General features: G+C 47.8%; 47 protein-coding genes. 28 read left to right on the top strand and 19 right to left on the bottom strand.

The window, feature by feature from the left end; genetic code table 11:
* Positions 1-59 precede the first annotated feature (59 nt).
* The 6 genes from AC5I6P_RS28540 to AC5I6P_RS28515 form a co-directional block, all read right to left on the bottom strand.
* On the bottom strand, positions 60-1,226 hold the full coding sequence (locus AC5I6P_RS28540; RefSeq protein ID WP_495697171.1) for a glycosyltransferase: 1,167 nt from the start codon (positions 1,224-1,226) through the stop codon (positions 60-62).
* Between the two features lie 63 nt (positions 1,227-1,289).
* Positions 1,290-1,487, bottom strand: coding sequence for a DUF2949 domain-containing protein (locus tag AC5I6P_RS28535; RefSeq protein WP_495697170.1), 198 nt, complete (start codon positions 1,485-1,487; stop codon positions 1,290-1,292).
* A 435-nt stretch (positions 1,488-1,922) separates the two neighbouring features.
* Entirely contained in the window at positions 1,923-2,480 is a 558-nt protein-coding gene (locus tag AC5I6P_RS28530) for a DUF192 domain-containing protein (RefSeq protein WP_495697169.1), read from the bottom strand.
* Positions 2,480-3,178: a response regulator transcription factor NblR gene (gene nblR / locus AC5I6P_RS28525; protein WP_495697168.1), complete on the bottom strand. Its 699-nt coding sequence runs from the start codon at positions 3,176-3,178 to the stop codon at positions 2,480-2,482. Before nblR ends, AC5I6P_RS28530 begins: the two co-directional genes overlap by 1 nt.
* 172 nt (positions 3,179-3,350) lie before the next feature.
* A complete protein-coding gene (locus AC5I6P_RS28520; protein WP_495697167.1) occupies positions 3,351-4,289 on the bottom strand; it encodes an NAD(+) kinase in 939 nt (312 codons plus the stop codon).
* 116 nt (positions 4,290-4,405) lie between these two features.
* Positions 4,406-5,392, bottom strand: a complete 987-nt coding sequence (locus tag AC5I6P_RS28515; protein ID WP_495697166.1) for an SDR family oxidoreductase — start codon at positions 5,390-5,392, stop codon at positions 4,406-4,408.
* Between the two features lie 336 nt (positions 5,393-5,728).
* Between AC5I6P_RS28515 and AC5I6P_RS28510 the strand changes: the two genes are divergently transcribed.
* Positions 5,729-6,145 (top strand): ArsR/SmtB family transcription factor, encoded by a 417-nt coding sequence (locus tag AC5I6P_RS28510; protein ID WP_495697165.1) that lies wholly within the window; start codon positions 5,729-5,731, stop codon positions 6,143-6,145.
* A 61-nt stretch (positions 6,146-6,206) separates the two neighbouring features.
* On the opposite strand, the gene petM is transcribed toward AC5I6P_RS28510, so the two are convergent.
* Entirely contained in the window at positions 6,207-6,311 is a 105-nt protein-coding gene (gene petM, locus AC5I6P_RS28505) for a cytochrome b6-f complex subunit PetM (RefSeq protein ID WP_162422272.1), read from the bottom strand.
* A 148-nt stretch (positions 6,312-6,459) separates the two neighbouring features.
* Between petM and pdxA the strand changes: the two genes are divergently transcribed.
* Together pdxA and AC5I6P_RS28495 are read left to right on the top strand one after the other, a co-directional pair.
* Complete coding sequence (pdxA, locus tag AC5I6P_RS28500; RefSeq protein ID WP_495697164.1) at positions 6,460-7,494, top strand: 4-hydroxythreonine-4-phosphate dehydrogenase PdxA; 1,035 nt, start codon at positions 6,460-6,462, stop codon at positions 7,492-7,494.
* Positions 7,495-7,848: 354 nt separating this feature from the next.
* Complete coding sequence (locus tag AC5I6P_RS28495) at positions 7,849-8,070, top strand: DUF4327 family protein (protein WP_495697163.1); 222 nt, start codon at positions 7,849-7,851, stop codon at positions 8,068-8,070.
* 88 nt (positions 8,071-8,158) lie between these two features.
* Here the strand turns inward: AC5I6P_RS28495 and dapF are convergent, their stop codons facing one another.
* Positions 8,159-9,001, bottom strand: a complete 843-nt coding sequence (gene dapF / locus AC5I6P_RS28490) for a diaminopimelate epimerase (protein WP_495697162.1) — start codon at positions 8,999-9,001, stop codon at positions 8,159-8,161.
* Positions 9,002-9,095: 94 nt separating this feature from the next.
* Between dapF and AC5I6P_RS28485 the strand changes: the two genes are divergently transcribed.
* Positions 9,096-9,311, top strand: coding sequence for an Hfq-related RNA-binding protein (locus AC5I6P_RS28485; RefSeq protein ID WP_495697161.1), 216 nt, complete (start codon positions 9,096-9,098; stop codon positions 9,309-9,311).
* A 140-nt stretch (positions 9,312-9,451) separates the two neighbouring features.
* Here AC5I6P_RS28485 and AC5I6P_RS28480 read toward each other — a convergent pair whose 3' ends face one another.
* Complete coding sequence (locus tag AC5I6P_RS28480; RefSeq protein ID WP_495697160.1) at positions 9,452-11,818, bottom strand: monovalent cation:proton antiporter family protein; 2,367 nt, start codon at positions 11,816-11,818, stop codon at positions 9,452-9,454.
* A gap of 329 nt (positions 11,819-12,147) precedes the next feature.
* Between AC5I6P_RS28480 and AC5I6P_RS28475 the strand changes: the two genes are divergently transcribed.
* Entirely contained in the window at positions 12,148-12,690 is a 543-nt protein-coding gene (locus AC5I6P_RS28475) for a late competence development ComFB family protein (RefSeq protein ID WP_495697159.1), read from the top strand.
* Positions 12,691-12,778: 88 nt separating this feature from the next.
* Here the strand turns inward: AC5I6P_RS28475 and AC5I6P_RS28470 are convergent, their stop codons facing one another.
* Positions 12,779-13,342, bottom strand: a complete 564-nt coding sequence (locus tag AC5I6P_RS28470) for a L,D-transpeptidase (protein ID WP_495697158.1) — start codon at positions 13,340-13,342, stop codon at positions 12,779-12,781.
* Between the two features lie 316 nt (positions 13,343-13,658).
* On the opposite strand from AC5I6P_RS28470, the gene AC5I6P_RS28465 reads away from it, so the two are divergent.
* The 4 genes from AC5I6P_RS28465 to leuS all read left to right on the top strand — a co-directional run bounded on the left by AC5I6P_RS28465 (position 13,659) and on the right by leuS (position 18,208).
* On the top strand, positions 13,659-13,835 hold the full coding sequence (locus AC5I6P_RS28465; RefSeq protein WP_495697157.1) for a QAALIT motif small membrane protein: 177 nt from the start codon (positions 13,659-13,661) through the stop codon (positions 13,833-13,835).
* A 149-nt stretch (positions 13,836-13,984) separates the two neighbouring features.
* Entirely contained in the window at positions 13,985-14,644 is a 660-nt protein-coding gene (locus AC5I6P_RS28460) for a sigma-70 family RNA polymerase sigma factor (RefSeq protein ID WP_495697156.1), read from the top strand.
* 233 nt (positions 14,645-14,877) lie between these two features.
* Positions 14,878-15,438: an anti-sigma factor family protein gene (locus AC5I6P_RS28455; RefSeq protein ID WP_495697155.1), complete on the top strand. Its 561-nt coding sequence runs from the start codon at positions 14,878-14,880 to the stop codon at positions 15,436-15,438.
* 184 nt (positions 15,439-15,622) lie between these two features.
* Complete coding sequence (gene leuS, locus AC5I6P_RS28450) at positions 15,623-18,208, top strand: leucine--tRNA ligase (RefSeq protein ID WP_495697154.1); 2,586 nt, start codon at positions 15,623-15,625, stop codon at positions 18,206-18,208.
* Between the two features lie 70 nt (positions 18,209-18,278).
* On the opposite strand, the gene AC5I6P_RS28445 is transcribed toward leuS, so the two are convergent.
* Positions 18,279-19,100 carry a squalene/phytoene synthase family protein gene (locus tag AC5I6P_RS28445; RefSeq protein ID WP_495697153.1) on the bottom strand — a complete coding sequence of 274 codons (822 nt, stop codon included), beginning with the start codon at positions 19,098-19,100 and terminating at the stop codon, positions 18,279-18,281.
* Between the two features lie 260 nt (positions 19,101-19,360).
* Here AC5I6P_RS28445 and AC5I6P_RS28440 point away from each other — a divergent pair, with 260 nt between their 5' ends.
* Both AC5I6P_RS28440 and typA read left to right on the top strand, forming a co-directional pair.
* On the top strand, positions 19,361-19,843 hold the full coding sequence (locus AC5I6P_RS28440; protein ID WP_495697152.1) for an EVE domain-containing protein: 483 nt from the start codon (positions 19,361-19,363) through the stop codon (positions 19,841-19,843).
* 111 nt (positions 19,844-19,954) lie between these two features.
* On the top strand, positions 19,955-21,751 hold the full coding sequence (typA, locus tag AC5I6P_RS28435) for a translational GTPase TypA (RefSeq protein WP_495697151.1): 1,797 nt from the start codon (positions 19,955-19,957) through the stop codon (positions 21,749-21,751).
* 443 nt (positions 21,752-22,194) lie between these two features.
* Here typA and AC5I6P_RS28430 read toward each other — a convergent pair whose 3' ends face one another.
* Both AC5I6P_RS28430 and AC5I6P_RS28425 read right to left on the bottom strand, forming a co-directional pair.
* On the bottom strand, positions 22,195-22,761 hold the full coding sequence (locus AC5I6P_RS28430; RefSeq protein ID WP_495697150.1) for a hypothetical protein: 567 nt from the start codon (positions 22,759-22,761) through the stop codon (positions 22,195-22,197).
* 179 nt (positions 22,762-22,940) lie between these two features.
* Positions 22,941-24,209: a DUF4912 domain-containing protein gene (locus AC5I6P_RS28425; RefSeq protein ID WP_495697149.1), complete on the bottom strand. Its 1,269-nt coding sequence runs from the start codon at positions 24,207-24,209 to the stop codon at positions 22,941-22,943.
* Positions 24,210-24,625: 416 nt separating this feature from the next.
* Between AC5I6P_RS28425 and AC5I6P_RS28420 the strand changes: the two genes are divergently transcribed.
* Positions 24,626-25,417 carry an LmeA family phospholipid-binding protein gene (locus tag AC5I6P_RS28420; RefSeq protein WP_495697148.1) on the top strand — a complete coding sequence of 264 codons (792 nt, stop codon included), beginning with the start codon at positions 24,626-24,628 and terminating at the stop codon, positions 25,415-25,417.
* A 42-nt stretch (positions 25,418-25,459) separates the two neighbouring features.
* Here AC5I6P_RS28420 and AC5I6P_RS28415 read toward each other — a convergent pair whose 3' ends face one another.
* The 3 genes from AC5I6P_RS28415 to AC5I6P_RS28405 all read right to left on the bottom strand — a co-directional run bounded on the left by AC5I6P_RS28415 (position 25,460) and on the right by AC5I6P_RS28405 (position 29,171).
* Positions 25,460-26,329 (bottom strand): phosphatidate cytidylyltransferase, encoded by an 870-nt coding sequence (locus AC5I6P_RS28415; protein ID WP_495697147.1) that lies wholly within the window; start codon positions 26,327-26,329, stop codon positions 25,460-25,462.
* A gap of 181 nt (positions 26,330-26,510) precedes the next feature.
* Positions 26,511-27,113, bottom strand: a complete 603-nt coding sequence (gene cbiT, locus AC5I6P_RS28410) for a precorrin-6Y C5,15-methyltransferase subunit CbiT (protein ID WP_495697146.1) — start codon at positions 27,111-27,113, stop codon at positions 26,511-26,513.
* 594 nt (positions 27,114-27,707) lie between these two features.
* The gene (locus AC5I6P_RS28405; protein WP_495697145.1) at positions 27,708-29,171 is read right to left on the bottom strand and encodes an aminotransferase class I/II-fold pyridoxal phosphate-dependent enzyme; all 1,464 of its coding nucleotides are present in this window, start codon (positions 29,169-29,171) and stop codon (positions 27,708-27,710) included.
* A 127-nt stretch (positions 29,172-29,298) separates the two neighbouring features.
* Here AC5I6P_RS28405 and AC5I6P_RS28400 point away from each other — a divergent pair, with 127 nt between their 5' ends.
* The 3 genes from AC5I6P_RS28400 to AC5I6P_RS28390 all read left to right on the top strand — a co-directional run bounded on the left by AC5I6P_RS28400 (position 29,299) and on the right by AC5I6P_RS28390 (position 32,075).
* Positions 29,299-29,499, top strand: a complete 201-nt coding sequence (locus tag AC5I6P_RS28400; protein ID WP_495697144.1) for a hypothetical protein — start codon at positions 29,299-29,301, stop codon at positions 29,497-29,499.
* Between the two features lie 25 nt (positions 29,500-29,524).
* A complete protein-coding gene (gene ychF / locus AC5I6P_RS28395; RefSeq protein ID WP_495697143.1) occupies positions 29,525-30,616 on the top strand; it encodes a redox-regulated ATPase YchF in 1,092 nt (363 codons plus the stop codon).
* Positions 30,617-30,884: 268 nt separating this feature from the next.
* Positions 30,885-32,075 carry a TRC40/GET3/ArsA family transport-energizing ATPase gene (locus AC5I6P_RS28390; protein WP_495697142.1) on the top strand — a complete coding sequence of 397 codons (1,191 nt, stop codon included), beginning with the start codon at positions 30,885-30,887 and terminating at the stop codon, positions 32,073-32,075.
* A 189-nt stretch (positions 32,076-32,264) separates the two neighbouring features.
* On the opposite strand, the gene AC5I6P_RS28385 is transcribed toward AC5I6P_RS28390, so the two are convergent.
* Entirely contained in the window at positions 32,265-32,477 is a 213-nt protein-coding gene (locus tag AC5I6P_RS28385; protein WP_495697141.1) for a hypothetical protein, read from the bottom strand.
* A gap of 635 nt (positions 32,478-33,112) precedes the next feature.
* Here AC5I6P_RS28385 and AC5I6P_RS28380 point away from each other — a divergent pair.
* The 13 genes from AC5I6P_RS28380 to AC5I6P_RS28320 all read left to right on the top strand — a co-directional run bounded on the left by AC5I6P_RS28380 (position 33,113) and on the right by AC5I6P_RS28320 (position 47,178).
* Positions 33,113-36,478 (top strand): VPA1262 family protein, encoded by a 3,366-nt coding sequence (locus tag AC5I6P_RS28380; RefSeq protein ID WP_495697140.1) that lies wholly within the window; start codon positions 33,113-33,115, stop codon positions 36,476-36,478.
* Between the two features lie 419 nt (positions 36,479-36,897).
* Positions 36,898-38,295, top strand: coding sequence for a pentapeptide repeat-containing protein (locus AC5I6P_RS28375; RefSeq protein WP_495697139.1), 1,398 nt, complete (start codon positions 36,898-36,900; stop codon positions 38,293-38,295).
* 193 nt (positions 38,296-38,488) lie between these two features.
* Positions 38,489-38,851 carry a hypothetical protein gene (locus tag AC5I6P_RS28370; protein WP_495697138.1) on the top strand — a complete coding sequence of 121 codons (363 nt, stop codon included), beginning with the start codon at positions 38,489-38,491 and terminating at the stop codon, positions 38,849-38,851.
* On the top strand, positions 38,851-39,606 hold the full coding sequence (locus AC5I6P_RS28365; protein WP_495697137.1) for a hypothetical protein: 756 nt from the start codon (positions 38,851-38,853) through the stop codon (positions 39,604-39,606). The genes AC5I6P_RS28370 and AC5I6P_RS28365 overlap by 1 nt, the downstream gene beginning before the upstream one ends.
* A gap of 28 nt (positions 39,607-39,634) precedes the next feature.
* Positions 39,635-42,301, top strand: coding sequence for a hypothetical protein (locus tag AC5I6P_RS28360; RefSeq protein ID WP_495697136.1), 2,667 nt, complete (start codon positions 39,635-39,637; stop codon positions 42,299-42,301).
* A 70-nt stretch (positions 42,302-42,371) separates the two neighbouring features.
* Positions 42,372-43,856: a hypothetical protein gene (locus AC5I6P_RS28355; RefSeq protein ID WP_495697135.1), complete on the top strand. Its 1,485-nt coding sequence runs from the start codon at positions 42,372-42,374 to the stop codon at positions 43,854-43,856.
* A gap of 178 nt (positions 43,857-44,034) precedes the next feature.
* Positions 44,035-44,634 carry a hypothetical protein gene (locus AC5I6P_RS28350; protein ID WP_495697134.1) on the top strand — a complete coding sequence of 200 codons (600 nt, stop codon included), beginning with the start codon at positions 44,035-44,037 and terminating at the stop codon, positions 44,632-44,634.
* Positions 44,635-44,647: 13 nt separating this feature from the next.
* Entirely contained in the window at positions 44,648-44,875 is a 228-nt protein-coding gene (locus AC5I6P_RS28345) for a hypothetical protein (protein WP_495697133.1), read from the top strand.
* A gap of 87 nt (positions 44,876-44,962) precedes the next feature.
* Complete coding sequence (locus tag AC5I6P_RS28340) at positions 44,963-45,517, top strand: hypothetical protein (RefSeq protein ID WP_495697132.1); 555 nt, start codon at positions 44,963-44,965, stop codon at positions 45,515-45,517.
* A 1-nt stretch (position 45,518) separates the two neighbouring features.
* Positions 45,519-46,262, top strand: coding sequence for a hypothetical protein (locus tag AC5I6P_RS28335; RefSeq protein ID WP_495697131.1), 744 nt, complete (start codon positions 45,519-45,521; stop codon positions 46,260-46,262).
* 13 nt (positions 46,263-46,275) lie between these two features.
* Positions 46,276-46,614: a hypothetical protein gene (locus AC5I6P_RS28330; RefSeq protein WP_495697130.1), complete on the top strand. Its 339-nt coding sequence runs from the start codon at positions 46,276-46,278 to the stop codon at positions 46,612-46,614.
* Positions 46,601-46,930: a hypothetical protein gene (locus AC5I6P_RS28325; RefSeq protein WP_495697129.1), complete on the top strand. Its 330-nt coding sequence runs from the start codon at positions 46,601-46,603 to the stop codon at positions 46,928-46,930. The genes AC5I6P_RS28330 and AC5I6P_RS28325 overlap by 14 nt, the downstream gene beginning before the upstream one ends.
* Positions 46,930-47,178, top strand: coding sequence for a hypothetical protein (locus AC5I6P_RS28320; RefSeq protein WP_495697128.1), 249 nt, complete (start codon positions 46,930-46,932; stop codon positions 47,176-47,178). Before AC5I6P_RS28325 ends, AC5I6P_RS28320 begins: the two co-directional genes overlap by 1 nt.
* Positions 47,179-47,303: 125 nt before the next feature.
* Here AC5I6P_RS28320 and AC5I6P_RS28315 read toward each other — a convergent pair whose 3' ends face one another.
* Positions 47,304-47,522, bottom strand: a complete 219-nt coding sequence (locus tag AC5I6P_RS28315; RefSeq protein ID WP_495697127.1) for a hypothetical protein — start codon at positions 47,520-47,522, stop codon at positions 47,304-47,306.
* Positions 47,523-47,686: 164 nt separating this feature from the next.
* A complete protein-coding gene (locus tag AC5I6P_RS28310; protein WP_495697126.1) occupies positions 47,687-48,088 on the bottom strand; it encodes a Crp/Fnr family transcriptional regulator in 402 nt (133 codons plus the stop codon).
* Positions 48,089-48,157 lie beyond the last annotated feature (69 nt).

Genomic DNA, 48,157 nt, shown 5'->3' with positions numbered 1-48,157 from the left:
TGGGAGGAAGGAGTTGCCTTTAAAACTTTTGATGCTAAGAGATGCGTACTTTGCTTGAGCTACTTGGCTTGGGAGGAAGGAGTTGCCTTTAAAACTTTTGATGCTAAGAGATGCGTACTTTGCTGATTGATCGTGTCTAAATTAAATCGGAGCTGAGCTTCACGCTGAGCACGCTGAGCGATCGCGTCTGTCTCAGTTAAATTTTGCTGACAATACGCGATCGCATTTGCTAACTCATGTACATCCCCTGGAGTCACTAACCAGCCCGTTTCTCCCGATTCGACCAATTCCAGCGCGCCTCCTGCTTTTGCCGCAATGACGGGCGTTCCACACAACATTGCTTCTACAATGACTCGCCCAAACGGTTCAGCAACGGTTGACGTGTGAACAACTAGATCACACATTTGCATCAGTGCGATGACGTCCGATCGAAAGCCTAGAAAGGTAACGCGATCGCGCAGTCCTAGGTGATCGACTTGGCTCTGTAACTGTTGTACGTAGTCCTGTTCACCAAATAAAGCATCTCCAACAAAAACTGCCACTACGTTCTCTGAGCAGTGGCTCAGTGCCTCTAATAGCACATGCTGACCTTTCCAGGGAGACAACCGGCTGAAATGCCCAATCACAAATTTTTCCTGCAATTCTAAAGTTAATCGGAGAGTTTTAGCTTGGTTGTGATTCTCTTGGTATTGTTGAAGACGAAATCCGTTGTACACAACATGTACAGTTTCAGGATTCCCACCCGCTTCAATCAAGGCTGTTCGACTCGCTTGGGAATTAGCAATGACTAATGTAGCGCGGTTCGCCAAAGCTACCGCTAAGCGTCGATTCGTTGAGCTGAAGTGTTCTAAAGAAAGGATGTCGTGCAAATGATACACCAGTGGGCGACCACTCAAGAGGCTGGCGATCGCGCCAACCACTAGTGCCTTCTGGGTATTAGCGTAAATGAGATCGTATTGATGGCTCAACCGCGCTATCTTTGCAATCAGCGGCGCTAGCTGTCTTACACTTTTAAGCCCAGCCAGCCAACTGCTCTGCTTGCGGACACCAATCGGGGCTTGACTTAATACTTGAACCGCAATCTGGTTCTCTTCTAGCAATCGCCGAAATGCACCGTCCTCAAATAATCCGACAAGGCACTGACCGCGATGGCACATTGCAATATCCAGCAAACACAGTTCTGCACCTCCAGGTTTACCACTTTGGTCAAGAAAAAGAATTTTCACAGCAACGCAGCACAAAATGGGGTTTCAGCTAGCCATCCAAGCGGAATGCCAAATGTCTAGGGTCTAGCCTTCGACAGACTCCAACCAATTGTAAATTCGGTCTAGCTGCTCTAAGGTAATTAGCCCGTACTGCCACAAAATCATAGGTAAAGGACCTGGATTTTGTTCGCGGTATCTTAAGGCAAGCGAAATTGATGCAGTAGACAGTGAAAGTTCGTCTTGTAAAAAGCCAATAAATCTAGAGTGCTTTGCGACAGCCATGGGGCATCACCTCCGTACAGTGGACTATATTGTTGACAATCTAGTTCAAATTCCAGTGAGTGTATGGTTCAGTCTTCAATCTGGACTACCCTACCTCCTGAAATTGGAACAAAATTAATCTGCGAAACGAGTTATGTGGAAATGAACTTATTACAAACGCTTTGGTGATAGCCAAACCTCTTTAAGGCTTGACTAAATATAGGAACACTTTCTAAAAGCGGACTGGCGATTAAGATAATTGCCATATTGAATCTAAACCTCTATCTATAGAGCGATTGTCCCGCTGTTTTTAAGATATGTAACACAATATTACTGTTTATGTAACTTAAACAAAATTTTTAAAGCAGATGCGATCGTAGATCTAGGTTAATGATTTCAGGTTTTGGCAAGATTTCCAAAAAATTTAATATTTGGATTGCTTAGATATGAGAAATATCAGTTTCTAAGAAGTTGATTACGCTCTAGGAACTGTACGGGAATACGATCGCCGACCTTAATATTCAGTTCGCTTGCCCGCCCATCTGCTAACTCAATAACTTGATCAATATCGCCGATCGCAGGCCCATAGGTAGGGCATGGAGCTGATTGACAAGGCTGTACATTAGCCGCAATGTATTTCACGATTCCTTTTCGTAGGAAAACCATGTCTAACGGAATTAGCGTGTTTTTCATCCAAAACTGCGTTGGGCGAGCAGGTTCAAAAATAAACAGCATGCCGCGATTTGCCGCTAAGCTGGTTCGATTCATCAATCCAATTGCTTGCTCTTGCGGAGTTCTTGCAACTTCGAGTTGAATGGATTGTTCAGCAACTTGAATTTGTGCTGTGATCGGCAACATTTGTCCTAAAGCAGTACTTGCCTGTGCAGCGGTCGATGAATTTGGAGGCTGCGACGTTTGAAATAGCGCACATCCAACCAACAAACTTAGTCCTAGCCCAACGAATCCAACTTGATACTTCCGCACAATCTGGCGCACTCGCGATACCTTCACCATTACGATTCTCTTAACACATATCCAACGCCGCGGACCGTCTGAATTAGACGCTTCTCGCCTTCATCCTCGACTTTTAGCCGCAGATAACGGACATAAACTTCTATCACATTCGACTCTCCCACAAAATCGTAGCCCCACACGTTCTCTAAAATCTGTTCACGGGTGAGTACTTCGCGGGGATGCTCCATCAAATATTTGAGCAACTCGAATTCTTTCATTGTTAGATCGATCGTTCGCCCCTTTCGCAACGCTCGACGCGTCGCCAGATCTAACCCCAAATCACCAAATCTTAACTGCTCAGTGCTAGGCGTATCAGGTTTGAGATAAAGCTGAACGAGCTTCAGAAACTCATCACTACGGTAAGGCTTAAGAAAATAATCGTCGGCACCTGCCTCTAAACACGCTACGCGATCGTCAACGGTGTCTCGCGCCATCAGCAATAGCACCGGGACACGCGCACCAGAACTGCGCAGATCTTGGCAAAACGATAACCCCGACTCTCCCGTTGTTAACAAGCGATCGACAACCACTAACGCTGGGTTGCGTTCCATTGCCTGACGCAATCCAGCGTAGGCATCGTGAACCACGATCGTGTCATACCCAGATTCTTTTAGATCGAGACTGACGTGCTGAGCCAGCGATTCATCAGTTTCGACAATCAGTACACAAGGAGTAGATTCGAGAGAAACAATGCTCATACGATTAACCGGAAAATCACAACAGGACGCATCTCGGTTGATCACGCGGCTCGCTTTACTAATGTCTATCTGTTAGATGGAAAACTAGTGACGAGCAATATTCTCCCTTGTTTTAGCACGCATCTCAAAATATTAGTTAAATTCAGCTCATCACCTCCAGATTCAGCCGTTCTTAACAGCTTCGCTCAGATGGCTTTGCAATATCAGACGGCTTTGCAATATGAGGCAGCCCCCATCCCAGCTTTTCTCTAAGCACGTGAAAGAATTCATGCGGTCGTAGTCGAACAAAGCGAACCGGGTAAGGAGCTTTGCCAATACAAACGCGATCGTCAGGTAATACATAGCAGCCGGCATTCCCATCAGCCGTCAAGATCAACCGATTTGGTGCGGCAGGAAACAGAGTGACTAGCTGGTCGTTCGCAAACACTAACGATCGCGATGCTAACGAATGGGGACAAATTGGAACCAAAATGATCACTGGAACTCCAGGTGTAATAACCGGACCTCCTGCTGATAAGGAGTATGCCGTTGACCCTGTTGGAGTTGAGAGAATAATGCCATCTGCTGCAATGTCTACGCGAGTATGCTTACCAATTTCGACTTCAAAGTGACACATACTGGTCAGTGGTTCTCGGTGGAGAACCATCTCATTCAGACACAAAGCTTCCCATAGCAGTGTGTCCTGCCGAAGAATCTGCACCCGAAGCATCGTGCGTTCTTCAATTTCATAATCGCCATTGATTAAGCACTCGATCGCATCGGGCAGCTTGTCGAGCAGAATTTCGGTTAGAAATCCCATGTGCCCTGTATTAACGGCAAGCAGGGGAATCTGGCAGGGAGCTACCTGCCGACAGGCAGACAGAACAGTGCCATCGCCGCCCAGAACGATGGCAAATTTCATATCAGCATCAAACCCAGGCGGCATTAAGCGATCGATGGGCGTATGGCAAACTGGACTCTCTGGAGTTGCATATCCTAAAATACCTCCTGCTCCTGTTGCCAAAACAACGTCCCAGCCGCGAGACCGAAACTTGTCCTCTAACTCCTGAGCCGTCTGACAAGCGAGTGGTTTGTCATCGTTGAAAATAATGCCGACCTTGTGCGGGCGCATACTGAATTTATAGTGAGAGATCGGGGAAGAAAGATAAACTCTGAATGATTGATGAAGTATTCCTTAAGAACTAGATAAGACTGCAAAGCTATTGATTCCTCTGCCTATCGTATTTTCTAAAATCGGGGATACGTCTTTTTCTTCTTGTTCTCTTGTTTTTTCTTGGCCTCTGCCTGGGCAAACTCAACCTCTTTGAGCTTTTTCATAATTCGGCTGAAATAGTCCTGCATGTAAGACTCAAGCGTTGTCATATCCTTGCGATCGAGACCGAAAGTCGCATATACATCATCCATTGGCGCATTGAGAGGCTTCCCCGTCGCTACCACCTCAGTAAAAGCAAGCCGATCTGCGATGTTCCATGTCCACTGAAAGAACCGAGCCACACCCCTGACTCCGCGTAAAACCCCAATTGGCATCCGCGTTACCTTTGCTTCCCTGCCAGACAGCCGCTCACAGAGTTGAATAATTTCTTCGGCTGCCCAAGCGCGAGATCCAACCACTGGAAAGATTTTCCCTTCAGTCTCAGAAACTTTGAGCGCTCGAACCGCAAACTTGGCGATGTCGATCGTATCCATGTACGCCGTTGGAGCAGTGTCACCCATTACCCAAACCGCCTGATTCTCCAGAATTGGAATAGCATACTGACCAATGAGACCTTGCAAAAATCCGCAGGGACGCAAAATCGTGTAGTTCAGCCCACATTGTGCCAAGAATTTTTCAGTACAGGCCTTGATGTCCATCAAGGGAACGTCCGGAAATTTCTCAGCATCGAGAATCGAGAAAAAGATATAGCGCTCGACCCCCGCCGCTTTCGCTGCCTTGATCAGGTTGACTTTGCCGTCCCAGTCTACTTGTCGAATGGTCAGTGAATCGGTTGCTCGTGCGGTTGCAGCATCAATTACAGCTGTCACACCCTCTAGTGCTTTTGGCAGTGAATCAGGGTTACATAGATTTCCCGTTACTAACTCCGCACCCCATTCCTTTAGAAATGTCGCCTTCTTTGGACTGCGAACTAAACAGCGAACTTCGTATCCCTCGTCTAGGGCGCGACGAGTCACCTGTCTGCCAAGAGTGCCGGTAGCACCCACAATCAATACGCTCATGAGGGGTTTGGTGACAAATTGTAAACTTTTCGTCAAATTTTATCAGAAATCTCGACCTAAAGTAAAAAATTTGATGTTCAAAGATGAGATTTATGATTAATGCTTCTCATCCTAACGTAGATGGATCAAGCTAACATAGCCCGCGATTACTGGTGAAGCACGGGTTTGAATAAGGTCAAGACGATTGGAGCAAAGTTAAATAGTCTAAACTAAAAATTAGGACTTGGGTTCAGTCCGTTTTGGAAAAGGCGTACGCTACGCTGGAGACGGTCTTGCTCTCTAAGCGGTGTGATGCTTTGAAAAGCTGCACAGCTACTACTGCCAATATTTTTTGCTATGTCGAACTCAAATTCGCTTTCCGCCCAGCCGCCCGACAGTGTGCCTTCACCGCTAGCAGAACCATTAAATTGCACTGTTCAACATCCAGTTAATCTAGGCAATGTCCGTCATTTGCAGCAGAAAATACTCGACTTGAATAAGGCGCAACAAATGGCAGAGTTCTTTAGTTTACTGGGCGATACGAATCGGTTAAGAATTCTGTCTATGCTGGCAGTTCAGGAGTTATGCGTTTGTGACCTTGCAGCGGCAGTAGAAATGAGCGAGTCGGCTGTTTCGCACCAGCTTCGCGCGCTGCGGGCAATGCGTTTAGTGGGATATCGCAAGCAAGGGCGCAATGTCTTCTATTCCCTCAAAGATCATCATGTGTTTAATTTGTATCGCGAGGTAGCTGAACACTTAGATGAAGAGGATTAAATAGGAAAAAGGGAAAGGGCAGATCCTGAGAGTGCAGTTTTCCTTTTTCCTTTGCCTTTGCTTATTCTTCTCCCCCTTGGAGCTTGAGTAGCAAGAAGCCCAAGGACAACCCGACGAGGATGAGGCTAAACGCTAAGAAGGCAGTATTAAAAATCTCTCCAGCCATGATGTGATTTCTCCAAATAAGGAATATTAGTCGGTTGTGCGCTAGGCGACCTGACTTAAATAAACAGGCGTCATTCCTGAGATAGGATTTCCTGCATAACGTATTCTAGAGCAGTTCCAAGGCTGGTTTTTACGATTTTGTAAATTTGATGATCAACCGTTCTCGTTTAGTTGTTACACTTGGCGATCCTGCTGGGATTGGAGCAGAAGTCGTTTTGAAAGCACTTGCAGATCCGATCGCGATCGCAGGGGCAGACATTACGCTCTCCGGGAGTTCTGCCTATCTACAAGACGCCTACGATCGCTTGAAGTCAGTCTGCAACGATCCTTTAGCAGATCCACATCAGTTCAATATTCTAGAAACAGAGATACCCGATCCGGTCATGGTTGGCGTTGAGACTGCTATTAGTGGTGATGCAAGTTTCCGGTGGTTGGACAACGCGATCGCGCATACCTTGAACGGAGAGTTTGATAGTTTAGTCACCGCTCCTATTGCAAAATCTGCTTGGAAAGCGGCAGGACATCTTTATCCTGGACAGACTGAACTTTTAGCGGAGCGAGCTGGCGTCGGTCGCTTTGGAATGCTATTTGTCGCTCAATCTCCTCATACGGGATGGACGTTGCGAACGTTGTTAGCCACAACTCATATTCCGCTCTGTCGAGTATCGGAGACCCTAACACCAAAACTCCTCACGCTCAAGTTAGATCTGCTTTTAGAGTGTTTGCAGCGCGACTTTGGTATCACTCAGCCTCGGATTGCGATCGCGGGTCTCAATCCTCATAGTGGTGAACAAGGACAACTGGGGCATGAAGAAGCCGATTGGATGAGTGCTTGGCTCGACGCGATGCGGCTTCAGTTTCCTCAAGCCACACTAGAGGGACTTCTACCACCTGATACCCTCTGGGTAAAGCCGGGTCAAGCTTGGTTTGGCACAGGAGCAGGGAACGCCCATGATGGGTATCTGGCGCTTTATCACGATCAAGGCTTAATTCCGGTCAAGCTAATGGCGTTCGATCGCGCGGTCAACACCTCGATTGGGTTGCCCTTTATTCGGACCTCTCCTGACCACGGAACCGCCTTTGATATTGCAGGTAAAGGGATTGCTGATGCGACCAGCATGAAAGCCGCTATTCAGCTTGCTGTTGAACTGGCGCAGCGAAAGCAAAATGCTTCACAAGCGTAATTCCACCGGGGTTATAAACTGCCGATTTCCATTCTGCGCAATGTTGCTCAGGGCGACACAAGGACTGAGTAAGTAAGGTTTTTGCGCTACTACCAAAGGAGGAGATTGTGTCAGAGCCTCCTGACTTCACACCTAAGACTGAATTGATTTTTTGGGTTGATTAGCTAACAATATAGGGAAGATTCGGTATATCTCACTACCAAAAATATAGCCCACGCTAAAGTTTCGCCTCAAAACTGAAATCAAGCCAATTTTTGCCAAGTTTTTCTGGTTCGACTGTCATTATTCAGATCCAGAGTTTTAACTTCCTATTTCACACCTCAATTTCTGATATCTGATACAAGAAGGTGCCACATGCTTCAAACTGCACAATATTCGCTTAGCTTAATTCAGGACGAAGTGCGTCAATTGGTTGATCAAGGAACTGTCAGCCGGTATCAACCCATCTACACGCTCTGCAAGCACATTCCTGCCCGCGAATGGGTTCATTTTGAGAGCGAACTAGAGCATCACGGGTTTCTCCTGCGCGATCGCATCGGAGACCTGATGGGTCATGAGTCTTGGGAAAACGACTGATTCTCTCTACACATTTTTTCACACGACGAGGTTTAAACACGATAAGGTCTGAGGTTTACGGCGTCGCCAATCTCAGACCTCTTTGATGCTAGGCAATCCCAGTAAAAACTTTTTCTGCTGGACCAGTCATATAGATTCGGTTGTCTGTTGCCCATTCGATTGCTAAAGATCCGCCCGGAAGCTCGACAGTGGCTCTGCGATCGCACTTTTCATTCAGAACTCCTGCCACGAGGGATGCACAGGCTCCTGTTCCACAGGCTAAGGTGATGCCCGCTCCGCGTTCCCAAACGCGCATTTTGAGATAGTCCGATCTAACTACTTGAATGAATTCGGTATTGATGCGTTGTGGAAAGACAGCGTGATTTTCAAACTGAGGACCAAGTTGCTCAAGCGCAATTTCAGCTACGTCTTCAACAAACGTGATGCAGTGAGGATTTCCCATACTGACGCAAGTCACGTTCCACATTTTGCCAGCGACCTCTAGCGGTTGATTCACGACTTTCTGATCGGCAGCCACCAGGGTTGTCGGAATTTCTCCTGCTAACAGTCGAGGCTCTCCCATATTGACTGTGACTTGACCATTCTCCTCTAATTTCGGCGTCATCATGCCTGCCAAGGTATGAATCTGATATTGCGCTCTAGATGCGCCCGCTTCGGCAGTTTCTAGATCTGCCAAGAACCGTCCCAAGCAACGAATTCCATTGCCGCACATTTCAGGTTCGGAGCCATCGGAGTTGAAAATCCGCATGCTGTAGTCGGCTCCGTCTTGTCCTGGCAAGGCGAAAATTACCCCGTCTGCGCCGATCCCAAAGTGGCGATCGCACATTTTTATCGCTTGTTCTGGCGTTAAAAGTGGGTCTACTGCGGCTCGATTGTCGATCAAAATAAAGTCGTTGCCGATCCCGTGGTACTTTGTGAATTCGATAGTCATGGGCTTTTAGAAACGTAGATTGGTTTAAATGTGCAGAGTTCTGACGATTGAGGCACTCTATAAAGGTTGGAGCGGTAGATGAAGGAATTTAATTATGGCGCTAGACCTAGATACTGGATTGCCAAGCACTCGTCAGATTCAAACCATAATTCGTGAAGAAACAGAAGTCGAGATGAAGCTTACGACAGGCGATGTGCTAACAGGTAAAGTGCGTTGGCAAGACACTCACTGTATTTGTTTGCTTGATCCCCACGAGCAGCCGACCATTATTTGGCGACAAGCGATCGCATTCATTAAACCAAAATTGTAAGTAGACCAAAACTGTAGGCAATATGTATCGGTTATTGGGTTAACGGTGAGATTGGCTGAAACTCCTAGGGATGTACGACAGCGCATCTCTACCCTTAAGTTTTTGCTCCGATCTAGCCATTACTTACCCAACGCCTGCTATTAGGATGGCTCTGTCAAATCGTCTGCGATCGCGTATTCTGTCCCATTTAAGCTAACGGTTGAAAGTGGAACTTGACCGTCAGAAAATAATGGCTGGGCAGCAGTTCCGTCTGTGTTGGGCGGTGCGCTAATGGCTTCATTCGCTTGAATGAGAGAATGAAACCCTCCGCAGAGTAACAGTCGATCGCCAACCTGAATATCGACTTGATTGTCAGGAAACCGCAGGAACTTGCCTTCGCGCCGAACGGCTTGTACCCGGATACCGTACTGATTTAATACATCGAAATCCGCTAGGGTTTTGCCAGCAATTGGACTTTCTGATGGAACTTCTAACCATTGACACGACGCATTAAAGGCAGGAACTGCCGCTTCTCCTTTCGCCAATTCAGCAAAGGTCGCCATTTCGTCGGGTTCTCCTACCAGCAGTAAGCGATCGCCCTGTTCCAAGGTGGTTTGAGGATCGGGATAATCAATTTCTCCTCCACCCGCCCGCCGAATTGCCATCAACGCTACCCCAGTTAGCCGCCGCATATCTGCTTCTTCTAACGTCATTCCGGTTAAAGGCGAGAGATCGGGCAGGCTGTACCATTGGCTGTTCATCTCTTTAGTAGCCGCTTTCAAATCTCGTGAGATTTCTGAGGAAGGACGTTCAGGACGAAGTTCACGGTAGTGAGAATTCCGAATTTGCTGAACCTCTCGCTGAACGGCTGCTGGAGTCAGCCCAACGCCATTCAACAGATGGGCTGACAGTTCTAAGCTCGCTTCAAATTCGGGTTGAACAACTTCTTTTGCCCCCAATTGATAGAGCAGTTCAATATCTTTGTCTCTGATTGCCCGGACCACAACATCTAATTCGGGCGAAATTTCGAGCGATCGCTTCAGGCAAAGACGAGTACTCATCGCATCGGGAAGCGAGATCGCCATGCCTTGCGCATGAGCAACCCCTGCTTTTTCGAGAACATGCAGACTCACCGCATTGCCGTAGATATAGGGCAGTCCTGCCTCGCGGACTTTCTGAATGCGGCTTTCGGATTGATCAATCACCAAGACTGGATAATTGCGATCTTGCAAGAGACGAACAATATTACGTCCAATGCGACCATAGCCGCAAACGACAACGTGATTCTGAGTCGGCAGATCATCTGAGATAGCCAGGGGAAGATCGGATTGATCTAAATACCTCGCCAGCCGGGGGATCGATTCTGCCCACGTAAAGAGCGTCGGGATCAGTCGCAACACAAATGGTGTCAGAACCAACGTTACAGCAGTTGTGCCTAAAATCAGCAGATAAACGTGGCGAGAGACTAATCCCAGCGATCGCCCTTCGCTTGCCAACACAAAGGAAAACTCTCCAATTTGAGCGAGACCTAATCCGGTTAGTAAAGCAGTCTTGAGCGGATAACGAAACCCTCGAACAATAGGCGTCACGATCAAAAATTTACCGACAAATACGAGAGCTACCAATTCTAAAATGAGTTCTAGATTGTTCCAGAGAAACACGGGATCGATCAGCATGCCGATCGCGGCAAAAAACAGCGCTGCGAAAATATCGCGCAACGGCTCGACATAAGCCAGCGTTTGATCAGCGTACTCTACCTCTGAAATCATCAAGCCTGCGACAAACGCTCCCATTTCGATCGAAAGACCCAAATGTTCAGTCAGCAACGCAATGCCAAAACAAATGGCAACAACCCCCAATAAAAATAATTCGCGACTTTCGGTTTTAGCTAATAGTTTTAATAGCGGCGGAATGATCCAGATTCCTGCCGCGATCGCACCCAAAGCAAATAATCCAGTTTGTAGCAGTGCCCACCCCACGGCTAATCCAATGTCTTGAACGGGCTTATCGAGTGCAGGCAGCACCGCCAGCATTAAACCCAATGCCAGATCTTGAACCACCAGCATTCCTAACATGACCTGCCCGTGAGGTGTGCCAGTTTCGTTGCGCTCCATCAAGCACTTCAACACGACTGCCGTTGATGAGAGCGATAGAATCGCCCCAAGAAATACCCCTTGCGGCGGCGACGTTACCCAGCCCATGCCTAATGAGACAAGGGTCGTTATGACAATTGTTAAGGTAATTTGTAAGCCTCCTCCACCAAGGCTGATCCCCTTTACCTTCTTCAATTCTGAGAATGAAAACTCAACTCCCAGCGCAAATAGTAGAAAAGCGACGCCAAACTGCGCTAACGTCTCGACCTGAATAATTTCTTTGATTAACCCTAGTCCGGTTGGACCAACCACAACTCCTGCTAGCAGATATCCAAGCAAAACGGGTTGCTTTAATAGTGCTGCTAGCAGTCCGCCCCCTGCTGCTGCCGCCAGAACCAAGACGAGATCAACAATTAGCCTGAAGTCTTCTTGCACAGCTTTATTAGAAAATTATTACAGTCTATAAACTTCAGAATACTAAGTTTTCCTGATAATCGGTCAAGTCCAAACGGCGATTTACAGAGCAATCGTAGATTAATTCTTAAGGAATCTTGCTTTCTCCTAAACGGGTGAAGACAAGACGGGTTGTATATGATACAAGTCTTAGCTCAAGGAGTTTCTGTAAATCGCTTACTCTAAATGGCTTTGTCAACCATTACGTTGACCGAGATTTAACTGAATCGTGTTGTCCGACACCGAAACTAGGGCAAAATGATTCGGGGGTTATCTGTACAAACTGCTGCTTTGGAGTTTAGGGAAGCGCTATGAGCATTGAGAAAATTGTTGAACAAGCCCTACAAGATGGCTATTTGACACCAGCAATGGAAGCGGAGGTCGGACGGATTTGCGATACTGCCTCGGAACTGTCGATCGAGGAATACATGGCGCTAGATCGCCTAATGGGATCGCTACTAACAGGCGAAGTTGTCGCCGTTCCTCGCAAGCAGTTTATTAACGTAATGGAAGAATTAGTATTAACGGAAGCGATCGCGCGGGTGGCAGAGATCGAAGCCACGAGCGATCGCACCTTAGATCTAGGCGATATTGCAGCTTATGCTCTAAACCGTTTGCTACCACTCTATGCCACTACGGAGGAGGGCGCTAGTTATCAGCGACAGAGAGCCAAAGAAGAACTGCAAGGGCTAATCGCTCAGCAAGTGGGAGAAGCAATCGCCCGTAATTTAGATCGCCCTGACTTCTTTCCTGAACGGCAAGCGTTCGGCAAAAACTCTAAAGACGAAATCCTTACTCAGGTTAATGCCTTATTGCAAGCCTATGCCCCTACCTTTGAGCCAGAACCCAAGTAATCCTAAGCGATCAAACTATTACAGTATTCAAGCAAGTTGAAGATTTTAGTTTAAGGACACCCGTGATCTGCAAAGATAGCGGGTGTCTTTATGGGCGAACACTCACAGGAGTTCCCAACTCTATTTGTTTTGCAAGCGCTTCAATATCAGCGTTTTTCATGCGAAGACAGCCATGCGAAACGGCTTCTCCAAGTAGCGATTCATCAGGCGTGCCGTGAAACCCGATTAGCAGCTTACCGTGATTGTAAAAGCCGAGCCACCATTTTCCCAAAGGATTGCGATCGCCTGGTGGAATTACTTCTCCTGTAATGGGATGTTGCCAAACGGGATTTTGATATTTCTGGAAAACCTGGAACGATCCGAGTGGTGTTTCCCAGCCTTCTTTGCCAATTGCGACTGGAAAGCTCTTTTTGAGGGCTTTGCTCTGGTAAACGTAGACCCTGCGATCGCTCAAATCCACGATCAAGTTGTATGTCGATACTGGCGATAGCACAGCCACAGGTTTCGGTCGAGAGTCAGCAAAAACCGAGGGCCAGGTCAACGTTGGTAAACCTACTTTGTGTCGTTGAGCGCTAAGCAGCAAGAGCCCTGATCCAATGCAGAGCAGCATAAGATGATGCACGATAGGAGACGTTTGAAGCTTTGTAGCCATGATGCGATCGCAAAATTTCCTTACGGCAAATGCTTCGGTGTTCCCAATTTAGCCTTTTGAAGAACGTTAAATAAACCTAAAATATTTGGTTTTTCCCGGAACTGATCGCATTGAAAAGGAATCACCCTAGGAAAACAGCAAATCTAAACGCTTTAACTAGAATCAGTAATTTTTAGTTAAGGTGTGCAGCTTAAGGCTAATTTGCTACACCACTTTGTGAAGAATGGGTAGAGTTAGGTTCAAAAACCAAACCCAAACCTACAATGCTGTCGAGTGGTGTGATGTATTCATTTTTGATGTGTGAGGAGCTACCGCTATGCGTGAAAAGTTGCTATTAGCGATCGTCGTCACCTTGTCTTTAAGTTGGTTACAGCAACTTTCGACGCCAACCGCTAGAATTTCGCCTCAAATCGAACAAGCTCGCGATTCGATAGCGAGCTTTATTGCTTCCAATACTTCTGATAATAATACGACTCCGTCTTCTTACCCATGACCTTTTATCTCTACCTGTAGAAGCATCTTTTAGGTCTAGAGCAAGATATGCTGGTAACACAACCGAACAAACTCCCGATCCAGGGGAACTTTCCTTGATACAGAGCGGTCAGAAGATTTGGAAACTAGAACATCTTTGAGCTTCCGCCCATGAGTCAGTCCTTTCCTGTATCCTGGTCTTCGGTTGAGGTAGCGGTTCCTCAAACGCCAGTGCAAGCAGAAAAACTCTCTAATTACGATTTAGTACTTCAGTGTCAAGTCGGGCATCGTCCAGAGAAAGCGGTGTTCGCTGAACTCATGCGGCGATATCAATCGCACGTAGACAAAGTTCTCTATCATCTTGCTCCTGATTGGCAAGACCGTGCTGATCTCGCACAAGAAGTTTGGATTCGGGTCTACCGCAATATTCCCCGGCTGAATGAGCCTGTGAAGTTTAGAGGTTGGTTGAGCCGCATTGCGACCAATTTGTTTTACGACGAGTTACGCAAACGGAAGCGGACAGCGAGTCCTCTCTCATTGGATGCTCCACTCTCCCTCGAAGATGGCGAACTGGATTGGGAAATTGCCTCAGAAACGCCCGGTCCTGATGAAGAGTTAAGCACCCGCGAGTTCTACGACCAGTTGAATGATGCGATCGCAGACTTGCCCGAAGTCTTTCGTACTACTATCGTCCTTCGCGAAATCGAAGGCATGGCCTATGAAGAAATCGCAGAAATTACAGGCGTTTCTCTAGGAACGGTAAAGTCTAGAATTGCTAGAGCACGTTTACGTTTGCAGACTCAGTTGCAGCAATACCTTGATGGCAAGTAACCGTTAAAGTCCCCGTACTGTTACCTTAGTTAGGTGAATTTACGGTTTGGTTTTGATAGTATTCTTCACAATGAAAGCTCTAGTTGTTAGAGTGACTAGTTGAGGAGTAGATGAGCCAGAAGCTCTCATTAGTTGAGTGGGTATTCTCCTAACAGAAGTGATCCCAAATGAATCCCAGATTTGATCCGCGTGATAAATCCATGCAACCTTCGTCCCATTTTCCCCAGGAGCCTATGAGTTCTCAGGGTCAGTCCGAATCCAATCTTCACGGCGATTCGCTCTATGAAACTCCGAAAGATCGCTTTGAGTTGCTAAGTGCCTACCTAGATGGTGAGGTGACTGCAACCGAGCGGCGTCAAGTAGAGGAGTGGCTAGCCAACGACCCAACCGTTCAGCAACTTCATGCACGACTGCTGAAATTGCGTCAGGCGTTTCGCTCTATTCCTGCTCCTGCGCCGAGCCAGCCTGTCGAAGCAGCGATCGATCAAGTATTTGACAAGATTGAGCGGCGTCCCAATTTGAGTTTAGTTCGGGGCGTCAATACTCAAAGGTTTGCTATACCGATGAGTGTTGCTGCCATGTTTGTGGGCGCAGTCACCGTATTTGGTCTTAATCGATTGCAGTCTCCTAGCGCTCCTCAGCCTGTTGCAGTACAGCAATCTGAACCTTTAGAGACAGGCGGATTAATGGTGGCGCTTGATCAACCTGTCGTGGCCATCCCCAAGACCACTTCGCCTAATGTCAAAACGCCAGAAAACAAGCCTTTCGACCATAAGGGTGGCGACGCTCACTAAGCTGTTGTTTTCAGTTTGGCAAAGCTGATAGGGCTCTAGTTAGATTCTCGATAATCCGTAGTTCACCTCAGAACTACGGATTATTTTGTTGGTGACTCCCATACTTTTAGGCATAACTTTTGCTGAGTTTGTCTGGGGTTGATTGGCTATAGTTTGTAACGCCTCAATTAGAATAAGTAGACCATTGGTTTTATCCGTAGGAGTCGCGATCGTGGAGTCCCGTTACACCCCCGCAGAAATTGAGGCAAAGTGGCAGCAAACTTGGGCAGAACACCAGCTTTATCAAACGTCTGAAACGAGTGACAAGCCAAAGTTTTATGCGCTATCGATGTTTCCCTACCCGTCAGGCAATCTGCACATGGGACACGTACGGGTCTATACGATCGTGGACGTGATTGCTCGGCTCAAGCGAATGCAGGGCTACCGTGTTCTCAATCCGATGGGGTGGGATGCCTTTGGACTGCCTGCGGAAAATGCAGCGATCGAGCGAAAAACTCAGCCTGCGAAGTGGACGTACCAAAATATTGACCAGATGCGGGAGCAGCTAAAGCAGTTAGGCATTTCTTTTGATTGGGATCGAGAAATCGCCACCTGCTCACCTGACTATTACCGCTGGACGCAGTGGATTTTTTTAGAGTTTTTCAAAGCGGGATTAGCCTATCAGAAGGAAGCTACGGTCAATTGGGATCCGATTGATCAAACGGTACTTGCAAATGAACAGGTCGATGCCGAAGGAAAGTCGTGGAGATCAGGCGCGATCGTAGAGCGAAAATTGCTGCGCCAGTGGTTTCTCAAAATCACCAATTACGCCGACCAGTTGTTAGCCGACCTCGACAAACTGACCGGATGGCCTGAGCGCGTCAAGCTGATGCAGGCAAACTGGATCGGCAAATCAGTCGGAGCGTATTTAGAGTTTCCAATTGTAGGGATCGATGAGAAGATCGGCGTCTTCACGACTCGCCCGGATACAGTCTATGGCGTCAGCTATGTCGTGCTAGCGCCTGAACATCCGCTCACTCAGAAAGTAGCGACCTCTGATCGCGTTTCTGCGGTTGAAGCGTTTGTTCAAGAAGTCTCTGGTCAAAGCGAGATGGATCGCACGGCAGAAGATCGACCAAAGCGCGGCATTCCGACAGGCGGCACAGCGATTAATCCGTTCACAGGTGAGGAGATCCCGATTTGGATCGCGGACTATGTGCTGTATGAATACGGAACTGGCGCTGTCATGGGCGTGCCCGCTCACGATGTGAGAGATTTCCAGTTTGCAACCCAACAGAATTTACCGATTAAGGTTGTCATTGCACCGCCCGATCAGCCGATCTCCGACCTGAAAGAAGCGTACACGGAAGCTGGAACAGTCGTGAATTCTGCTCAATTTGATGGCATGGTTTCAACCGAGGCAAAGGGTGAGATCGTCGCCTACGCTGAGAAACAAGGTTGGGGAAAAGCCCGAATTCAATATCGCTTGCGGGATTGGTTGATTTCTCGTCAACGCTACTGGGGTGCGCCGATTCCGATTATTCATTGTCCCGAGTGCGGTGCGGTTCCGGTTCCAGAGGCCGATCTGCCTGTGCAATTGCCAGAAGATGTTGAACTGTCGGGCCGGGGTGGTTCTCCGTTGAGTAAATTAGAGTCTTGGCTGAATGTGCCTTGTCCGTCCTGCGGAACGCCTGCCAAACGAGAAACTGACACGATGGACACCTTTATTGATTCATCGTGGTATTTCTTGCGCTATCCCGATGCTAAGAATGATCAAGCAGTCTTTGAGCGCGCGAAAACGAACGATTGGATGCCCGTTGATCAATATGTTGGCGGCATTGAACATGCAATTTTACACTTGCTGTACTCGCGGTTTTTTACAAAGGTGTTGCGCGATCGCGGCTTGCTCAACTTTGATGAACCGTTTGAGCGGTTGTTGACTCAAGGCATGGTGCAAGGCAGAACTTACAAAAATCCGACAACCGGAAAATACGTCTTGCCGATTGACATTAAGGATCCAGCAAATCCGATCGATCCCGATACAGGTGAGACGCTGGAGGTCGTCTTTGAGAAGATGTCAAAGTCGAAATATAACGGGGTGGCTCCGGGAGATGTTGTCGATAAGTACGGCGCAGATACCGCTCGCATGTTCATTCTGTTCAAAGCGCCGCCTGAAAAGGATTTGGAGTGGGAAGATGCAGACGTTGAGGGGCAATTCCGATTTTTGAATCGGGTCTGGCGATTGGTGAGCGAATCCGCAGAATCTCTTAAGACCGCACGATCACAAGATCTCACTAAACCGGAAAAAGAATTGCGTCGAGCGATTCACACGGCAATTAAAGAAGTCACTGACGACTTGCAGGGCGACTATCAGTTCAATACAGCCATCTCAGAATTGATGAAGCTCAGCAATGCGCTGGGAGATTTTCCGGAAAAGACTTCTTCAGCTTTTGCAGAAGGAATCAAAACCTTGCTGCTGCTGTTGGCCCCGTTCTCGCCTCACCTCACCGAGGAGCTGTGGCACGCGATCGGACAGCCAGAATCGATTCATACTCAACCCTTTCCAACCGTCGATCCAACAGCGCTCATTGCGGATGAGAAAACGATTGTGATTCAGATTATGGGGAAAACTAGAGGCACAATCGAAGCGGCAACTGCGATCGCAGATGACAAAGTTGCTTTAGAAAAATTTGCCACCGACTCGGACGTTGCTCGTCGCTATATCGATGGAAAAACCATCAAGAAGGTGATTGTCGTACCTGGCAAACTGGTTAACTTCGTCGTCTCCTAACCTCTTGCGAGCGGCTCATCAAATCTCAGGTGGAAGCAGGAAGCAAATTGTTTCCTGCTTCTCGGTCCGTTTAGCTCGCATTTGTAGCTTGCTGGACTAGCTCAATCACCTGTGAGCGGCTCAGCTTCTCAGAGCCATGCTGCATCGCGTCTAGCGTGGCGTGCGCCAACGTGAGGATGATTTGGCAAAAGTCGAAGGCTGGACTACCTGGGGGTAACGATGTGATGTAGGCATTCGCCAGCTGAAGCTGACGACGAGAATATGCTTGCATGTTGTCATTGGTCCAGCCATCGGGATAGAAGTCCACACGACGGGTCAAATCTTCGCTGTGGTTACGAAGAATATTCACCGACTGCAAGCCTCGACCAAAGCCGATCGCATCCATCCGGTCGGTTTGTGTGCCATCATGCCAAGACCACAAATCTGAAAGCAGTAGCCCCACCGAACCTGCCACGCTAAACGTATAGCGATCGAGATCGGTTTCGGTTTGAATCATCCAGTTTTGGTCTGCCCAGTGCGCCATTCGATCTGCCATTGCCGCCGTTGATTCCCACACTCGCGGCGCAATGTTTGCAGGCGCAAAGGTTGCCCATTCACCAATTCGCAGCGACACCTCTGGTAGCTGATCAGCGTACCCGCTAAAAGCAGGCTCAAAATCCTTATCTCCAAATCCATCTACTCCAGATTGGAGAATTAAGCTAATCTGCCGAAGAATCTTAGCTTTGACGGCATTATCAAGGTGGGGGTCATCTTCAATTTCGTCGATCGCTCGCATACAGAGGTAAGCAGATGCCACAGCTTGTTGCAAACCTTGCGGCAGCCGACTGATGGGAATAAAAAATGTCCGACTCGTATCTTTCAAGACCTCAAGGGCATCTTTTCGCATGTTCATGTGGTGTTCACTCCTCTCTCCAAACTTTATATACCAGGCTGTGATCTAAAACGGTGTTTCCTTGGCAAAAGCACCGAACTTCAACTACTAAAGCTCTTAGTCATCACGATATTAAATGACAGTGTTTCAAGAGAAATGAGAAATCCTGGAAAAGTTCAGTATTCACAACGGTTGACTGAAGTCTAATGGGTCTAATTTGAAGTTGCAGTACTCCTTGTGGAATAGACTACTAAATTGTTCTATCAGTTTTACTAATGGTTATGAACTACTGGTTGCTTAAGTCCGAGCCAGAGGTTTATGGAATTCGAGATTTAAAGCGCGATTTCACCACTATCTGGGATGGAGTCCGCAACTATCAAGCGCGAAATTTCCTACGCGCTATGCAACCGGGCGATCTAGTCTTCTTCTACCATTCCAACACTAGCCCTCCTGGAATTGCTGGATTGATGAAGGTGGTGGAAGCTAACCTTGCCGACCCCACTCAGTTTGATTCAAGCAGTCCCTATTACGATCAAAAATCGACGCCTGACGCGCCCCGATGGCAAACTGTTTGTGTAGAGTTTGTCGAAGAATGGGCTGAAATTGTTTCCCTCGAGCAGCTAAAACAAACCTTTACACCGGATGACCTTATGGTAGTGCGTCCGGGAAATCGCCTTTCTGTAACAGCTGTAAGCCACTCGACGGCTCAAAAAATTCTAAAACTAGCAAACCCCCATCGAGCGATGCCTGCTATAGCAGATTGAGGTAGCAATCCCCAAAATCTTAGGTAGAAATCCCTAATCTTTACCCTCACTTTTGACGATCGCTAAGCTAGAATTGTAAAGGCTTCTTTACCATCCCTAGCTGGACTTTTTATGACCCTCCCAATCCGCAACGTTGCTATTATTGCCCACGTTGACCACGGCAAAACAACTCTTGTCGATGCTTTGCTGAAACAGTCTGGTACGTTTCGAGAGGGAGAAGACGTTCCAGATTGCGTGATGGACTCGAATGACCTAGAGCGTGAGCGGGGCATCACGATCTTGTCGAAAAATACGGCGGTTCACTACGGAGACACGCTGATCAACATCGTCGATACACCTGGACACGCGGATTTCGGCGGCGAGGTGGAGCGAGTGTTGGGCATGGTAGATGGCTGTCTGCTGATCGTCGATGCGAACGAAGGCCCAATGCCTCAGACGCGCTTTGTATTGAAGAAAGCCTTGGAAAAAGGGCTGCGTCCGATCGTCTTTGTGAATAAGATCGATCGGCCTCGGGCTAATCCTCACATTGCGGTTGATAAAGTACTCGATCTGTTCCTTGAACTGGGTGCTGACGATGATCAGTGTGAGTTTCCCTATCTTTTCGGCTCTGGTTTGTCTGGCTTTGCCAAAGACACCCTGGAAGAAGAATCAAGTGACATGAAGCCCCTTTTTGAGGCGATTTTGCGTCACGTTCCCCCGCCTGTGGGTGATGCCGAAAAGCCACTCCAGCTTCAAGTCACAACGTTGGACTACTCGGATTACTTGGGTCGGATTGTGATCGGCAAAATTCACAACGGCACGATTCGCATGGGACAGCAGGCGGCGATCGTTACAGAAACAGGCGACGTGGTGAAAGGCAAGATTACGAAGCTTATGGGCTTTGATGGGCTTAAGCGCGTCGAAATTCCTGAAGCAACAGCGGGCAACCTGGTGGCTGTGGCCGGATTTGCAAATGCCAACATTGGCGAAACCATTACCGACCCCAATGATCCTCAAGCGTTGCCGCTCATTAAAGTAGATGAGCCAACCTTGCAGATGACCTTCTCGGTGAATGATTCGCCGTTTGCTGGACTGGAAGGTGATTTCGTGACATCCCGGCAGATGCGCGATCGCTTGTACCGCGAGCTTGAAACGAACGTTGCGCTTCGCATCGAAGACACGGACTCGCCCGATAAATTGGCAGTTTCAGGTCGAGGTGAACTGCACTTAGGTATTCTGATCGAAACGATGCGTCGGGAAGGCTACGAGTTTCAGGTATCTCAGCCGCAGGTAATTTACCGTGAAATGAATGGACACCCCTGTGAGCCGTTTGAAACCTTAGTGTTGGATGTGCCTGAAGAAGCGGTCGGTGGCTGCATCGAGCGGTTAGGTCAGCGTCGCGGCGAGATGCAGGATATGCAGGTCGGATCAAACGGACGCACAAATCTTGAATTTGTGATTCCAGCACGGGGATTGATTGGCTTCCGAGGGGAGTTTATGCGAATTACTCGTGGTGAGGGCATCATGAACCACAGTTTCTTGGAGTACCGCCCTATGAGTGGCGACATTGAAGCGCGTCGCAACGGGGTTCTGATCTCGTTTGAAGAAGGTGTTGCGACCTTCTACTCGATGCAGAACGCAGAAGATCGCGGCGTGTTCTTCATTAGACCTGGAACGAAGGTTTATAAGGGCATGATTGTCGGGGAACACAACCGTCCTCAAGATCTCGAACTCAACGTTTGCAAGGCGAAGCAACTGACGAACCACCGTGCATCTGGCGGTGAAGAACTGGTGCAATTGAAAGAACCGATCGAGATGAGTTTGGAGCGGGCGCTAGAGTACATTGGACCTGATGAGCTTCTAGAGGTCACGCCTGAGTCGATTCGTCTGCGTAAAGTCGCGAAAGCGAAGAAGCTAGCGAAGAAATAAACAGCGAGTTCTGCTGCTCAGTCTGTCGATGGTGCCAGTTGCCTAATATTTGGTGACTGGCATTATTGTCTTTAAAGGGCAAAATTCTTTGCGCTGTTTTCGAGATGCGAATTAACTACCGCCATGCAGAATTCAAGAAATTTTCTATGGAGTATAAGTCTTGTAGCTCTTTTCACTTTGATAGTACCGATGTGGATGCTACTCATAATCGATTTGGAAGTATTCATTATTGTCAGCAAAATTCAGACTATTCAGACAAAAGTGGGTGTTATGAAGAAGCCCTTGAATCAAGCAATGTAAAGAGATATCGACCTAGATATATGAACAAGAACTAAACTGGTCTCTTGCAAGCCTTGATATACAGGATGAATTAACATCCATTTATCAAATAGACAGGCTTCTAACTCTCGCTAATGATTGTAGAATTGCCATATTTTAACTTTCTAAGGCTCTACTTCATTCCATAAGCGCTCAAGCTGGCGTTGCCAAGCAGACATGGTTTCTTCGCGCGATCGCTTCCCCATCTCCAAATCTCCCATCATTCCTTCTTGATAGAAGCGATCTAGGGTTTGCATGGTTGCCTCTAACGTTTGTCCTTGCCGTTTTGCCGCTTGGATAATCTGACGAATTTGCTTTTCGGCAAATGTGCTAAACATGTCATTTAACCCTTGTTCCTTCAGCGCTAACATGCGTTGAATTGCAGCGCTAAGATCATCAGTCGTCAAACTTGCCAGTGAATGCTGAAACACAGACCAGAGAACGTCTTGATGAATGGCATAGCGCGTCTCTTGAGTTAGATCAAAATTTGCTTCTAACAGTTCTCCTATAAATGGCTGCGCGTCTTGGGCAGGTGCGATCGGTAACAATACTCGTAACCAAGACTGATCGTCTGTTAGCAAGGCTAAAAGTCGATAGTCAGGCGTTTCAATTTGAAAAGAACCCGGCGCTAAGGTTTGCACTGCCGAGTCAAACAATTGATTTAGGGTGGCGGTCAGTTCTTCTAAAGTCATGGGATTTGCAGTAGCACACGTACAACTCAGCCAGCACCGTCTCAATATCAGAATCAGAATGAGACGGTGTGTTTGGTTCTTTTTACTGTAATCGCCATTCTGAAAACAAAAAAACCCCAATCGGAGGATTGGGGTGCTTAGGAAGGGAAAAACAAGGAAGTCCTGAGTAGAGGAGGCAACTAGGAGTTAATTAGCCACTCTTCAACTGCTTCCTCTTTTGTATTTGTCCGTCGGCTGGGAGTTTCGCGCTCGAACTTCATGTGAATCTCCCGGTTTTGCTCGCCGTCTGCGGCGACTGCCATAATCGGGAAGTCGATCAGCCCGTCTTGGAAGGACATTTGGAATCGGAACGTTCCGTCTGGATTGAGTTTGATTGGGCGTCCGCCAATCGTTACGGTAGCATCTGGCTCGGTCGCACCGTAGACAATTAGTTCTGCATCGGCAACCAGCCAGAACTTGCGAGGACGAACTGGGGGAGCTGACGCGGAGAAACCTGCGCCCGACATGGTAAGACCCGAAACCGTTGGCAGCGCCCACATGCCCATGCCCGATGGGAACACATAGGAACTGATGCTCTCTTCGTGGATGGAGCGATCGCTTTGCTGCATCGAGCCATAAAGCGAACCGGCGATGCGCTGAGCTTCGACGCCTTGCACCATGCCAAAGATATCGTCGTAAATCGGATTGCCTGTAGCGCTCATGCCGCCTGCGATCGCGCCGCCTGCTGCCCGTTGGGTCGGAGGAACTAATTCCATCACCGTTTTGCCGCGCAGGTCTTGATCCCAATTTAAGGTGACAAAGTGATCTTCGATCCAATCCGATGGGTAGACGGGCGGAACGCGTACCTGAGCCGAGCGAGCCAAGGTCAACCAGCGTCCGTCAGCACAGCGATAGCCAATTTCGAGCATGTAGTCGCGATCGCTAACCGGAATCGGCAAGTACCACTCCCGCGCCATTTCATCGCAGGGATATTCCTGCACGCTATGAGAAGTCTGGAATTCTACGTTGATATCGGTCACGTCATACAGACGCATCGCTAGCATTTGTCCGCCCTGACGACGTAACTCCTCTTTATGCTCGTTAGGAATATCCCAGTAAGTGTAAGCCCACTGTGGATCGCGGGGCATTAGCACAATACGACTCTCGCCGTAGCCGGATGGTAGGTCAGCAAGATCGCTATCAACGCCTGCTAAAGAAACAACGCTTGGTTCAGTCTTGAGTTGAGAATTGTCTTGTCCAACGTCAAATTTTGCCGCTTCCACAGTTTCTTGTGCCTCTAAGCTACGAGTGGGAACAGGGGATGAAAAACGAGTGCGCTGAATGTCTTCGATCGATGCCAGCAGTTGGTCTTTACGCATCCGGCTGTATCGCGAAACGCCATATTCGCTGGCAACGCGCCTCAGTTGGCGCAACGTCATCTCGGTCAAAGGAGGTCTTTCGGTACTCATAGCATTCTCCACAACAGTAATAACGCCTCGGTTAAGCCAAATCGTGTATTGGGATCACGTGTTTTGAAATCACACGTGCATCGGGATCAATCGTGCGGTTTGCATAACCCTTTCTTGGGGATCGCTAGTTGAGTTCATCATGCAGCAAAGCTAAATAGGGATCAAGGGGATAGAACACTTGATTTCAGGCTAAAACACGAAATTTCAATGAAAATGGGGATCGTTATGTCATGATAACCTGACATTTTTACGCATGGGGATCAACGTATAAGAATTAGGAAAGCATCACATAAGGATTACTTGACATAACGATCCCGAAATTTATCTAAATGTCAGAGTTAAATGACATTTGCTTCTGGTTCTTCTCCCACCGCTTTCTAGTAGACTGCTGTAAGCAAGCTTTGGAATGTAACGTTATGAATTCCGGTTCTGATCCTTCTGATGTTGAAAAATCTGTTGAAGTCGAGGAGGATTTAGGCAATCAAACGGAAACGCTGTCTAAACAAAGTCGAATTATTAGTAAAGTATTGGCCCCAGCAGTGCGGCTGTGGTTGCGATCGCAGGTCGAACACATTGAAGACTTGCAGGTAGAGATCGAAGCGGGCGATCGTCAGATTCTTGGTGGTCATATTCGACAGATCGCCCTTTCTGCTCAAAAAGCGGTCTATCGTGGGCTGCACCTCACACGGGTTCGCTTAACTGGACAGAACATTCGCGTCAATTTGGGGCAAATTGCTCGGGGAAAGCCGATGCGATTGTTGGAACCCGTGCCGATTGAAGGAACGCTTTTGCTGCAAGAAGCTGACCTGAATGCGTCTGCAAATGCGCCCTTACTTAAAGCCGGAGTGACTCAATTTTTAGTAACGTTGCTCAGATCAAGCGGTTCTGAGGTAGAAGAACCAGCGCTCAATCTTCAGAACTTAAAGATTCGATTGGAAGAGAATCAGATTGTGTTGGCGGCTGCGTTGATTTCGCGCAGTGGAACCGAGAATGCGATCGCAATTCGCTCTGGATTTGAGATGGGTGCGCCAAATCTTCTCAAGCTCGTCAATCCCCACTGGTTGCCTCATGCGGGTGCGAAACGTGGACTCGCAATTCACGATCTCGACGGCTACGAATTTGATTTGGGTAAGGATACCGAAATTCAGGACTTGAAACTGGAGACGGGACAGCTTTCGTGTCGAGCAAAGCTGTTGGTGAGATCGTGAGCGGTAAGCCGTTTTGTTAATACGATGCAGGATTTCTACGGCTCAATTGGGCAATAGCGGTAAGACCAGCGTGACAAAGTAATAGACTAACGGAGCCGTAAACACATAGCTATCCGCGCGATCGAGGATGCCACCATGTCCAGGAATCAGTTGTCCAGAATCTTTTACTCCCGCATCGCGTTTCATCATCGATTCGGTCAAATCGCCGAGTAGACTGGCAACCCCAATCAATAAGCCTAGTAAAACACCTGTGATTGGCCATCCTGACCAATCGAGATACCACGATCCGGCAACACCGACTGCAACACTAGCAGAGACTCCAAAGACTGCCCCTTCAACCGTCTTCTTGGGACTGATATCTGACAGGCGGGTGCGCCCGATCCATTTACCGATAAAGTAAGCGCCAATATCTGCTGCCCAAATACAGAGAAAGGCGAGAAAGGTGTGGGTCAGTCCTTTTGGCAAAGCGTCTAAACCCTGCCAAGAGGTGAGCCAGAATCCATCAAGCGGAATGTTGCTCAGTTCCGCTTGACCGAGCGATCGCAGCCGCACCCAGTAACTCGGCAAATAGCCGCAGTAGAACAAGCCCATGATCGAGGTGGAAATATCTGCGATCGTGGCTAGTTTGGGCTGAAACAGCAGATAGAAACAGATAAACGTTCCGGCGACTGGGAAAATAGCATCTGCCAGCGAGGGATTTAAGTTTGAGACGATCAGTAAAATTTGGCTGACGACTAATGTTGTTTTGGCAGCGGGGACAATGCCTTTCGCACGCGCAAGCTGAAAGTATTCGAGTTGCCCAAGATAAATAATGATGCCGAAACAGACCGTGAAATACCAGCCACCCATGAGAATCATGGCTAGAGCAAGTACGATCGCGACAACTCCACTAAAAATTCGAGACCAAGGCATATAAACTAACCGTGCGTGAAGGGAACTTGGTCTAATCTCAACTTGATCAACGGCGACTTTGCTCTCAAAAAATTAATGTCAGGTTAAGCAGGTTAAGGGTTGCTTTGGAATACTTTATCAATGATCTGTAAGCAATAGTAAATGCTGAATGAATATTTAAACTTTTATTGGTATTAACCCGTCAATTCATTTTCTCTCCACTTAACACGAAAATTGGATCGACTGCCGCAAACGTTTGACTTGTGCCACGAGTTTCCAAACGATTAATGGCAGATTGCACAACTTCAATGTTGCGAGCATGAAGTTCAGCGAAGCTTTCTGAAATTTTATAAAGGGTTTCTAAGTTAGCCGCCGTAGCCACAACACGCCCATGTGGTTTAAGGTGCTGCCACACTTCTTTGAGAATATCTTTGATGGACCGTCCACCCTCAATGCAGACGCGATCGGGAGCGCTGGTTAACGTTTTTAGACAGTCGGGAGCGCTGCCTTCAACGATGCTGACGTTTTTGACCCCGAAGCGATCGCAGTTACGACGAATCAGATTAGCCACATCTTCATCTCGCTCGATCGCGATGATTTGCCCACCAGGACACAATAAACCTGCTTCGACCGGAATTGTTCCGGTTCCGGCTCCAATGTCCCACAACACGGAATCGGGTTTGAGCCGTAGTTGACAGAGCAAGAGCAGCCGAATCTCTCGTTGACTCATCGGAATGCCAGGCAGGTTCTCAAATAAATCATCAGGAATGCCAGGGGTGACGTAAGACCAAAGCGGAGAAGTCATAGGGGTAAGTCTTGACTTAAATAGAGCTTTATTCAGTGGAATTTTAGAGAATAGTTGAAGGTTGTGCAGTCAAGTCCCTTCATCGTAATTGGGAGACATCAAAACATCACAAGCGGTAAGCTGCAACTTTTTTCTCAAATGACTAAAGTTCGCTTTGCCGAGGAATGCAGACCCAAAATTAAGAAACACGACGCCAAAATCAAGGAATCTTTCTGCATATCAAGTAACGAAAACTTGAATCGAGAAATGCTTCTGTTGAATTAAGTAATGCTTATGCAGAACCCAAATAATGGAAGCCGAAATCGACAAACGCTTATCGAAAATTGAATAACAGAAGCCGAAATCAGCAAATGCTTCTGTGAATTAAGTAATGTTTATGCAAAACGGACTAATAGAAGTTGAAACACGATAAACGCTTATCAAAAATCAAGTAGCGGAGAACTGAATTAACAAACGCGATGGGCGAAAACTATCTGAAGTAGTACCGTGTCGTAATATGACACAGCATGGAAGCTAATCAACAGGTCTACACCACTACCTACCCGTTCTAAAGAACTTGGAAGAGCCAGAACCCTGTTTCTGTCGTTCACGTATTTACTGAACGACACGCAATGTCTTAAGCATGGGATCTGCACACCCTGTAATGAAACCACCTGATTTAAGAACGTATTGCAAAGCATTGATAGCGTCTTGAGTAATGAATTCTCCGGGCATCAGAATGGGAATGCCAGGTGGATAAGGGCAAACAAGTTCTGTAGAGATGCGATCGCACGCTTGATCGGTCGAAATCATTTCGCTTCGAGCAAAAAACGCTTCACGGGGAGACATTGCCTGCTTTTCATTCAACAACTTTCCATATCCCACAGATATCCCATCCGCTCCTTGCGAAGCATGGCTGGAGGCATCTGCTGCCAACGTTTCCCACGCTGCAACCAACCGATCGACATCTGTTTCCGTATTGCCCAAACTAAAAATAAAGGTGACATGCCGTAAAGACGGCAATTCTGCCGTTACATCTAGCTGCTGATGCAGAATTTCGTCTGCCGTAAATCCATCTATGCCTAAGTTAGAAACCGTTACAGTCAATCGAGTCCGATCGAGGGCATAGAATCCAGCTGTCGTTGCCTGTTCAGGATTTAGGGTTGCTAATTTTGGAATGGCTTGCAGCCGCGATCGCGCTTCATCCGCTAACCGTAGAGTCTGATCCATCAACTCCTGTCCCTCAGTTGCCATCTGCCCTCGTGCCGCGTCTAACGAGGCTAGAAGCAAATAACTCGGACTTGTCGATTGAACAAGCTGCAACGATTGCGAAACGCGATCGCGATCAATTCGATCTCCCTGAACATGCAGCATCGAAGCCTGCGTCAGGGCTGATAAGGTTTTGTGCGTTGATTGCACAGTTAAATCGGCTCCTGCTTGTAGTGCAGACATTGGTAAATCAGCATGAAACGCAAAGTGCGCTCCGTGAGCTTCATCCACGATTAATGGAAGGTTGTATCGGTGAGTCAGATCTGCGATCGCTTCAACATGACCGCAGACACCAAAATACGTGGGATAGATCATCAGCACGGCTTTTGCATCAGGGTGCTGCACTAACGCAGTTGCCACCGTTTCAGGCGTAATACTATGAGCGAGATCTAAGATCGGATCGTATTCGGGATGAATAAACACTGGAATTGCACCAGAGAGAATCAGAGCCGCGATCGCAGATTGATGCGCATTGCGCGGCAGAATAATTTTCTCGCCAGGAGCACACGTTGCTAGGATCGCGGCCATAATTCCGCAGGTCGAGCCATTCGCAAGAAACCAAGTTCGGTCTGCTCCAAACGTTTGCGCGGCTAATGCTTGCGCTTCGGCAATCACGCCTTGAGGCGCAAATAAATTATCGAGTTCGGGCAATTCGGGCAAGTCAGCCTGAAAGACTTGAGAGCCGAGGAGATGGGTGAGTGCGATCGCGCTGCCAACTCCACGCTTATGCCCTGGCGCATAGAAGGAAGCGTGCGATTTGAGGGAGCAAGCGGTCAGAGCCTCTAATAGTGGCAAGCGAACATTAAGCATGATCAACACGCATATTGAACTTAACGGATATTAACGGAACCGCCGTTCCTGCATCTCTCTGGGCAGATGTTTCCCGCCCAACTTCCTTTCTAGGTTAGGAACGTCAAGTAATTCGTTAGGATATTCTATGGTTAATCCGCCGACCATTCCCGATCCAACGGTTCCCGATCCGGCTCCTAGCCCAACTCCCGAACCGTTTCCCAAGCCCGATCCGTTCCCGTCGCCTGTACCGGAACCCATTCCCTCTCCCGCCCCGGAACCTGTGCCGTCGCCTGTACCGGAGCCTGTTCCCACTCCCGTCCCTCAAACCATACCGGGACCTGTTTAACCGTTTGTATCTCACCTACCTAACTATGCTAAGAGCCGGGATTGTTGGACTCCCCAACGTTGGAAAATCAACTTTATTTAATGCGGTGGTTGCCAATGCCAAAGCCCAAGCCGCCAACTATCCCTTCTGTACGATTGAGCCAAATGTCGGTATTGTCGCCGTCCCTGACGATCGGCTAAAAGTCTTAGCCAATATTTCTAGCTCAGCCGAGATTTTGCCAGCACGAGTCGAATTTGTGGACATCGCTGGATTAGTGAAAGGTGCAAGCCGCGGGGAAGGCTTGGGCAACCAATTTCTCGCCAACATTCGAGAAGTCGATGCGATCGTACATGTGGTGCGCTGCTTTGAAGATGACGACGTGATTCACGTTTCCGGCTCGGTTGATCCGGTGCGCGACATTGAAGTGATCAATCTCGAACTAGGACTGGCTGATTTAGATCAAGTCGAGCGCCGAATTGAACGTGCCCGGAAGCAGTCTCGCACCAGCAAAGAAGCTCAAATCGAAACGGGCGCACTCGAAAAGTTGATTCCAGTCCTCAACGAAGGGAAACCCGCACGTCAAGTCAGTCTCACCGAAGAGGAAGAAGATCTGATCAAACCACTCGGATTGCTGACTCGCAAGCCGATTATCTATGCCACAAATGTTTCTGAAGATGACCTGGCAACAGGTAACGAATGGGTTGAGCAGGTGAGAGCGCTCGCCGCTCAAGAAAACGCTCAAGTCGTGGTGGTGTCGGCTCAAGTTGAATCGGAACTCGTGGAATTGCCAGAGAGCGATCGCGCCGATTTTCTAGAATCGCTAGGCGTCGAAGAAGGCGGGCTAAAGTCACTCATCCGCGCGACTTACGAACTGTTGGGACTGCGAACCTACTTCACGACCGGGCCAAAAGAAACCCGCGCCTGGACAATTCACGCGGGCATGTTAGCGCCTCAAGCCGCAGGCGTCATTCACACAGATTTTGAGCGGGGCTTTATTCGTGCCGAAACCGTAGCTTACAAAGACTTAGTAGCCACAGGCTCAATGGCAGGAGCCAAAGAAAAAGGCTTGGTTCGCAGTGAAGGCAAAGAATACGTCGTTCAAGAAGGCGATGTATTGTTATTCCGCTTTAATGTGTAAACACTGAAGCCATGCCAGTGTAAAGATTGGTACGCGGCTCAGCAATATTACGGAAGGTTGTGTATAATTACAGGTAGAAAGGTTTCGCGGAAGCCTCAAAGCTGAATTTCTACGCCTAATCCAACGGTTTGGATTTCATAGCACCTCGATCTCACGATCGGGGTCTTTTAATTTTTACCTCATCCCTCATCCTTACTCCCTCATCCTCCAGTCGTGTGTGACAATAGGGTTAAAGAATGTAAACATTTCTCATATAGGACTCGATACCATGCGTGTAATCCTCATGACAGGCAAAGGCGGCGTCGGTAAAACCTCGGTGGCTGCCGCAACTGGACTTCGCTGTGCCGAATTAGGATATCGAACGCTGGTATTGAGTACCGACCCGGCTCACTCATTAGCTGACAGCTTCGATCTTGAATTAGGACACGAACCAAGAGAAGTGCGTCCGAATCTTTGGGGAGCCGAACTCGACGCCCTTATGGAGCTTGAAGGGAACTGGGGAGCCGTCAAGCGTTACATCACCCAAGTTTTGCAAGCTCGCGGACTCGAAGGGGTTCAGGCAGAAGAGTTAGCCATCCTGCCGGGCATGGACGAGATTTTTGGACTCGTGCGAATGAAGCGGCACTACGACGAAGGCGAGTTTGATGTACTGATCATCGATTCTGCCCCCACTGGAACCGCTTTGCGGCTACTGAGTCTACCGGAAGTGGGAGGGTGGTACATGCGAAAATTCTACAAGCCGTTTCAGGGGATTTCGGTCGTGTTACGTCCGTTAGTTGAGCCAATCTTTCGCCCGATCGCCGGGTTTTCGCTGCCCGACAAAGAAGTAATGGACGCGCCTTACGAGTTTTACGAACAAATCGAAGCGCTGGAAAAGGTTCTGACTGACCCCACCAAAACTACCGTGCGACTCGTAATGAACCCCGAAAAAATGGTGATTAAAGAATCGCTGCGTGCCCATGCTTATCTGAGTCTTTACAACGTTGCCACTGATCTCGTTGTTGCGAACCGGATCATTCCTGACTCTGTTTCCGATCCGTTCTTCCAAGGTTGGAAGGCACAGCAGCAGGGCTATCGCCAAGAGATTCACGACAATTTTCTACCGTTGCCTGTGAAGGAAGTGCCGCTTTATTCTAAGGAAATGTGTGGCTTAGAATCGCTCGATCGCTTAAAAGAAACGCTCTATCCCGACAACGAAGACCCGACGCAAATTTATTACAAAGAAACAACACTACGAGTCGTTCAAGATCAAAATCAGTACAGCTTGGAGCTTTACTTGCCTGGAATCGCTAAGGATCAGGTTGAGCTAAGCAAAACGGGTGATGAATTGAATGTCCGAATTGGAAATCATCGCCGTAATTTGGTTCTGCCGCAAGCGTTGGCAGCTCTGCAACCATCTGGAGCCAAAATGGAAGACGATTATCTCAAGATTCGCTTTTCTGACCCGGCCAAGGTTTGATCGTCGCCTTGTATTTGAGCGATCGCGATTTGAATGTCTGTTTCGCGTGATTTGGTTGCGATCGCTCTAATTACTTGATAGATCCTAAGAAAAGAATCCAACAGCCTCCATTTAGGAATGCGGTTAATACGGCTCCAATAATGACACCTTTCATGAGTCCAAATTGCCGTTTGCGGTTTAGATAAATCACTAACGAATCACATAGACCAATTGAGCAACGCCCCAACCAATCAAGGCAAACGTTGGAAGCGCAAGAATATTATTAAACGGGGAAGGTAGCGATCGCGCAACAGAGAAAATCAGTTGCGCCACGATCGCACCAACAAAAAGCGCAAGAATATGCACTCCAAATAGTAGAAGAACGCCCTTTAGGAGCTGCGTGGTTTCATTTCTCTGACTCATACTTTTCTGAGTGAATGCAATTATTGCGACTTTCGGAGGGTGGGACGCCCTTGCATCTTCACAACCTGTAATACGCCCTAGGCAATTGTTGACCTACAGCATAGATTACAAGCTCGTGGCGAAGAGAATGAGGCACAACAGCTACCAGGGCAATCATCTACTATCGCCGATGGCCGAATTTGACTACGTTTCAGACTGACTTTGGCACGGCAACTAACCGTAGCGATCGCCCTCTACCCCTAATACAAAGAAGCTAGGAGCGAGAGTTGAATCTCATTCCTAGCTTCCTCTTTGATATACCCTCAGGGGAATTCGAAGCCACGACCATAGATTTAGCTCTATGCTGTGAGCCTTCAGATTCTGTCATCAGCGATCGCGGCTCTGGTCCGACCTTGGGCTTATGAGTCATAGGTACTAGTGGAAATCGCACCTTCAGGGCCCAAGGCATCTTAAGAGCCCTCTCCGGACAAGTACGAGTTCTCTATGGTAGGTAAGTTTCATACTTTTCTTCTTTAGTATTCAGCAAGGAGATGAGCTTGCCGATTGATACCTAAAGACCTGGAATTTTTTCTATTATCTCTATTGTAAGCTTCGCGACTACATTTCAGCACTTCAGCATTCCTTCAGAATTTAATATGTCTAGCGTTTCTCCCGATATCACTCATCTTTTGCAATCTCTTGATACGTTGAGTTTGGATTCTAGACTAGCGAGTATTTTTAGATCCAAACCTGCTCAACTCTGCACCTTTACATTTTGGTTGCTCGAGATTGAATATCAAGGCAAACGCGAGCACCGTTTACTGTTTGGATGGATTGTTCCTAAAGCAGTAGAGAAGTTTAATACTTGGAGCTTTACATCCTTGAAGCGGTGGCAAGCCAATTCCTGTAAGTTTCAGATTCACCGAGTGTCATTTCAGCACTATGGTCAGACTATTCTGAGTGTTATAAAACAGCTTTGCCAAGGTGCTTCGTTAGCTGAGGCCTGTACTGTCGCTGATATCAATATTCCGAAGCGGACCTTTAAAGACTTCTGCTTCGCTGGGTCAGTTCATAAAATTGCTGAATCGTTTGAAGTGTGTCCAATCACTTTTTTGGATACAGCGTGGCATAATCAGTTGACCAAATCGCTGTCGATCGCTTTAGCAAGTCCTGCCTCAAACGCCCCTGCTTTTGTAGGAACATTGTTCTACAAGCGAAAGCTCGATCTCTTTGAGCATCCCACTAGTCAGAATGCTCAAGATCGAGACGAGATAGCCAAGAAATGCCTGTTACATCTACACAAAGAAACGGGATTGAACTTTTGTGCGACTGATATTGCGCGACTTGGAAACTTAGAGTGGATTTGCTGTCCGAGTCTTGACCAGAATGGAACTGCTCAGGTTCTTCTAACGGTAACTCAGGAGTGCGAAGTCACGATCGAGATTCAGCCGAATACTCTACCGATTGGTACGAGTTGTCTAATTCAGTGCCAAGGACAGAGTGAGGGCGTTACTGTATTTGCTCGATCGCGGCTGATTGTGATCACACCTGGGACTACGTGCGTCACGTTTACTGCACCTGAAGCTACCCGAATTGTCACGGCTACGATTTGGCAGCATGATCTAGACTCTGGTGAAGGAGAATTATGGTACCAAGACTCTATATTGATTTTACAGAAGATTAATTTCAATCAAGGAGTTGCTAGTTCCAAGATGCGCCTTTCCTCGAGATGGCTGCAAGAATGCGAGCGAAATTCAAGGGTACGGGAGCGAGCAGAGGCTGCACAGGAAATTCAACAAATTCACTACACTTCCTTTTCTGTTTCAAGTCAGTCTCCTTCTGCTTGGATCATTGCAACCCACGAAGCTCGAGAGTTTGCACAAACGCTGTTTCCAGTTCCTTCAGGTGGAAAATTCTTCCCGAAAGACTGGACGGGGGATGAATTTGGTCGCTTGAGTTTTTCTGAGTGGTTACAAACGCTTGCCAAAAATCCCACAACAGCTCGAATTGTTTTACTCGACCCGTTCTTTGATGAATCCGGCATTGCAGAATTTATCGCCCGAGTGAGTACAGCGCAGACTGAGTATATTGTCGTTACCAACACTACTGCAGCGTCCCGTGAAGGTCCCGAAAAACTGCAAGCTGCGTGTCAAAAGCATCATTTTCTTCTGAGGAATCTAAACTTTCAATTGCTTGATCTTTGTAGGAAAGCAGGCGGAACCGACCAAATCTTTCACGATCGCTATATCTTCGTCTTTGATACCGCAGGAAAAGCTTGCCAAGGGTATCACTTGTCAAATTCAATTCAAGGTGCAACCAAACGTCACCCGCTGCTGATCACCCCAATTCCAGCTGACATTCTGCCTAATGTTTACTGCTACGTTGAACAGTTAATTCATCCAAACGATAGCGCGACTTGGGAAACTGTACAGTTATTTTCCTCAATTGAGAAAAATAATTCCTCGATTGCTCCTCGGTTCGGACTCGCGTCGCTTTCTGATGCCAAGGCGTTTTTTGCGCTGCTGCTTCAAAACCAATCGCTGGCTCTAGAGCAAACTGATCTGGCTGACTATTTGAGAGAACAGGGACTGCTTGATGAAAACGATGATTTTGTCGTGACTTCAGAGGCAAGCGATCATCTCAAAGCTGCGATCACTCAATTTGCCAAGACGTTAACGTCTCTCGATCGAGCAATGTTTAGCGGTCAATGGTCAGATTTCAGTCATTGGCTAAGGCATCTGGTCGATGAATTGCACTCGCACTACTTAGAACAAGTTTGTAAGGTCAGTTGTAATGGTTTGATGGCTCAATTGCACCTCCATCTACTGGAAGAATCATATTCATTGCCGTTCATCGCAGCCTTTAATTCTAGCCACCAGATGGAAGCATTGACGATTGTTGATACCGTGCAAGGCTCGTTTGAGGAGACAATACGACAAGCGCACGTTCTTTTTTTTCACACTGACCCTCATAGTTGGACGCCTTGTCTGAACGACCAAGGTGTTCAGGCAGCCGCAGAAGTTTTTTTAAAGGTCGAGCCGAGCCGGTTAGTGCCTATTCTTTCAGCGTTACTAGCGTTACTAGATGCATTAGCTGCCGAAGATAGAGAAAAATACCAAGCTTGGTCAATCCGGTATCGCTTATCGCGGCTAGTTCAGTCCGTACTGGCCGCGTTGGAATTAGATCAACGCGGTTTTCAACCCAATGAAGCGCTCGTCATCGCGCTGTTGCAAAGCGATATTCCTGGATTACGTGCGATCGCAGCCTTTAATCTTTCACCACTACGCAGTCGTTCACTCACATGGCAGCGCTCCTACCGACTACTCGAAAATTTGCCGTTGTTAGAACAGCTTTACGCCTTTGCAGAATGGATCTATCAGATTCGGATTCAAGAAAATGTGCGACCTGAAAACAGCGAAAAATTGAAAGCCCTCCGCCTCTCAATTTTTCAACAAATGGTTCAGGTAAGTCCTGGTAATTTGTCTAATGCAACTTTAAAACAGGTTGTATGTCAAGCGAGTGGGCCCATTGTTGGAAGTTGGGCGCGATCAACTGCGGTGGAACTCTTGAAGCCCTTTGTTCAATCGGGTAAATTGAACGCAAATCAAGTTTCAGATACTTGGATGTCAATCCTCTATCGGCCCTTGAAGCAATTGATTGCCGATCCACAGCCACAAGCACTCAACGTAATTTCTAACACCTTATCTCGCGAAGGCGAAGAATTGATTGGAGTCGCTGCTGAAGCCCTACTTGCGTCCGGTCGAGAGGAGCGCGAAAGATGGACGGAAGAGTTAGTGACGCTTCACCGATCCGCTAAACGAATTGCTGAGAAGCCGTTTGCTCAAGCAGATGAGAGTAGATGGGCGAATGCTCAACTTTGCCTTGCCCGATTAGATGAATTTGTTGAATGGTTGTTTCTGAATAGTTGTTTAAAGACACTCGAAACTCGCTCGATGTGGACTTGCAATCGCTATCTGCTCTGCTTCACAAGCACGATCCTAAATACTAAACTCGTCGGGTAATAACGAGTAGGAGAAACATTTTTTCCCAGCGAAGAGCGAACGATACAACTGTATTTCGATATCCCTAAAAACTTTCAGCCTCAAACTTTGCTGATTGACACCGTAGCTCCGGTTCAAGTGAAGCTGAAATAACCGCATTTACTGTAAACCGCAAATAAATTCCTTTACCCAAAATGGTTGTGGCTTTGTTTCTTCCGTATTTGCTTCAAAAGCATGGAAGAACAAAGTTTTGTGCTGTCAAGCTTTTAGAGGGCTTAAACCTCTTTATCCTTTGCGGTATGCAACTAATTTTGCAGTAGACGTGACCAGACACGCAATTTCCTAACAGCTTTTATATAAAACTATAAAAGCTGAATAAGTTGATCCATATGATCTTCTTACAGGAAAATTTGTGGCTGCACTGCTGGGAGGAGCGAGCAATGAGAGACGCGGATAGTTCACAAGAACCAGTCAAGCCGCCTTTAGAAGATGGCAGAGAACAAAACCAGGAGCCTGTAACTGAGAACTCTGTGACTGAGGTTTCCCCTCAAACGCCAAGGAACAGAACTGGCATCTATTTGGTGGTTGTCGGATTGGTTGTGATTACGGTTGCAGTGATCCTCTCCAAATTTCCAATCCCTGGGGACTGGGTCGGTATGGCAACAAGTGAGGAGAAATCTCAGGTAGCTATAGAAGAAGCAAACGGCAAGACCACCAAAACAACCACCACAATTAAAACTGAGCCGTCCAAAACGCTTTGGGATTGGATGAGTTTGCTTCTTGCTCCTGCAACTTTAGCGGTTCTTGGCTTCGTGTTCCAGTCATCACAGGAACAGGCAAAAGCTGCTAGAGAAGAGGTTGAGAAGAAAGCGGAAGCCGCCGCCAAAAAGAGAGCTGAGGAACAAGCACAAGCAGAAAAGGACAGAGCTGAGGAACAAGCACAAGCAGAAAAGGACAGAGCTGAAGATAGGCAGCGTGACGACGCGATAGAAGCCTACATAAATAGCATCTCAGACCTATTGGTTGGCAAGAGTTTGAGTATTCTAGCCAAACAAAAGGCGAGAGGTATGCTCAAGAAGGGACAACAGGATCTGCTCGATGCAGGCATGGATGTTATTCGTGCTAGAACGTTGTCAATATTCCGAAGGTTCACGGATTATGAAGACCGGAACCGTACAGATGGAGAACGCAAGGGCAGCATTCTGCTATTTCTTTACGATACAGGACTGATAAGGAAGCAGAAAGAGGATGAGCAAGGGCAAGAAGATACAGAGCCGAAACAATTTCAAGCTTTGCTATCCCTCAGCGGTGCCGACCTCAGCGGTGCCAACCTCAGTGGTGCCGACCTCAAGGGTGCCAACCTCAAGGGTGCCGACCTCAGCGGTGCCGACCTCCGCTTTGCCAGGCTCAACGGTGCCGACCTCAGCGGTGCCGACCTCATCGGTGCCAACCTCATCGGTGCCAACCTCGGTTATGCCGACCTCAGTTATGCCAACCTCAGCGGTGCCAGGCTCAACGGTGCCAACCTCAACGGTGCCAACCTCAGCGGTGCCAGGCTCAGCGGTGCCAGGCTCAGCCGTGCCGACCTCGGCGGTGCCGACCTCCGCAGTGCTATCCTATTTACCGTGGATTTAAGCCAAACAAACTCACTCACCCTACAACAGCTAGAAGTAAAAGAGCAGCCGTTATTGTGCAGGGTCAAATTGCCCAAAAATATTGAAGTTGACCCTAATCGAGACTGTGAAAACTTACCAGAAGTATTGCTAAAGAGGTATCCCGAACAATTTGAGAATCTGGCGAAAGATCAGGCAGACGTGAATGAGCATTCAAAGTCCTAAACCGTCTGTCCCTCTACGATCTACAACTTTATTTGCTAGTAAAGAACTTTATTCGCAGTAGACATTTACTTCTTTCAGAGTCAGAGCCGCTCGTCATTTTGCGATCGCGGTGTCGATTTGTCATGGCTAATTGCGCCAAAACCCTTATCTGAAGCTACTCTTGATGAGTCTGTTTTAGATTTGGAGCTTCCCCATGACCCAACCCGTGATTACTTCTTACTTCGGCTCGACAGCAACGGTGATTGATTCAACGCAATCGATCACCGCTTCCCCCACGGCCCCAGCTCTAATAATTCCGTTTGATGCCCTCGCCAGCGCTGGCCTGGATAATGCAGCCAGCATGAGCGACCCAGACAAGGTTTTCGGGGCAATTCTCAAACTCGCTCGAACCTTCACAACTGCGGATACCGATGAGGAAAGCGGGATTGAGGTAGGCAACCCTAGAAAAACCTTTGTGGTCCGTGGCAACAGTCAGAAAATTGGCTATGACTACTCGGTAACTGTCTACACGGCAGACACTACGCCGGCAGAATTTGACCCGGATAGTGTGATCTAATGCCTAGACAGCTTATCTATCAAGGGTGCGACGGAAAAGACGCAGCCGTTGTGGAGTGGAACCCACAGAACACGGAAGCACCCGCAGCTTTCAAAACCGACCTGACGCCGATCAAGGTCTATCTCTCACCCCCTGATGCTCAAGGGGGTGAGCTGAATCCTTACCAGTATTACGAATTCTTCTATCGGTACAAACAGAAGCAATACAACTCCGCAGCCGGTGGACCTAATACCTATTGGGTGGAGCTAGACATCGAGGGAAACCCGTTGATCTCTAGCTTCTATGTGTATGGAGCGCCTAGCAATTTGCGCCTAGTGCTTCAGGGGATAGATCCTAATGGAATCTCTAGAAATTTCTGGACAATCACGGTAGACGGTATCAGCTACGACTACATCTACAACGAAACAACCGATCAGTGGGAACAAATCGACGTACCCTACCAAGAGGACATCGGATTCCTTGAAAGCTACAGCCAGCCGATATATTCAGGCCAAACTTACGGTGAAACTGAAATTCTAGAGAAATGGGTAATAGATGAGAACGGAAACAGGAAAGAATTTGGAGGGGCGATAGGAGGAACGACTTGGAAAATAGCGGTCGAATCGTCGATTGATGGCACTTATGAGCAAATATTCGAGCAAACATTTCTGTCAGAGCCGCAAAACATTCGCGTAGACTGCGACCAATGTTCTAATGAATGCCTGAAAATCGTTAGCGATGATAGAAAACGGTTCACTTGTGTGTGCAGAGACTAGCACTTAAAGCAAATAGGAATAGAAACACATGCCTGATAATGGCTTAACGCTTCAAGAGTTAAGTGATAATATCCGCCAAAAAATGACGGGTGACTTTGAGGCAACGAAAAAAGCGTTTGAGGACTTATACAAGAAAAGCGGCGTAGGTGACAATCTAGACGTAATTAGGAAGAATTTAGAGAAGCAGATCAAGCCCGTTACAGATGTAGTTAACGATCAAAAGGTAAAGGATTTCGTCAAGAAACCAGACGGGTTCTTTAAAAAGTGGATCATCGATCCGATCGTTAACACATTCGATAAGTCGATTCTAAAGCCGGTTGCAAAGTCGATTGATGAAATCGCTTTTAAGCCACTGTCTAGGGCATTAAGCGACGGGTTCAGAGCTGCCGATCGCGTTCTATCCGGTTGGCTGCGGCCTATCGGTCGGTCGATCGATTCTGCGGGGCAATACTTGCGTAGAATCGTTGGAGATATAAAAGGGGTACAGCGTACCGCGTCGAGCGCGCTAGGAACTGCTTTAGAAACTTCTCGAAACGTTGGCAGGATGGCAGATGATGTTATCCCGGCTGTTCGTGTTCTGGGCAAAATTTCAGGAACGCTTCTGAAGGTGCTACCGATCATCGGCTTGATTTTCGACATGCTTTCAGCCAATGAGATTTTCAAGGCGATCGAGGCCCAAAAAACGCAGCTGATCGCCTTGAATCAGCAAGGGAGAGACAGCAAAGCGGCCTATGATTTGATGAAAATTCAAAATGATCGGCTTGCTTTGCTAGTTCGCGAACAGACCGCAATTAAAGAGACGTTGCGACGGTTCAACTATACAGAGCTAGATTTGAGACTAGATCGCATTGAAGGGCAGCTCCGAAATCTCGGAGCTGGTAGCCAGAATGGGCAGAAAGTAGACTTGTCACCCCTAGACAGCAAGTTAGGAGTGATTCAAAGCCAATTAGACCGGCTCGGCAGTTCAAGCGGTCAGAAGGTCGATTTAAGCCCCGTACAGAGCCAACTAAATGACCTTAAGGCATCCGTGGCGAGAATTCCTACCACGGCTGGAAAAGTCGATTTAAGCCCCGTACAGAGCCAACTAAATGACCTTAAGGCATCCGTGGCGAGAATTCCTACCACGGCTGGAAAAGTCGATTTAAGCCCAATTCAGAGCCAATTAACCGACCTTAGAGCATCCGTCGCTCGGATTCCTACCACGGCCCCAAGAGTCGATTTAAGCCCAATTCAGAGCCAATTAACCGACCTTAAAGCCTCGATCGCTCGGATTCCTACCACTCAGCCGGTCATTCCCAGACCTGACTATTCATCTATATTGCAAGCGATCGGAGCTGTTTCAAACCTCTTACAGCCATTGGCAGGCATTCCGCCCACACTCGCGAGAATTGCGACTAGGCAGGTTGAGTGTTGCTTAGAGTTTCGCACCGGAAACAATGACGTGCTGGGGAATTTAGCGAATGCGTTAGCCGCTCTGGACGGTCTAAGAGGGGATGTAAACGAACTTAAAGCCGATGATGAGGTCCAGTACAGCCCCGTGGCGATGAAAATCTTTAAGTCCTGCACGAAGATTGTGAATGGCAAGTCTGTTAAAGAAATCGATTTTGATCTCCAGACTATTCAGGTTCTGCAATCCGATGCTGCCATCTACCAGGCGCTAAGCGATCAACTCTTCGCCCTGGCGAGTGCCCAATGCAGCCGGTCAGAACCGAACGAAGATCTTTTGAAGCGTGTTTATAACATTCTGGGTGGGGTGATTTGGTTTAGCGGGGACCGACCCGAGGGACTTGATCCAGAAATTCCTTATTACAAAGGTGACTTTGCGACTGGATTAAAAGGTCTGAGTCAGATTTTGTACGATGCCGATGGCAACGCAATTCCTACAGCATCCTGGGATTTAATCGATTTAACCCGCAATAGCTTAGTGCCTAGCTTCTATCACGCTGGATTGCATCGGCTACCGGCGACAGTGCCCACAAAAATTCATCTAAAACAGGATGAGACGGAAACCACAGAGAAGATTGACACTCTCGTAGACTTCCAAAACTGGCAGTTTAAGCAGCTCGATAGCGCATTAGGTTACTATCCCCTAAACATCAAGTACAAAGACGCTACGGGTACAGAGAAGCTGATTGAGATTGAGAATCTATCAGAAGCAATCAGCGAAATTGTTGGTTTGCTGCTGTCACTTGATAGTGATACGGACCTAATCTCTGAGGTTGCCATCAAAAACGTCGGTGAAACCGTCCAAAATAAAGCACAAATCAGCCTCGCCGTAGACTATCTCCGGGCAATCAGTGACTTTTTAGGATTCAAGTTTGAGACGGGCAGTAAAAAGTTACAGCTCCCCATTGATCCGCGTAGTAAGTCAGTGAAGGGATTTCTAGAGAAATCCGAGGTAGACATTCAATCGATTGTGCTGAAAGAGTCGGACGATAACGACATCATCTCTAAGCTCAATCAGTTGCTCATTGTTACCGGCATGACCCGCGCCGCCGTGACCAAAAAAGCACTCGCCGGGAAATTAGACGGGGACAAAATTAAGGAAGAAATTGCGGAAAGTGATGATGACTGGGACAAGTTCATTCAGTACCTCAACGAAATCCCCGCAGGGTTAAAAAATCCAGGTGACGCCACACCTAAAGCTAGGGACAAAACGAGCTACCTTAGCCCTACCGACCAGACGGACGGGTGAGTGTCTTTCAATTAAATAGCGAGTGGAACACTAGCACCAAACGATTCCACAGAAAGGAGGTAGAGGGGTTATGACTACGGGATTGCTCACGCTCACGCGCTCGCAACTGTTCAGTAAGGTAGCCAGAGACATCGCCGGTGAGAAGGTTATCGACATTTACGGCGCGTTGACTCGTGAGCAAGACGGGGACTTGTCCACGGGTGGAGGGACCGGGGGAGGAGGCATTTTAGACTTTATCTTTAACACGGGGAAAAAGCTTCTAGGGTTTGCCCTCAGTGCGATCGTCAGCATCGGAGGATGGGCACTGAGCAAATTAAGCCAGTGGTTCATGTCTGCGATTTTGACGATCTACACCTATGACTGGGCGCAAACTGATGCCATGCTGCAAAACCAGATCAAGCAAAACGGTCTAGCGGTCGTCACGTCGCTCGGTGAATTAGTGGGAAGTGGCGCGGTCTGGTTAGGCTCGATCGCCATCGCCGGGGCCGCGACATTCAAATTTCCAATTATCGCCGGACACGTTCTACTGAAGCTGGCAGAAGAGGGAGGGGAGGAGCTGCGCTCTAAACTGCTAGGACTCGTGAACACTGCCGTCACGAAAGCCGGTGAGAGCGCGATGATTCAGGCGATGCTGACCATGAGGCGTTTAAGGCTATTTGGTGCAAAACCAATCAACGAGTACAAAGAACCCTGGATTATTAGCGATCAAATCGAGAAGAAAATTGAGAGCGTCCCTGATGCGACTTTAAAGGCTTTTCTAACAGGATTAAAAGAAGGAGTAGAGGATTCTGTATTTGAAGCGCTATATGTCGTGACGTTTGGCATTGAGGAAGCCTTCAAGGCGAGTAAGCTTGCTGCTGTGGCACACGCCGGGAAAGAGAAGCTGATAGAACTCCAGCCGGATCAGCGAAACGACGATGAATCTATCGTCCTGCGGGGTAGAGCCAGTGAACTCAAGCCGATCGCGACGAATATTCTTGGAACGGGCAAACTCGTTCGTAATCGTGAAATTGGGCAGTTTGTAGGGTATCCCCTGATCGATTACGTCAAGGCCAATCCTCACGTCCGTAAACTATCGGTGACGTTCAGAGGGAAGGAGAAACCCCCTTATCGGAGTGTTGAGGGGAACCTGATCAAGACGGTCAATTACAACATTCCAGACGTCAAAATAGGCTTGACATGGGAACAAATCAAACTAGCGATGACGCCGTTTGAATGGGGGAAGTATCGCTGTACAGCAAACCTCAAGAACGGGCGTCAGATGGCAGTTTACGGGGCTAGTCCGAGTGAAGCCGAAAGCACCCTCAGAAAACTGCTGACGCTATCGACAACGGAGATTCTAACGCTGTCCATAACAGAAGAGAAGGACAGAAATATCAAGTTAAAGAAGGACACGATTAGAGTCTTTCCCGCTTATGCCACTCTGCTGACTCGTCAGACGGACGGCACAGATCCCGATTACGTAGACCTTGAGGGGAAGGGATACGCTAATTTTACGCAGAAGTTGGAAATGTATCACGACTCAGAACCTCCCGAAAGTCCAGTTTTGAAGTAACCCGATATTGCAATCTTCAAGTCAGCTCTGAACTACTTTGAGAACTCATAACCCATAGGGTTATACACGCACAAACGAGCAAAACCCTTTCCACGTAAGGTGTTGCGAATTTGACTCTAGCGGGTAATGTAGACATAGTTTTACTATTCTTGCTGGTTTTTTAGAGAGGTCATCTCAGATGGGCAATCCGCGTAAGTCTCGTGATCGGGTAATGGTAACGCCGTTCACGGGTGCAACAATCAAGTATGGATTCTTGACCAATACCGAAGCGGCGGCGCGTACGGCTCTAGGTCAAGTTGCTGCGGCAGAAGGTACGGCCAAGTTGGTCTTTGGTGCAAACACACCGAAACCTGGTAGAGCTTCCAAGGGTGGGACCAATTCTTACTACTCAATTGAGCAGAGGGCTACTTTGTTGGCTGCAAAATGGAATCTCAGCTCGCCATTCGTCAAGCCGCAACGCTCTAGCACCAAGACTAAAGCGGTTTTTGTTGAGGTGGATACTGTCAAGTATGCGTGGAAAATGCCGCTTGCTACCTATACCGCGATTGGCGCGGATCGAGCTAATTTAGGTATCCAGGACTGCGTAGCGACCGAGAAGGATTACGTCACGGGCACAAACTTCCCTCGACCTCAGCGAGCGCGAAAGCTGATCCTCGTTGGGACGGGTGCAGAACAAACCGAAGAATCCTATTCAACCTTTGTTGATGATGACGCCGTAGGGACTGGGCTACCTACTGGATGGACGATCATCAACGCAGGTAAGCAGCTCGTCCAGTAACAAGGTTTGACCAATGGATTCTATTCTCCTCCTTCCGGGTTCCTTTGAATTTGAGCAAACTTTAATTAGGGCTTGGGACATCCTTTACGGTAACGTTTCTCCTGTATGCGTTATCGGTAGCGATGGGTTGCCTCGTTCCGTAAATGAAGACGAATTAGAGGAATACCTAGAGGGTGGGGAGTACGAAGAAAGACAGTCAATCCTTGAATTACCTGTAGTTGTGGGGACGTGCTTTGATTAGGCGAGAAAATAACACAACAAAATAATGTGACGCTTTTTTCTCGCTTAATAAGCGTAACGGGTAACGGTAAGGTCAATAGTAGAAATCATGGCTTGGACAACACTTTTTGAAGGCATTATTACTAGAGACTGGCAGTACACCTTACCCATGGATGCTCAGGTTATTAGAATTAGGAATCTATCGACCAGTCCAACGCCTTTTGTGTCGAAAGGATGGATTGCTAGAAGTAGAGAGAATGCAGGCGTCAAAGAAATTTTCTACCTGCGTCATTTCTTTAGTGACAAAGAGACGTTAATTCTAGACCTAAGTGAATCTCCTAATTGGCTTTATTCTTCTAGCGTTGCGGTGAGACGGTCTAGGCATTACAAGATCAACTGGACGATAGCAATCGACTATCTAGAGGGTTACGACTTGAACAGGCAAAAGCGAGTCTTTACGGTAACTCAAGACCAATTAGAGAATGGCTTGTTCGTTGCAAATCATGACCTTCAAGAAGAATTCGTGTCTTACGATGTCTGGGATAGCAATAAGCGACATTTTGAAGTCGCAGATGTCACCATTGCAGATGACAGTAATCTTATTTTTGATTTCAGCCCACTAGAGCCGCTAGAGGGATTCTATAAGGTCGTGATCTATAAGTGACATGAGTAGATTTCTAATTCTGCGGTTGTTAGACAAGGGTGACAAGTTCATTCAGTTATTTGTTAAAGGTTTAACTGAGAACTATAACCTTAAATTTCCCTCTAGTAAGCCGCTTACAGGTCAATCACTTAGATTTGCCGATGACAACGGCGCGATCGAATGGGTGGAGCTGCAATCTAATGCATCCGTAGACCTAACCGCGATCGATCAACAAATTGCTGCCAATGCCGCTAGTATTGCAACTACCAATCAAAATCTCGCTAGTTTGAGTCAATCAGTAGTAAGTACACAGCAAACTTTAGCGAGCAAAGAAGATTCTGGAGTAGCGGCAAATTTACTAGCTCAGCATTTAGCGGCGTTTAGCCATAGCAGTTTTATAACGACTACAGAGTTTGAACAATCCAACCAAGTTATTTTCGATTTAATTGATGATTTGCAGTCTCAAATAACCTCGTTAAACACTTACGCTACTAGCAACACTCGCAAAACTCTAGTAATTCAACCTGACGCAGGCTCCACAACAGATTTACTACAAGTCAAATCAGCAACCGGGGTTATAGGGTTGAGAGTCGCTTTTGATGGAGCGATAACATTAGGTTCTACAAATGGTGCGCTAGGGATGAGAGGCGCTACCCCTGGCGGGAAAGCAAGCATTACAGGCTCTAGAGGCGGAAATACAGCGTTAGGCGATCTGCTAACGAAGTTAGGCAATCAGGGTTACTTCACGAACAACACGAGCGCTTAAGGGGCAAAACCACATGTTTTACACTTCCGAAGGGGTGACCATTACTCGCAGCACGCTAAGACGGACAGAGGAAATCCTTATCAAGGGGGCTACACTGGCTGAAATTTGGCGCTCTACGGTCGTTCAATCGAGCGATGGTATGGAACACGTCGCAAGGGATTCTGAACCCTTGCTGGTGACTCCTGACGATGTGGTGCTATTGGCTGAGCAGTGGGAAAACTTACCACAATATCACGCGATATTTGGCACGAAAGAGGCGTTGATCGCGTCACTGACTGTGGCGATGCCTACACTAATGTTTATCGGTGACGCAGCAGATAAGCGGAGAATGCAATCCAATGCTGAAAGTTGAAACCGTCGCATTCTTCCTTACCGTTCTCTCGTTCTGCATCGCCACTAGTACAACCGTCTGGAAGATGTCAGCGAGTTTGGCAACGATGAAAGCCGAATTGCGCGAACTGATTTTTCAGTCGCAGCATGAACTAGACGCTAAGACCAAAGAGATGGGCCATATTGATGACAAGCTAATGCTAGGAATCAATGGCGCGATGGAAATCGCTCAACACGTCAGGGAGAGGACCGACCGAACCCACGAGCAAGTAAGCAGCCGGATAACAGACATAGAGCTGTTTTTATCAAAGCATCTTCAATTTGAGCGGAGGAAGTGATGTCAGTAGTACGAGAAGCCGATGTGTTAACCAATCAGGGAATGATCCGGCTGTGGTTGAGAGAAGCGGGAATGCTCGATAGCATTGCAACGGCGATCGCTCTGCATACGCTCGCCCTAGAAATTCAAAGGAATTGTGCGATCATCGGCTGCGACGATGCCACGGTGATCGAAGAACCTCAGAAGGATGGAATTACCTCTGAAGGATTAAATTTAGTCAATCTGAGCCATAATTTCACTCAGGACTAGAAAAGGACTATATAACCGAAAGGTGATAGTTTGAAACCCGCATTCTCTCGTTTGTCATCAGGGGGCATCTGAACGAGAGAATGCGGGTTTTGAGTTGGTTAACTGCCTTATGGAGCAGAAGCTCACTACTCCACTACTGATAGATTGTGTTCTTCATACCATTCTTCATTGCTGTCGTTGGTAGGCTGTGTTCCCTCCACGACACAGTAGGACCACGCGTACTTCTCTCGCTTTACTCCAATGACGTAGCCAACCTCCTTCTCTGCTTGGACTTTCTGACCAAGATGATATTTGGGAATCATGAAGGGAATGACAGAGGCATCGATTTTGATTTGTTCAACCATTGTTATTTTCCTTTGACACGTTTAAGCCCCTCCAAATTGCTTTGTGAGGGGCTTCTTTTATGGTTCCCAAGTTGCTGTGTGGAGCAGGATACCTGCTCAAGCCTGCAGTGCTAACGGGGTTAACAGAGCCGTGGTGCCGATTATGGAGTACATAAGGGGCGAAACTACTCGCACGCAATGAGCAGCGATCGCCCACTCATCGCTTTGATCAGGCCATAACACTCACAGCTTGCTTCTTCTAAATGTTCGCGATCAACTATCGTAATTCTGCCTCGCCCATAGCGGATGAGTCCTGCCTCTTGCAGGATTCCTGCCGCGACCGTCACTCCTGACCTCCGGGTGCCAAGCATCTGAGAAATAAAGTCTTGAGTCAGCGGGAGGTCATTCGAATCGATACGATCGCTCACCATCAGCAGCCACCGCGCTAATCGTTCTTCAATGCTATGGCGGCGGAAGCAGGCTCCCCCCTGGGCCACCTGAAAAAATAGAGTCTGCATGTACCTTAGCAGCAGGCGTTGCAGCCGTCCTCCTCGCTCGAACTCTGCCTTAAAGGGTGCTGCCGCCATGCGTACCCCACTATCGCAGGGCTAGTTTATTGACCGTAGAAAAAGCAGAATAGCGTCGATGTTTCTGCC

It is taken from the genome of Myxacorys sp. (genome assembly GCF_059501405.1).
This window is presented reverse-complemented; position numbering and strand designations above follow the sequence as displayed.

Coding starts and splice junctions, on each gene's coding strand:
- AC5I6P_RS28465 (WP_495697157.1), top strand. CDS start 13,659: ATGCGTGAAAAGTTGCTATTAGCGATCGTCGTCACCTTGTCTTTAAGT.
- AC5I6P_RS28345 (WP_495697133.1), top strand. CDS start 44,648: ATGGATTCTATTCTCCTCCTTCCGGGTTCCTTTGAATTTGAGCAAACT.
- AC5I6P_RS28485 (WP_495697161.1), top strand. CDS start 9,096: ATGGCGCTAGACCTAGATACTGGATTGCCAAGCACTCGTCAGATTCAA.
- AC5I6P_RS28535 (WP_495697170.1), bottom strand. CDS start 1,487: ATGGCTGTCGCAAAGCACTCTAGATTTATTGGCTTTTTACAAGACGAA.
- AC5I6P_RS28515 (WP_495697166.1), bottom strand. CDS start 5,392: ATGAGCGTATTGATTGTGGGTGCTACCGGCACTCTTGGCAGACAGGTG.
- AC5I6P_RS28325 (WP_495697129.1), top strand. CDS start 46,601: ATGCTGAAAGTTGAAACCGTCGCATTCTTCCTTACCGTTCTCTCGTTC.
- AC5I6P_RS28430 (WP_495697150.1), bottom strand. CDS start 22,761: ATGACTTTAGAAGAACTGACCGCCACCCTAAATCAATTGTTTGACTCG.
- AC5I6P_RS28310 (WP_495697126.1), bottom strand. CDS start 48,088: ATGGCGGCAGCACCCTTTAAGGCAGAGTTCGAGCGAGGAGGACGGCTG.
- AC5I6P_RS28335 (WP_495697131.1), top strand. CDS start 45,519: ATGAGTAGATTTCTAATTCTGCGGTTGTTAGACAAGGGTGACAAGTTC.
- AC5I6P_RS28375 (WP_495697139.1), top strand. CDS start 36,898: ATGAGAGACGCGGATAGTTCACAAGAACCAGTCAAGCCGCCTTTAGAA.
- ychF (WP_495697143.1), top strand. CDS start 29,525: ATGCTAAGAGCCGGGATTGTTGGACTCCCCAACGTTGGAAAATCAACT.
- AC5I6P_RS28425 (WP_495697149.1), bottom strand. CDS start 24,209: ATGAGTACCGAAAGACCTCCTTTGACCGAGATGACGTTGCGCCAACTG.
- AC5I6P_RS28455 (WP_495697155.1), top strand. CDS start 14,878: ATGAGTTCTCAGGGTCAGTCCGAATCCAATCTTCACGGCGATTCGCTC.
- AC5I6P_RS28370 (WP_495697138.1), top strand. CDS start 38,489: ATGACCCAACCCGTGATTACTTCTTACTTCGGCTCGACAGCAACGGTG.
- AC5I6P_RS28420 (WP_495697148.1), top strand. CDS start 24,626: ATGAATTCCGGTTCTGATCCTTCTGATGTTGAAAAATCTGTTGAAGTC.
- AC5I6P_RS28445 (WP_495697153.1), bottom strand. CDS start 19,100: ATGAACATGCGAAAAGATGCCCTTGAGGTCTTGAAAGATACGAGTCGG.
- AC5I6P_RS28495 (WP_495697163.1), top strand. CDS start 7,849: ATGCTTCAAACTGCACAATATTCGCTTAGCTTAATTCAGGACGAAGTG.
- dapF (WP_495697162.1), bottom strand. CDS start 9,001: ATGACTATCGAATTCACAAAGTACCACGGGATCGGCAACGACTTTATT.
- AC5I6P_RS28315 (WP_495697127.1), bottom strand. CDS start 47,522: ATGGTTGAACAAATCAAAATCGATGCCTCTGTCATTCCCTTCATGATT.
- AC5I6P_RS28340 (WP_495697132.1), top strand. CDS start 44,963: ATGGCTTGGACAACACTTTTTGAAGGCATTATTACTAGAGACTGGCAG.
- pdxA (WP_495697164.1), top strand. CDS start 6,460: ATGATCAACCGTTCTCGTTTAGTTGTTACACTTGGCGATCCTGCTGGG.
- AC5I6P_RS28360 (WP_495697136.1), top strand. CDS start 39,635: ATGCCTGATAATGGCTTAACGCTTCAAGAGTTAAGTGATAATATCCGC.
- AC5I6P_RS28415 (WP_495697147.1), bottom strand. CDS start 26,329: ATGCCTTGGTCTCGAATTTTTAGTGGAGTTGTCGCGATCGTACTTGCT.
- AC5I6P_RS28385 (WP_495697141.1), bottom strand. CDS start 32,477: ATGAGTCAGAGAAATGAAACCACGCAGCTCCTAAAGGGCGTTCTTCTA.
- AC5I6P_RS28460 (WP_495697156.1), top strand. CDS start 13,985: ATGAGTCAGTCCTTTCCTGTATCCTGGTCTTCGGTTGAGGTAGCGGTT.
- AC5I6P_RS28390 (WP_495697142.1), top strand. CDS start 30,885: ATGCGTGTAATCCTCATGACAGGCAAAGGCGGCGTCGGTAAAACCTCG.
- AC5I6P_RS28470 (WP_495697158.1), bottom strand. CDS start 13,342: ATGGCTACAAAGCTTCAAACGTCTCCTATCGTGCATCATCTTATGCTG.
- AC5I6P_RS28530 (WP_495697169.1), bottom strand. CDS start 2,480: ATGGTGAAGGTATCGCGAGTGCGCCAGATTGTGCGGAAGTATCAAGTT.
- AC5I6P_RS28355 (WP_495697135.1), top strand. CDS start 42,372: ATGACTACGGGATTGCTCACGCTCACGCGCTCGCAACTGTTCAGTAAG.
- AC5I6P_RS28320 (WP_495697128.1), top strand. CDS start 46,930: ATGTCAGTAGTACGAGAAGCCGATGTGTTAACCAATCAGGGAATGATC.
- AC5I6P_RS28475 (WP_495697159.1), top strand. CDS start 12,148: ATGAGCATTGAGAAAATTGTTGAACAAGCCCTACAAGATGGCTATTTG.
- AC5I6P_RS28365 (WP_495697137.1), top strand. CDS start 38,851: ATGCCTAGACAGCTTATCTATCAAGGGTGCGACGGAAAAGACGCAGCC.
- AC5I6P_RS28440 (WP_495697152.1), top strand. CDS start 19,361: ATGAACTACTGGTTGCTTAAGTCCGAGCCAGAGGTTTATGGAATTCGA.
- typA (WP_495697151.1), top strand. CDS start 19,955: ATGACCCTCCCAATCCGCAACGTTGCTATTATTGCCCACGTTGACCAC.
- nblR (WP_495697168.1), bottom strand. CDS start 3,178: ATGAGCATTGTTTCTCTCGAATCTACTCCTTGTGTACTGATTGTCGAA.
- AC5I6P_RS28350 (WP_495697134.1), top strand. CDS start 44,035: ATGGGCAATCCGCGTAAGTCTCGTGATCGGGTAATGGTAACGCCGTTC.
- AC5I6P_RS28400 (WP_495697144.1), top strand. CDS start 29,299: ATGGTTAATCCGCCGACCATTCCCGATCCAACGGTTCCCGATCCGGCT.
- petM (WP_162422272.1), bottom strand. CDS start 6,311: ATGGCTGGAGAGATTTTTAATACTGCCTTCTTAGCGTTTAGCCTCATC.
- AC5I6P_RS28330 (WP_495697130.1), top strand. CDS start 46,276: ATGTTTTACACTTCCGAAGGGGTGACCATTACTCGCAGCACGCTAAGA.
- AC5I6P_RS28520 (WP_495697167.1), bottom strand. CDS start 4,289: ATGCGCCCGCACAAGGTCGGCATTATTTTCAACGATGACAAACCACTC.
- AC5I6P_RS28380 (WP_495697140.1), top strand. CDS start 33,113: ATGTCTAGCGTTTCTCCCGATATCACTCATCTTTTGCAATCTCTTGAT.
- AC5I6P_RS28510 (WP_495697165.1), top strand. CDS start 5,729: ATGTCGAACTCAAATTCGCTTTCCGCCCAGCCGCCCGACAGTGTGCCT.
- cbiT (WP_495697146.1), bottom strand. CDS start 27,113: ATGACTTCTCCGCTTTGGTCTTACGTCACCCCTGGCATTCCTGATGAT.
- AC5I6P_RS28405 (WP_495697145.1), bottom strand. CDS start 29,171: ATGCTTAATGTTCGCTTGCCACTATTAGAGGCTCTGACCGCTTGCTCC.